Source organism: Pseudoalteromonas sp. Isolate3 (assembly GCF_022398505.1).
GTDB lineage: Bacteria > Pseudomonadota > Gammaproteobacteria > Enterobacterales > Alteromonadaceae > Pseudoalteromonas > Pseudoalteromonas apostichopi.
This window is the reverse complement of record NZ_JAKEVN010000002.1, coordinates 57,672-104,179: the sequence shown is the minus strand read 5'-3', so window position 1 is coordinate 104,179 and position 46,508 is coordinate 57,672. Positions and strand designations below refer to the sequence as shown.

Sequence of the window (46,508 nt, the reverse complement as noted above, 5' to 3'; positions counted from 1 at the left end):
TTTTTGAGTTTGTCTCGTCTATAGCTGCAAATGACACGAAGTTGTTCTATTCGGTGGTAGCGATAGGCAGTGTCTTATGTATCTATTTTTACGAAAAGGACAAGCTCATGACGACTACAACATCAACTGTGAATACGCTAAAACTTGATTCAACGAATGCACCATTTAGTGATGCTGCTCTTTGGTTAAAAGAAGGTTGGGGGCTATTTAAAAAGGCGCCGTTTAAACTTTTCTTACTAATGACACTGTTCGCTATTTTGCCTGGGCTAGTGCAACTATTGCCAGCACCTATAGGTTTAACATTATCGAAATGGTTAGCGCCTATGTTAATGGCAACCGTGTGGCCTTTATTGTTTAACCTAAATAGTAATCAAGGCTTTTCATTTCGACACAATACAACATGGGCGAAGTGGGGACGAGTTGCGGTTTGGTCAGTAGTGGGTATTTTACTCGCGCTGGTGCAACTTGCTGTAGGGAGTACTTTGATTGGAAGTGAGCAGTTATCGGCATTATTATCTGGTCAGTTTGTTGATGTTGAGCGTTGGCGCGTAGGAGTTATGTTTGTATCAATTGTTCCTATGAATATGCTGCTTATATTTGTGGTACCTCTGTTACTTTTAAGTAATTCTTCACTTAGTGCAGCTGTAAAAGAAAGCCTTGCAACAGCACTAAGAGTGATTAAACCGCTAAGCGTGCTTTGTTTGATTAATATGCTTGTTACCTTTGCTGCACCGTATAGCCTTTTACCTATGCTACTGATGGGGCCTGTATTAGCGTGTACTTTCTTTTGTGCCTATAATCGTTTGTTCAAATAATAATAAAAACATGGAAGTACAGTGAAAGCTGATGTTCAAATAAACACATTGCTGAATGAATACGCGCCGCTGTTGGCGCGTGTTGCTGCAACCTACGAGATCAATCAAGCGTTGCAAGATGAGCTAATTCAAGAGATGTCATTGGCGCTTTGGCGCGCATTTGAAAGTAATGAATCATCACCAGATATTGCCTTTCGAGGCGATGCTAGCGTAAAAACCTATATCGCCCGAATAGCTCACAATAAAGCAGTTGATCATGTGATTAAAGAGCAAAACCGTAAAGAGGTTGCAAGCTCTGAGAGTGTTGATTACACCCAAGCTTTAAGTGCACACAAATCACCAGACGACAGTTTAGATTTAATGGCTGCCCTGCGTAAATTAACGCTGAAATATAGGCAGGTGCTTGCTCTACAGCTTGAAGGGTTTAATCAAAGTGAGATAGCCGAAACACTGGGTCTGTCTGAAGATGCTGTTGCGAAACGTGCAAGTAGAGCAAGGCAACAACTTGCAAGCCTAATGGAGTGAATGAAGTGGATAAATTCGAAGCAGATGAGCAATTAGCTAATTGGCAGCAGGCATTCGTGCAGGCAACGCCGAAAGTGGATAGCGCTGCATTAATTGCACAAACACAAAAGTCGCGAACTAAATTAAAGCTAAAAGGTTTAATAGACTCTTTATTAGGTGTTGTGGTAACCGTGTTTTGTATTTACGCCATGTTGTTTGAGGCAAAACATACTTATGAAACCTTCATGTTTGCACTATTAGTGCCTATTCCACTAGGTTTTGGCGTTTGGTCTTACCGTTTAAGACGAAAGCTTTGGCGGGCTGAAACGCTAGACGTAAACGCGATGCTCAACTTTAAAGAAAGCCAGCTGAAACACCAAGTTCATTACTGGTATGTGAGCTTTATTGGCTGTGTTGCTCTTTGGTCCGCTCTGCTAATTGTTGCCTTGTTTAACATGGTTATGTTTAAAACATACAGCCTATGGCTTATCCAGCTTGGTATCAATGGCATTATAGTGTTCGCTGTTTATATACGTCATAAAAAACTAAAATCACAGCTTGCTGCAGCGCTAGAGAGTATTCAAGCGATGCGCTGATATTGCTACTTGACGGGCTGTTCCTAAAACTTATATAACTTGTTATTCAAATAATAATAAAGGATATAAAGATGGAAGTTTTATACAGTATTTTGTTTTGGGGATCGCCAGTCGGCTTAGGGTTGTTCTTTTTCTTATCCTGCACTGGGGCTGGGGTACTTTTCTGGGGGATTGCGCAGCTTAAGAAAGCCTCATCAAATTAAAAAGCCGATGTGTGAACATCAGCTTTTTAATTTTAGACTTTAACTATTTGTAACCGTTAGGGTTATTACTTTGCCAGCGCCACGTATCTTGCATCATTTCATCGATGCCTCGTTCAGCTTGCCAGCCAAGCTCTTTTAACGCTTTTTCTGGTGCTGCATAGCAAGCTGCAATGTCGCCTGCTCTACGCGGTGAAATTTGATATGGGACAGCTTGACCGCTGGCTTTTTCAAAAGCGGTAACCATTTGCAGTACTGAGTAACCATTACCTGTGCCAAGGTTAAATACGTGTGCACCTGTATCAGTTGCAATACGGTTAAGTGCTTTTAAGTGACCTAATGCTAAATCGACGACATGGATATAATCACGAACACCTGTACCATCTACAGTATCGTAGTCATCCCCAAATACACCTAGCTTTGCTAGCTTACCCACTGCGACTTGCGAAATATAAGGTAATAAGTTGTTAGGTATACCATTCGGATCTTCACCAATCAGGCCGGATTCATGCGCGCCGACAGGGTTAAAGTAACGTAAGATAACAAAGGCAAAGCGTTCATCTGATTTTGCGATATCTTGTAGCATCATCTCAACCATAAGCTTTGATGTGCCATATGGGTTGGTCGTACCGCCAACCGGGAAGTCTTCACGAATTGGCAAACTTGCAGGGTCACCGTATACAGTTGCTGATGAGCTAAATACCAACTTAAATACGCCAGCGTCACGCATGGCATCAACCAAAGTCAGTGTACCTTGTACGTTGTTTTGGTAATACTCAATAGGCTTTACAACCGATTCACCAACCGCTTTTAAACCAGCAAAGTGAATAACACTATCAATTGCGTGTTCACGGAATATTTTGTCTAGGCAGGCTCTATCTAAAATATCACCTTGATAAAACGTGACGTCTTTGCCAGTGATTTGTTTTACGCGAGCCAATGACTCATTCGATGAATTACTTAAATTATCAAGAACAACAACGTCAGTGCCTTGTTGTAATAATTCTAAAACGGTGTGAGAACCGATGTATCCGGCTCCGCCGGTGACTAAAATGGTCATAAAATATCCATGAACTATACCTGGTTGAATTAGCCTTATTTCAGCACATTTTGCGTTAAATTACATAAATAAATTGTGATTTATAACAATAAAGCAAAAATATGAATCGCTTGTTTTTGATTACATTTTGCACCATATTGGTTACACCTAAGTGTTTAGATATTAAGCTATAGTTAATTGTCAGCAGCTAAAATTTAATCATTAGCTATACCTGTTAAGTGGAGAAACAGATGAATACAGTAAAAAAAATTGCCTTAGCAATGGTCATTGCACTACCTGCTTTTGCTCATGCAGGAGAGGCAAAAGTTAAATGGCATGACTTTAACGATTACCGTGATGTAGAACCTGGCAACAATTCACCAAAAGGTTCATTTCATAAAAATGTGGCGAAAAATTTTGAAAAACACTTCAACAAGCTTGCCGAAAAGTTACCTGAAGGCTACACCTTTAACGTTGAAGTGACAGAGCTTGACCTAGCCGGTGATGTGCGTTTTGGTACCATGAATGAGTTACGTATCATCAAGCCAATTTACTTCCCACGTATCGACCTAAATTATTCGATTACCGATAAAAACGGTAAAGTGATAAGCGAAGCAAATGATATCAAGCTTAAAGATATGGGATTTATGGATCGCATGAAAATGGGGCGCGATGAAGCCTACTATTACGATAAGCGTTTAATCACTGATTGGTTTGAAGATGAGTTATTGCCGTCGTTAAATCTGGGTGAATGAAAGCTTTCAGCTTTCAGCTTTCAGCTGTCAGTTTAAAGTTGAACTGTGTTGTTTGTGGGTCTTGTAAAAGACCTATATCGTGGGAGGCGTTTTAACGCCGAAAAACAATTAACGGCTAAAGCTGCTCCCACATGTTGGCGTGAAATTTATTTCGCACGAAAATATTTGCACAAAGATAAGTGAATGAGGAAGTGATGATAATACTTTTTTGTTTCCCTCTAAAGCGCAGCGCCTCTTAGCCTATTTGTGAATTAAAGATCTTTTTCCAACCACAGAGGACACAGAGAGCACAGAGGAAAAGAAGAGAGATTCAAATAGTGTTTATGTTCAGCGAAGCGTCTCTTATCTCTCTTTGTGAGATTAAATGTCTTTGGTGTAGGCGTGAAATTTATTTCGCGCGTAAGCCTCTATAAAAATAGAGGCTTCTACGTTACTTAAACGTCGCTAACAGTTGTAGTAACTGTTGCAGTTTAATAACGGTTTTTTTCAGTTTTTCTTCGTCCATACCGTCGTTGCTTAAGCTTTCTACATCAGCAGCAACATCGAGAACGTAAGGTTTAAAGCGTTTTGCTTCAAAATCAAAGCCAGCATCTTTTGCAAATAAGGCTTTGAATTTACCATGGCCTTGCTGCTGTAAGTCATCTAATTTTTTATCAGCATCAAGTGCCTGACGATAAACGATTTTTAGGTTAGCATTGAGTTGTTCAATAATTGAATCCATTTTTTTCCTAAAGCTTTAGACTGCAATGCCGATATAGTACGTGGATTGTCATAAAAAGTCAGGTAATGAACTATGAATATATCAGGATCAAGCTTACCAGCGATGAGTGGCGGTGGCGAAAGTGCAGAAGTTTACAGCGCATCGCTTGCTAAAAAACAGCAAAAGGCTGATGGTGCTGCGGCACTTGCACTTATCGAAGGCGCAGCAACATCGAGTGCTGCAGCGCAAACACCTGCTAAGTCGGTAACTGCGACACTAGGTAACAACGTAAACGTATACGTTTAGTTGTTAAATTAGATAGGGCGTGTTGACCCTTTATGATTGATTTTGCAGCAGTGTGTTTGGTATTTAGGCAAGGCAGAGCCTATGTAGTGTGGTTGTTCCACATAAATAGGCGATAACGCAGCATTAATGCCAAACACGCGCTGCCCTTCGGGTTCTTCCTAGGGGCGATTAACTCTTTGTTACTCGATTTTTACTTAGCCCACTAGGTTACAAATCTCGCGCCGCGATTAAATCGCCCCTAGAGTGAACAAATTTCAATCAATAAAGGTCAACACGCCCTTAGATCGATAGGCGTTTTACTTTGCTCGCCACCGATCTCGCGCACCAGCTTAGGAACCAAGAATCCCGGCAATGCTGCCAGCATAGCCGTCACGATTTCCCGTGCCTGACTCTCAGCTATATCAAAATGGCTGGCACCCTCAACTTTATCTAGTAGATGTAAGTAGTAAGGAAGTATATCTGCCTCAAATAGTGCTTCACTTAGTGCAACTTGTGAATCAACAGAATCATTCACATCTTTCAGTAATACCGCTTGATTTAATAACGTAACCCCCGCGACTTTTAATTTTTGCATAGCCGCTTTAAATTCATCATCAATTTCGTTGGCGTGATTGATATGGTTTATAAACACCACTTTTAAAGGCGATGCAGCAAAGCGCGAACATAGCTCATCGGTAATTCTTGCTGGGATCACCACAGGCAAGCGGCTATGAATACGCATGCGTTTAATTTGCGGTAGCTGTTCGAGCTCATCCATAAACCAACTAACAGCATCGTCCTTGGCCATCAATGGATCACCACCACTCAAAATGACTTCGTTGATGTTGGCGTCGGCTTTTATATATGCCAGTGCCTCAATTAAACTGCGTTTGTTTAATTGGTTTTCTTGATAAGGAAAATGACGTCTAAAACAATAGCGGCAATTTACAGCACAACCGGTTTTAAACATCACTAAAACGCGAGAGCGATACTTGTGTAATAAGCCCGGTTGATTATTATCTTGTTCTTTTAGAGGGTCTTTATCGTAACCTGTTTTTGCTAAAAACTCTTGGTGTTTTGGCATCACTTGCAGCAAAAGAGGGTCGTTTATGTCGCCATAACGCATTTTTTTGATAAAAGGCAGTGGCACACGGACAGGAAAAAGACTGCGTGCTTTGAGGTCTTTTTCGTCTACTTTGCTTGATAATCCTAGCATTTCTAGCAAGCGTTCAGGACAAGTGACAACATTTGCCAATTCTTTTTGCCAGTTTTTATGCAAATTTACTTCATTTCTTTGTATCATTGACACGTAGATTACTCGAAATTATTTAGACAGAGGAAACGATGGCGAATTATAGCACCAATGAGTTCAAGGGCGGCCTAAAAATTATGTTAGACGGCGAACCTTGCAGCATCTTAGAAAATGAAATGGTAAAACCAGGTAAAGGCCAGGCGTTTAACCGTGTTCGTATTCGTAAACTTATCACAGGTAAAGTACTAGAAAAAACATTCAAGTCAGGTGAATCAGTTGAAGGTGCAGACGTAATGGATACAGATTTAGCGTATCTATACACTGACGGTGAGTTCTGGCACTTCATGAACAACGAAACATTTGAGCAAATCGCTGCTGACGAAAAAGCGCTTGGCGACAATGCAAAATGGTTAGTTGAAAATGACGTTTGTACAATCACGCTTTGGAACGGTAGCCCAATCGCTGTGACTCCACCAAACTTCGTTGAATTAGAAATCACTGAAACAGATCCAGGTCTAAAAGGTGATACAGCGGGTACTGGCGGTAAACCGGCAACATTAAGCACAGGTGCTGTTGTTCGCGTTCCTCTATTCGTACAAATCGGCGAAGTGATCAAAGTTGATACACGTAGCGGTGAATACGTGAGCCGTGTTAAGTAACAGGCTTTGTTAATACCAATTCGCAATAATACTTAATCATTTTGAGGGATTAAACCTGTCGCTAGCTACGTTAAAAATTTCTGATTTAGAACAACTAAATAACGAAATTTTTGCCTTGCTATCAACAAGGTTTTATTGCCTCAAAATAGACCACTTAATTAAGCGAGTTGGTATGAATTATTATAAAATCCCAGCTTCTGCTGGGATTTTTTTTGGGAAACACTATGTCTAATGTCCTTTGGCAACCAAGCGCCGATATTGAAACTTTACGCCACCGTGCCGCTATCATCCGCCGTATTCGCGAGTTCTTTTATGCACGTGATGTTATGGAGGTTGAAACGCCAAGCTTAAGTGCGGCCAGTGTAACCGATGTGCATTTAGCGACATTTAGTACCGAGTTTGTAGGTCCTGGTCATGCTGGTGGCTTACCACTTTATTTGCAAACGTCACCTGAGTTTGCCATGAAGCGTTTACTTGCTGCAGGCTCTGGGGCTATTTTCCAGCTATGCAAAGCCTTTCGTAATGAAGAGGCGGGTAGTCATCATAATCCTGAATTTACAATGCTTGAGTGGTATCGTCCGGGTTTTGATGAATTTGCCCTTATGGATGAAATGGATGAGCTTATGCAATTAGTGCTTGGCGTAGAAAGCGCAGAGCGACTAACTTATCAACAAGCTTTTATGAACGCCTTAGGTGTTGACCCTTTAACCGCTAATATCAGCACTTTGCAGCAACTAGCAACGGAGCAGGGCTTTGCCGATATTGCTGCGCATGAAACGCACCGAGATACCTTGTTGCAGCTATTATTTTGTATGAAGGTAGAGCCAACGATTGGCCAAGAAAAGCCTTGTTTTGTTTATCATTTTCCAGCTTCGCAAGCGGCTCTTGCCCAAATTTGCCAACATGATGAGCGAGTCGCAGGGCGCTTTGAGTTATATTTCAAGAATATGGAGCTGGCAAACGGCTTTAATGAACTAACAGATGGCAAAGAGCAAGCAGCTCGCTTTAGTGAAGACAATCAATACCGTGAAGCGAATGGTTTAAAGCAAGTGCCAATGGATGAGCGCTTAATCGCTGCGCTAGAGCATGGCTTACCACAATGTGCGGGTGTAGCGCTGGGTATTGATCGACTCATTATGCTGGCAACGAATAAGCAAAAGATTAAAGACGTACTCGCCTTTGATGTTGAAAGGGCTTAATTTATTAGGTTCTAGGAATTTGGGTGCTAAGTAAAAAACTTAGCACCGAATTGCTTATAGCTCGTAAATAAATGTCACACCGGCAACCATTGGTTCGCCAAGCTGCGTGTAAGTGTGAGTGGTGTATCCATCTAATGGGTCGTTACCAAACTCAAAACCACGGGTTGGTACGTCTTCGTCAAATAAGTTACGTGCCCATGCATTAATGCTCCAATTATCACCTTCATAACCAAATGAAGCATTCACTAAATTCGTGCTTGGTGCTTTTGAGTTATGGCTATCAGAGAAGTAATAATCGTCTTTACCCTCTAAACCAATCGATGCATAAAGTGCAGGCGTAAAGTTATAACGCGCAGTGAATGCATATTGGTACTTAGGTGCTTGTGCTTGGTCGCGACCATCTTGATCAAGACCTGATTGAGCCACAAAGTCATTGATTTCTGTATGTAGATAACCTGCACTACCTGTTAGTAGTAAATTGTCAGTTGCTTGGAAGCTACCTTCAATTTCTAAACCGTAGTTTTCGCCAGAGCTGGCGTTATCGATATAGCCTGTGAACTTTTGACCTTCAACTTGCCACGATTTTAGCTGCATATCTTCTCGATACATATAAAAGGCGGCTAGACGTAACACAAATTTATCGTCTAGAGAGCTGCCTTTAACACCAAACTCACCGCTCCATAAGTACTCAGGGGCAAATGATGTGTGATTAGCAAAAAAGTCAGCATCGAGGTTTAAGCCTTCGTCTTTTGCTTTTGCTAAAGCTTCAGAGTTAATACCGCCAGCTTTATAGCCACGGGTGATGCTGGTGTAGATCATGGTGCGATCAATGACTTGATATTCAAGCGCAAGCTTACCACCGACCATGACATCATCAGTTTCTTCAATAAAACCGTTATTGTCGGTGTAGTCGCCTTGGTACTGTTCAACGCGCAGACCTGTAATTAAGGTTGTTTTTGGGCCAATAGGTGTAGCTAACTGCCCGTATGCAGCAATATTGCTGGTTTCATAATTTGATGCAAAAGGTTGTGCCAGCCAAGTGTATTGGCGCTCTAAATCGACTTCGCGGCCTTGGTAATAAATACCTGCCACCCAATCGCCCGCTTTGCCATTAAATTGTAGCTCGGCTGCTTGATCTTTTCGGTCGCGTAAATAGGTATCTGTTGAGCTATAACCCCACTCATGTAGGCCTGCAGCACATAGTTCAGGCTGAGCTTCATCGTTACATACCCAATCTTCGTCGAAGCTGTATAGCAGCTCGCTGTCGATCCCTGAAACATTTAGGCTTACATCAAACCAATCGAAGCCGGTGTAAATGTTTGCAAGGCCAACGGCGATACTTTCTTGATTATCCTCACCAGGCTCATCAGCAACGCTATTACGGCTATTATCGAGCGTGAAAGCATCATAACCGTTATTAATATCAATATAATGAACGTTAAGTTCTGTGCGTAAGTGGCTAGTTAATTGGCTGTGCAATTTAAAGCGAGAAACGAGCTCGTCTTGTTGTTGGGTATCTTCACCTAAATAACGGTTTTCTACATAACCATCAGACTCGCGTTGATAAACACTGGCACGTACTGCAGTATCATCAGTAATACCAGTACCTGCTGCAATACCTGCTTCGTAGCTATTGTAGTTGCCCGCACCCAGTTGCACTTTAACGCTTGGATCAAAGGTTGGCGCAGCTGATTCCATTTGAATCATGCCAGCTAAAGCATCAGCACCAAAGCGAGTTCCTTGTGGACCGCGATAGATTTCAACTTGGTCGATATCAAATAATAGCGAACTGCCACCTAAACCAGAGTAGTTAATGCCGTCAATAACTAAGCCAACCGACGGGTTAATAGGATCAACAAATTGCGAGCGTAATCCAACACCACGAATTTGCACGAAACGACCACGAGATGCGCCTGAGGTAAAGTTTACGTTGGCAGCGCTAGCTAGCATCTCATCTAAAAACTTTGCACCACGTTGATTGATTTCATGGTCTGAAAACAAGCTTGCACTGGCACTTAAAGTTTGAATGCTCTCTTTTTGGAAATCACCGGTAACTACAATTGTTTCCAGCTCACCGTCTTCAGCGTAAGCAATCGAAGATGCTGCGAATAAAGGCAGGATGGCAGCAGATAATAATGATAAACGTCGTTTCATGCGGGTTCTTAACTCCATTTTAGGGACTGCTATTCTAGCAACCTAGCTAGCCAAATGGCTATAAATACCAATTCGCAATAATACTTAAGCATTTTTGACGGGTTATACCTAGCATTACCTGCGAGGCTTGCTTGCCCAAAAATAGAACGCTCAATTAAGCGAAATGGTATAAATCAATTTTTATGGTATAAACGCAGGCAATTATACGTAAATTGATTAGGAATACGACTATGACCTTTAGAGTAGACTTTAAAGTGCGTGATTATGAGTGTGATTTACAAGGAATTGTAAATAACAGTGTTTATTTTAATTACTTAGAGCATGCTCGTCATGAGTTTTTACATGCCCAAGGTGTCGACTTTGCAAAGCTAGCAAGAGAAAAAGTAAACCTTGTGGTGCTTCGCAGCGAAATGGATTACAAGGCATCACTTGTGCCTGGTGATGAATTTTATGTTGCTGTTGAGCCTGAGCGAATTAGCCGCTTAAAGTTTGCGTTTAGACAAACGGTATACCGTAAACATGACGATAAAGTAATGCTTCAAGCTTTGGTCATTGGCACATCAGTTAACGAAAAAGGTCGTCCTTTTTTACCAGAAGAAGTCGATAACTTATTCAAATAGTCTGCGTTGTTCTTCGAAAAGCTAACTTAGAACAATTTTTTACAGATAAAACATGTTTTTTTAACGATCAATTGCGTTAAATGTTGTTATTATTACTACATTGAAATTTGAGTCGTAAAAAAATATGAAGTTAGTAGCCTTGCCTCTTCTTTTCGTACTATTTTGCATGGGTTGCTCATCGACCGGTACTGTATCGAGTGAGCAATTAAAATATACACAGTGGCAATTATCAAAAGTGAATGGTTTAGCAATTCCTGTATCCCAAACTGCCTCTATACGGTTTATTGAAGCGATGCAGGTTAATGGCTTCGCTGGTTGTAATAAATTTTTTGGTGAGGGTGCGCTAAACGAAGATATGCTAACAGTCAATAAGTTAGGTATGACACGTAAATCGTGTGGCGAGCAAATTGATGATCTTGAGCAGCAATTACTTTCAACGTTGAAGGAAGGTGCAGCCATTAATTTAAATGGTGAGCAACTAACCTTGCAAGGCGAGCATCACTTTACCTTCATTGCAAAAAACTAAAGTTGCTGAGCTTGCAGCAATTTTTTAACTGACGTACACTCAGGGCGTTTTATAAGAAACGAATTTATACTTGTCGGAGTGCCTTTAACAAGGCTGAGATCGCGAAAGCGGGATCCGTGAACCTGATCAGGCTAACACCTGCGTAGGGAACAAGCTGCCTCAATGGGCGCTTGTGCGCCAAATTTCTGGGGCATAAGCGGCGCAGGCTGCACTAGTAAGCATTAGCTTATTAACAACGATCCAATGGCGTTAGCCACTCTCTATTGCTTTTGCAATATCTGACAAGACAACCCTTAAAGTAATGAGGTAAGTCATGTCAAATACAACAACTAAACCATCTCGCCGCGAAGTGCGTGCGGCAGCATCTGATTATATTTATAACTTAACTGGGCAACCCTTTCCTAATTCTCATAAAGTGTATGTGGAAGGCACACAAGATAATGTGCGAGTAGGGATGCGCGAAATCACCCTTAGCGATACCTTTATCGGTGGCACTGAAGAGAACCCAGTGTTTGAACCTAATGCCCCAATTCGCGTTTACGATACATCAGGCCCTTACACTGACCCTGATTTTAAGCTTGATGTGCGCAAGGGACTTGAGAAATATCGAGAAAAGTGGATTGAGAGTCGCGGCGACACTGAAGTCTTAGACTCAGTCACTTCGCAATTTTCTCAGCAACGTATGGCGGATGAAGGCTTAGATCATATTCGCTTTGAGCACTTGCCAAAAATCCGCCGTGCTAAAGCGGGTAAAAATGTGACGCAAATGCATTATGCGCGACAAGGCATTGTGACTCCAGAAATGGAGTATGTGGCAATTCGCGAAAACATGGGACGCGCTAAAATTCGTGAAGAGTTACTTGCAGCGCAGCATAAAGGCGAATCGTTTGGGGCCAGCATTCCTGATTTCATTACCCCTGAATTTGTGCGTGATGAAATTGCACGTGGTCGTGCGGTGTTACCGAATAATATCAACCACCCGGAAACCGAGCCAATGATCATTGGCCGAAACTTTTTAGTTAAAGTGAACGCGAATATTGGTAACTCATCAGTCACCTCATCAATCGAAGAAGAAGTTGAGAAGATGGTGTGGTCAACGCGTTGGGGCGCCGATACGGTAATGGATTTATCAACAGGCCGCTATATTCATGAAACCCGTGAATGGGTGGTACGTAATTCACCAGTACCAATTGGTACTGTACCTATTTATCAAGCGCTTGAAAAAGTAAACGGTGTTGCCGAAGACCTTACGTGGGAGATTTTCCGCGATACCTTGATTGAACAAGCTGAACAAGGTGTTGATTACTTTACCATTCACGCTGGAGTATTACTTCGTTATGTACCTATGACGGCAAAACGTGTTACCGGTATTGTGTCGCGCGGCGGTTCAATCATGGCCAAATGGTGTTTAGCACACCATAAAGAAAACTTTTTATACACTCACTTTGAAGAGATCTGTGAAATTTTAAAACAGTACGATGTGTGTTTTTCACTGGGTGATGGCTTGCGTCCAGGTTCTATTGCAGATGCCAATGATGAAGCCCAGTTCAGTGAGTTACGTACTTTAGGTGAGCTGACAAAACTTGCTTGGAAACATGACGTACAAGTATTCATTGAAGGCCCAGGCCATGTGCCGATGCATATGATCAAAGAGAACATGGAAGAGCAGCTAAAACACTGTGAAGAAGCACCGTTTTACACCCTCGGCCCACTGACAACGGATATTGCACCGGGGTACGATCATTTCACATCGGGTATTGGGGCCGCGCAAATTGCCTGGTATGGCTGTGCCATGCTTTGTTATGTAACACCTAAAGAGCATTTAGGTTTACCAAATAAAGAAGACGTTAAAGAAGGCCTTATTACTTATAAAATTGCCGCCCATGCCGCTGATTTAGCAAAAGGCCACCCTGGGGCGCAAGAACGCGATAACGCATTATCAAAAGCACGCTTTGAGTTCCGTTGGCACGACCAATTTAATCTAGGTTTAGACCCTGAACGCGCTCGTGAGTATCACGACGAAACACTGCCACAAGAATCAGGAAAAATTGCACATTTTTGCTCTATGTGTGGCCCTAAATTTTGCTCGATGAAGATTACTCAAGAAGTACGTGATTATGCAAAAGATCTTGAGGCTAGAGGCATTGATCCCAATAACGTGGGCGATGCTATCGAAATCAAAATGGTCGATGTTGAAGCCGAAATGAAAGCAAAGTCAGACGAGTTCAAAAAAACAGGCTCTGAGATTTACCACAAAGCAGTTTAATTGATGGAGCTAGGCATAGCGATAGGTTCTGGGTTTTTACCTAGAGCCTAGCACCTAGAAAGTTTATGTCTTTAAAGATAGCGATACTTGGTTTTGGCTTAACGGGTCGTTTGACTGCACTAGCACTTGCCAAAGAGCATCAGCTAAGTGTGTTTGAGCAGGATGATCAACATGCTAGCAATAGTGCTGGCAGTGTTGCCGCAGCGATGTTGGCACCACTCGCTGAATCAGTACTGTGCGAACAGGATCTAGCATTACAAGGGCTTAATAGTATTTCACGTTGGCAGCAAATCTTAAGCGAACTTGATGAACCTGTATATTTTCAACAAGCAGGCAGCTTAGTGGTTGCTCACCAGCAAGATAAGGGCGATTTACAAAGTTTTGTGAGCCGTTTAAAGCCCCTTGGTAGTAATCAAGCGAAATCTTTGTCGAGTATTCAAATAGCCGAACTTGAGCCTGAGCTTGCGGGGCGTTTCCATCAGGGGGTGTATTTACCCTGTGAAGGGCAGCTAGATAATCAGGCATTTTATAGCGCCAGTTTCAAAAAGCTTACATCGCAAGGAGTTCAATTTAAATTTGCTTGCAAAGTTGAGCTGAATGGTCATCAAGTGAATGGTCAAAGCTTTAATTATGTATTTGATTGCCGAGGCTTAGGTGCTAAACAGAATGAGCCTTTACTTCGCGGAGTACGAGGTGAGGTGGCGCGTTTATATGCACCAGAGGTGAATCTTACTCGACCTATACGACTGATGCATCCGCGCTACCCAATTTACATTGCACCAAAACCAAACCACCAATTTGTGATTGGTGCTACGGAGATTGAATCGCAAGACACAGGCAAAGTCACAGTGCGCTCTGCACTAGAGTTATTGTCTGCTGCTTATACGGTGCATAGCGGTTTTGCTGAAGGGCGTATCGAGAGCTTGCAATCGGGGCTTCGTCCTGCGTTTGCAGACAACCGCCCTAAAGTCAGTATACAAGATCGAGTTATCAGTATTAATGGCTTATACCGGCACGGTTATTTACTTGCGCCTCTGGTGGTTGATGAAGCTGTTAGCTTAATTGCTTAAGGATAAAAATGAATATTTTAATTAATGGTCAGTCAGTTACAGTGAGCGACGATACATCTCTCACTCAGGCCTTGAATCAATTTGGCGCTAGACCCCCATTTGCGGTTGCTGTTAATGGTGACTTTGTACCTCGCAGTCAGTGCGATGCTAAAATCCTCAACGATGGCGACAGCATTGAGTTATTGTCGCCGATTCAAGGAGGTTAAGATGGATAGTTTTTCGGTTTATGGTGAGCAATTTAGCAGTCGTTTACTGATTGGCTCTGCACTCTATCCTTCGCCAAGTGTTATGCAGGATTCGATAGTGGCCTCACAGGCTGACATTGTCACCGTTTCATTGCGTCGTCAGCAAAGCGTTGCAGCGGGTGATGATTTCTGGCAATTGATAAAAAACACTGGCTTAAAGGTGCTGCCAAATACTGCGGGTTGCCACAGTGTGAAAGAAGCGGTGACGTTGGCGCAAATGTGCCGCGAAGTGTTTGCTACTGATTGGATCAAATTAGAACTAATAGGTGATGAATATAATTTACAGCCTGATCCAATTGCACTGCTCGAAGCCACTAAAATTTTATTGGCTGATGGCTTTAAAGTTTTACCTTATTGCACCGATGATTTAGTGCTGTGTCAGCGCCTAGCTGATTTAGGTTGTGAAGTATTAATGCCTTGGGGCGCACCGATTGGAACAGGTAAGGGTTTGCTGAATCCTTACAACTTAAAAATGATCCGTGAACGTTTACCTAACCATACTTTAATAGTTGATGCGGGTTTAGGTTTACCATCTCATGCCTGCCAAGCGCTTGAATTAGGGTATGATGCCGTATTATTAAATTCGGCAATTGCAGGTGCTGGTTGCCCTGTAACTATGAGTAAAGCGTTTAGGAATGCTGTTGAGGCGGGGCGATGTAGCTATTTGGCTAAAGCGATGCCTGAAAAAGACGTAGCAAGCCCGTCAACGCCAACTCTCGGTATGCCGTTTTGGCATCAAGAATAAAATGTGAGGACTAACATGAATCAGGTTGTATGGACCATAGCAGGCTCAGATTCGGGCGGCGGCGCAGGCATTCAGGCCGATATCAAGGCAATGCAAAGTTTTAATGTACATGGCTGTACGGTTATTACTGCTTTAACGGCACAAAACAGTTTAGGTGTAGAAGCACTAAACCCGATTTCAACAGCGGTTATTGAATCACAATTACTCGCGTTAGCCAGTGATATGCCTGCCAGCGTTATTAAGATTGGCATGCTTGCAAATGTGCAGCAGATACAGCTTATTAGTGAACATTTAAAACATTACAAAGCAACTTGGGCAGTGCCGCCTTTGGTTGTTTATGACCCGGTTGCTATTGCTTCAAGTGGTGATTTATTAACAGAAGAAGATACTGTTAGTGCCATCAAAGAGTGTTTATTGCCATTAGTCGATGTAGTAACACCGAACACGCACGAAACGCAGTTATTAACCGGTGTTTATTTGATTGGCCCAAGCGCAGTGAAAGAAGCCGCTGAAAAGTTAACAAGCTATGGTGCAAAAGCGGTGATCATTAAAGGTGGTCATTGGGATTACCCAAGTGGCTATTGCATTGATTACTGCGTGCAAGGCGAACAAGCATATTGGCTTGGCAACGAAAAAATTCAAACTCCGCATAGTCATGGCACTGGATGTAGTATGGCGTCGGTAGTTGCTGCTTGCTTAGCAAAACAGTACCCACTTAAAGATGCCTTCATTTTAGCAAAAGCCTATATAAACCAAGGTTTAAAAGCGGCTGTTCGCTATGGTGAAGGTATTGGTCCTGTTGCACATACTCGCTTTCCAACAACGCTGGCGGATTACCCACAAGTAATCGAAGCGGGGAGTTGGTTAGGTGATGAGCTCGACTTTGATTGCCCGGTTAATTTTACCATGGCAGCAGGCTTTGCAGAATGTGACTCGAAACAGCTTGGTTTATATGCCGTTGTAGATACCGTTGATTGGTTGGAGAAGTGTTTAGCCGAAGGGATTAAAACTGTTCAATTAAGAATGAAAAATGCAGACGATGCTGCACTCGAAGATGCGATTGCAAGTGCAGTTATGTTAGGGCAGAAATACGGTGCGCAGGTGTATATCAATGATTATTGGCAATTGGCGATTAAACATGGTGCTTATGGTGTGCATTTAGGGCAAGAAGATTTACAAACCGCTAATTTAATTGCCATAAAAGAGGCTGGGTTACGTTTAGGTGTTTCGACCCATGGTTTTTATGAGATGCTACGCGCGCATAATTACAGACCAAGTTATATGGCGTTTGGCGCTATTTACCCAACCACCACCAAAGACATGACAGGGCAAATTCAAGGCTTAGAAAAGCTCGAAAAATTTGTACCTTTAATGGCTGATTACCCAACAGTCGCAATTGGTGGGATTGATTTATCACGTGCAGAGCAAGTGGCGAGCACGGGCGTTGGTAGTGTTGCCGTAGTACGTGCGATTACTGAAGCCGAAGACTACCAAGCAGCCATTGCCAAGTTAAAACACGTGGTCGAAGGTCAGCCTTAATATGAGCGCGTTAAGCGACAAAGAGCAAATTCGTTATAGTCGCCATTTACTAATAAAAGAGGTGGGGCTTGCGGGTCAGAAAAAGTTAAAGTCTACACATATTGTGGTCGTCGGCGCTGGTGGGCTAGGCTCACCGGCATTGTTTTATTTAGCGGCTGCAGGTATCGGAACGCTCACTTTGATAGACGATGATAAGGTTGAGCTTTCAAACCTACAGCGACAAATACTGTATAAAGTAAACCACATGGGGCAGGCAAAAGCGCAGGCGGCTGCTAAGGTGATAAGCAGTTTAAATAATCAAATAAAGGTTAATCCATTATGCCAAAAACTTGATGAAACTAACTGTTCCGAGCTTCTTAAGGGTGCTGACATCATCCTAGATTGCAGTGATAACTTTACTACCCGCTATTTGGTTAATCGCTATTGTTTAGCTAGGTCTATTCCACTTGTTTCAGCTGCAGCTATCGCAACACAAGGGCAGGTGATGAGCTTTGATTTTCGTGATGAAAATAGCCCTTGCTATGGTTGTGTATTCCCGCAAACGGATGAGCAAACTGCACTTAATTGTGATAATGCTGGGGTATTGAGCCCGTTACTCGGGGTTATGGGGAGCATGCAAAGTTTATTGGCTATCAATATATTGCTTGGCCATAAAGCGGGCAGTGAGTTTATTCAATTCGATGGGCTAACACTACAACAGCAGCGCTTCAGTATACAAAAAGATAGCGAATGCTCAGAATGTAATAACAGTGTGTGGACACGTTGTTAGCAAACCACCTTTTAGCTAAGGTGGTTTGCTTGGGTATATTAGTCGTTAATTTTCGCAAATGGTGTGCCCATGCGCGTCACTGTTTCAGGGTGTTGATCTGATAAGAACTCAGCTTGATTTGCACCCCAAGCTAATATAACAGTAGAGCCTAATTTAAAGCGGCCCATTTCTTCACCCTTCTTAAGGGTAATTGCATTGTCACCTTCAGTTGGGTAATTCCAACTAAATACATCTTTACCCGCTGGTGGCGTTACTGTGCCTGCCCAGATAGTCTCAATGCTAGCAACAATTGTCGCACCAACAAGTACCATAGCTAGCGGGCCAATTTCGGTCTCGAATATAGCCACGACACGCTCGTTACGAGCAAATAGGTTAGGAACATTTTGTGCTGTTAACGGGTTAACCGAAAATAAATCACCCGGTACGTAGATCATTTTGCTCAGCGTACCATCAACAGGCATGTGAATACGGTGGTAATCTTTAGGTGCTAAGTAAATAGTCGCAAACTTACCGCCTAAAAACGGCGCAGTGTCTTCTTCATTGCCGCCAAGTAACGCTTGTAAGCTGTAGTCATGACCTTTGGCTTGAATGATTTGACCGTCTACTACATCGCCTAATTGGCTTATTGCACCATCAACTGGGTGAGCAATAATGTCGCTTTCCTCAGCAAGTGGACGAATACCTTCTTTTAATGGGCGAGTGAAAAACTCATTAAAAGTTTTGTAATGAGCTGGATCTGGGTATTTAGCCTCACTCATATCAATTTTGTATTGTTTGATAAACAATTTAATCAAGGCCGTTGTTAAGCCACCCGCTTTTGCTGCTGCTAACTTGCCAACCATGCGCGAAATGAAATGTTTTGGCATGGCATATTGCATAGCAATTTTGAATTTATCTAAACTCACTTGTTATTTCCTAAATAGTTATACGCGAGGAGCGCGTGCACCAGCACGGCCGTCGGCCATAGTTTCTAAAATTCGGTGGTAACTGTCAAAACGAAGTTCTGAAATTTCACCATCATCAACAGCTTGGCGAATTATACAGCCAGGATCGTTTAAGTGCTTACAATCACGAAAACGACAGCCACCAATAAAATCACGGAACTCTTTAAAGCACCAAGTAACGCGCTCAACATCTAAATGCCATAAGCCAAACTCACGAATTCCTGGTGAGTCGATAAGGTTACCGCCACTTGGTAAATGGTGTAATCGCGATACGGTGGTTGTATGCTGGCCAAGGCCGCTGTTTTCAGAGACTTCTTGAGTTAAAATTTCAGCGTCGGGTAGCACTGTATTGACTAAGGTTGATTTACCCACACCGCTTTGACCAACAAAAATACTGTTTTTATCTACCAGCTTTTGTTTTAGCTCATCTATGCCATGACCTGTTTTATTACTGACTAACAGTACTTGGTAACCAAGGTCGCGATAGATATCGAGAATTTCATCAATAAAAGCAAGGCCTTCATCGTCTATTAAATCTATTTTGTTAAGTACCAAAATAGGCTCAATACCCATGTCTTCACAGGCAACTAAATAACGGTCAATAATGTTTGGCGTAAACTCAGGAAGCACAGCTGAGACCATTAAAATTTGGTCGATATTTGCAGCGACTACTTTGACACCGTCATAAAAGTCGGGGCGTGTCAGTTGTGAGCGGCGCTCATGAGTTGCTTCAATAACGCCAGCTAAGTCGCCTTCGCTGACTTTTGCACGGCGAAAAATAACCTCGTCACCACAGACAAGGCTTGATACTGTTCGCCGTATATTACAACGTAATACTTCACCTGACTCGATTTCGATGTCGGCATGTTGACCAAATCTACTTATTACAACTGCATTTTCGGCAGGGCCTAAATTATCATTTTGCCATTGCACTGCAGCCCCTTTCTGTTGCTTTTTATCTGCATTAGAGAGGCGTTTTTGGTGATTGGCCTTAATTCGACGTGATTGGCCTTTACTTAATTTCTTTTGTTTTGCCACTTTTGGCCCATAACTTGATTAAATGTCGGGCTTTTTGAAAAAAAAGCTTTAGGTCGACTGATGATACTAATATGATATATCTAAATGCGTTGGATCTAAAGGAAAGCACCGCTAAGGTAACTATGTCTTTTCATAAATCAAATCTTATCTGGCTCGACCTGGAAATGACTGGCCTCGAACCAGCAACAGATAAAATACTCGAAATTGCCACTGTTGTCACCGACAGTGATTTAAACATCTTGGCTGAAGGCCCTGTTATTGCTATTCATCAAAGTGATGAACTGCTTAATGGCATGGACGAGTGGTGTACGACTCAGCACGGACAATCAGGTTTAACAGCTCGCTGTAAAGCCAGCACATTCACTGAACAAGATGCTATTGATCAAACATTGGCATTTTTAAAGCAATGGGTACCTGCGGGTGCTTCGCCTATGTGTGGTAATTCTATCGGCCAAGACCGCCGCTTTATGAATAAGTACATGCCTGAATTGGAAGACTACTTTCACTACCGTAACCTTGATGTGAGTACCGTTAAAGAGCTTGCACGTCGTTGGAAACCTGACGTACTAGCGCAAGTGAACAAAAAAGGTTCACATCTAGCCCTCGACGATATCAAAGATTCGATCATGGAATTAAAGATTTACCAAGAAAAATTCTTTAATTTGTAAAAAACATTTGCAAACACATCGGATTATTGTAGAATCCTGCCCCGCTTAAGACGTTAACCCCCGCGGGGTTGGTATGTCTTTAAGTAATTGAATGCGGCACTAGCTCAGTTGCCAGAACGTTTCACCGCAACCTTCAGGTTGTGCGACAACGGACAAATTACTGACTACTTAAAAGCGGCACTAGCTCAGTTGGTAGAGCGCAACCTTGCCAAGGTTGAGGTCACGAGTTCGAGCCTCGTGTGCCGCTCCAATTTCTCACCAAAAGAAATTGGCTTAAGTTTCGAGGGGAAAGTAACTAACTTGAAGCTTGTAACTTAAAACTAGTAACTTATTGTGCGGCACTAGCTCAGTTGGTAGAGCGCAACCTTGCCAAGGTTGAGGTCACGAGTTCGAGCCTCGTGTGCCGCTCCAATTTCTCACCAAAAGAAATTGGCTTAAGTTTCGAGGGGAAAGTTGAAAGCACCAAGCTATTCCAACTTTTAACTTGAGTCTTATAACTAGTAACTTATTGTGCGGCACTAGCTCAGTTGGTAGAGCGCAACCTTGCCAAGGTTGAGGTCACGAGTTCGAGCCTCGTGTGCCGCTCCAATTTCTCACCAAAAGAAATTGATATAAGTTTCAAGGGGAAAGTTGAAAGCATTAGCTTGAAACTAGAAACTTGTAGCTTATAGCTCATTGTGCGGCACTAGCTCAGTTGCCAGAACGTTTCACCGCAACTTTCAGGTTGTGCGACAACGGACAAATCACTGACTACTTAAAAGCGGCACTAGCTCAGTTGGTAGAGCGCAACCTTGCCAAGGTTGAGGTCACGAGTTCGAGCCTCGTGTGCCGCTCCAATCTCTAATAAATCCCCAAACACTTTTTAAAAAAATTTGAAGTTAAGACATGCTTGCAGCTTACAGCTAGTTTTAGATCTGACCTTGAATCGTGGCGACAATGCGTCTAGTACCACCATGGTCTCGGTGTTCACCTAAATAGATACCTTGCCAAGTGCCTAGCATTAAACGGCCTTGGTTAATTGGAATAGTGAGTTCTGCACCTAATGTGCTGCTTTTTATGTGGGCAGGCATGCCTACCACCGTTACACTTTAATTCATTAAAAAGTTATGAATATGTAGGTAGAGTAAGCATTACAAGCTATTTAGTTATTTCATCATTTTTTGCAATCAAAAGTTATGAATATTTAGGTTGTGTCAAGCCAATAGTATGAATATTTCTTGCTGCCGCATCTATGTTCATATATTCCTGTTTATACATATTAAACTTTGCATGATTGGCTTATGTGGTGAGTGATATCGCCACAAAGCTAAGCAGAAAGGTATTATCTTTCAAGTCATGCAACGGTAACGCCTCTGCACCTAATGCGCATAAACACTTTGCCCTTTGCCAGAGTACTTCTCAAAGATATGCATATATACTTCACTACAAGTTTTCGGCCATAAATCGTCATCGTATGATTCAGGTAAGTTATCTAACACCTCCTCAATCATATTTTTAACTCTTGCCTTAGTGCGCTGTCTCTTTCGCCAGTCGATGACCAGTATATCCTGTATCTTTTCAACAAGCTCTTTTGCAATGGTTTTCACTTCATTCCGCTCTTTTTCATTTAATGGGGCTTCTTGAACCATTAAATCAAATACAGCCAACTCTTCTTCTGATAAGCCTTCTCTGACCGTTCGAGTATCTTCATGTTCCAGCTCATCAATAAACACTTTAAGCCGATTAAAGAATTCTTCTGCTGTGTATGCCCCTAAATTGTATTCCTCAATCAGATCGAGGAACTTCTGCTGTAAGTCTTGCCTTGCTTTGTTTTTTAACACCATAGGCTGCAACTTACGTTCAATTAAATTCTTTAGCTTTTCGGCATCAGATTGCTTTGGCTTTTCAATCGATGCAACCATGGTGGCTAGAGCATCAAAGTCGATGTTAGCGATATTGACAGGTTCAGGCAGGTTGCTCTGAATTTTGATGGTAGATATCGACTCGTCTAAAAGCTCATTTACTTGGTTGCGAACAACATCTAGTACATCTTCATCATCAACTGTTAAACCAGACTTTAAGCGCATTTGTGAATAAATAATATTAATGGCTATGCGATATGGTACATATTGATTAGCGCTATCATCTGGCATGATAGCTTTAAAAATTCGGTTTACTTGTCTGATGAAAGCCGTGAATTCTTCTTTATTTCTTGGCTCAAGCAGTATTTCACTAGCGTTGTCCAATAATGTAAGCTTTGCAAAACCATCGGAAGGCGCTGCCACTATTTCATTTAGGTCGATATTAACACCATTTAAAAATACGATTAACTCATTAATGGCAACGCCTAATGCCGCTACGAGTTCGGATTTGTCTTTAGCTGGGCTATCAACCTTATAAGGAGCTCCTCCTTCTGCCACACCACCACCGTACAACCCCAAGGCTTGTTGTAGAGCGCTAAATATATTTATGTAATCAACGATTTGCCCTGCTGACTTGCCTTCATACACACGGTTAGCTCGTGCAATAGTTTGCATCAACGTGTGGCTCTTTAGTGGCTTGTCCAAATATAGTGTTGAAACAGAAGGAGCATCAAAGCCTGTTAACCACATGGCACAAACGAAAACAATTCTTAAATCATCTTCGGGATCTTTGAATTTCTCATCAATCTTTTCTTTTAAAAAGCGCTCTCTATGCGGTTTGTAATCCAGCCTTTTTTTGGCAAGCCTTTCGTCATCATTTTGACCGCCTGACACCACAACCGCCATATCCACTTTTTCCATATGCTCTATTTGGAATTGCAGCTTATTTAAGCGACTGCCTGAGGCATACTTTGACTGCGACTTTAAGCTACTAAGCTTTGTTTTCCAAGCAAGTTGAACCTTGTCGTACATTTTAATAGTGGTAGCTTTATCAATAGAAACCACCATTGCTTTACCTAACATACCGTCACTGAATGGGTCACGATTTATATAGTGCTCTACCAAGTCGGCGGCTATTGTTTCAAGTCTGTCATCTCTAGTGATGATGTGATACGCCTTAGAAAACTCAGTTTCTAAACGAGTTTCTTGCTCTTCGGTAAGGTCTGCTTGATCAAGTATATCAGCAATATCTTCACCAATTGTATCACTCGATATCGAAACTTCTGGCACACGGTTTTCATAGTACAGAGGTAAGGTGGCACCATCATCAACAGCATCAGCAAAATTATAAATACTGATGTAATCACCAAATACTTCCTGTGTTTTTGCTTCACCAGCCAATAACGGTGTGCCTGTAAAAGCCATAAATGATGCATTAGGCATGGCGTTACGCATATTCATTGCAAGTGAATCGTATTGGCTACGGTGTGCTTCATCGGTAATAACAATGATGTCATCACGCTCAGAAAGCACAGGGAAGTTTCCTTTCTCATCACCCTTAAACTTTTGAATTAAAGTAAAAACAAAGCGGTGATCCTCACCAAGTAATGCCTTCAATTGTGCACCTGAATCTGCTTGGCAATTTTCGGTAACAATACCCGCAGAGTTAAACGTTTTATAAATCTGATCGTCTAAATCTGTTCTGTCAGTGATCAATACAAACGTCCAATTACCCGTATATTTACGAAACGCTTTTTTACAGAAGAACACCATTGAAAAACTCTTACCGCTACCTTGGGTATGCCAAAAGACACCTAGCTGTCCAGCACGTTCTTCAACGTTATTAAGACCCGATAAAGCCTGATTAACACCTAAATACTGGTGATATTTTGCAATGATTTTTACCGTATGTTTGGCTTTTACAAACAGAGTGTAATTTTCAATAATATCTAGTAGGCGGTTTTGTTCACAAACGCCACGTATAACCACTTCTAAACTGACTCGACGCTCTTCTTTTTCGCTTTCGATTTTCTTCCATTCGGCGAAGTGTTCCCACTGACTGGAAATAGAGCCAACCTTAGATTGCACACCATTCGAAAGGATGATGATTTGGTTATAAGTAAACAGCTGTGGAATGGTATTTTTGTAGTCAGATAAATTGTTTTTATAAGCCGTTAACAGGTTTTTATGACTTGCTTTTAGTTCAACAAAAACCAAAGGTAAACCGTTAACAAAGCCCATCAAGTCAGGGCGACGGGTTTCAATTTCACCCGTTATGCTCATCTGGCTACAAAGCAAAAAGTCATTATTGCCTGCGTTTGTCCAATCTATGTATTGAACAACGCAATCTTCTTCATCTTCTGCATTGGTTGTGTACACATAGCCATTAGTAAGTAACTCATAAACTTCTTCGTTGGCTGATATTGGTGTCATTGCACTTCTATCCCGCGCAATCTCATCCATCGCCTCTTGAATAATCAATAAGCTGATATCTGGGTTAAGCTTGGTTAGTGCCGCTTTTAGTCTTGCAAATAAGACCACATCACTACGGGTTTCTCTACCAAAGAATAACGGGTTATCAGCCAAAGATTCATCGTCAAAAGAGCCAAAAACCTCATCCCAGCAAGTTGCCGTATCCCAGTCTAACTCCGAGAAAAGGTTAATTGCTGGTTGTTCTACTAATGCATCTTCCGTGTACGTCATTTTCTTCTCTTATTCAAATCAGATAGTAAACCGCCAATCAGGTCTAAATCAGCTTTAACCTCAACAATAGTCCTAGGACGCTGTTGCAGCCCTGTCGCTGTATCATGCCCTTGAAAGAATGTACTACAGTTCGACATTCCGAGGTCAATAATATCGTAATCTGCTTGGGTTATGTCTTCAATCAGCTTAGTAATACGCTGTGTTTGAATTGAACGCCCAAACCTAGTAACAACATTATTAAATAACTTCTCTTCGACCAACCTTTCCCATGCTTCACGAAGTAAATTGTAAAATCCAAAGCATTGTTGTGAATACTCAAGTTCAGTTCCTGTTCGTTCAACTTTTTCTAAAGATTGATAGGCCGCATTCAATTGCCCAATTCTTGCTTTTATAGGCAATGCATCCCAAGGAGGGGTATAATCAACAATTCCTGTATGCTTACGGTTTCTGTCTAAACGTACTTGTGTAACTGAAGCCCCCGCAACCTTTTCTACGCATTCAAGCAAATACTTATAAAACACAATATCATGAGTGAATACGACCACTTGCCTTTCAAGAGACTCTTCCACCAAGCGTCTTCCAATATCTTCCCGCCACCTATGGTCAAGCGAGTTCACAGGATCGTCAAAGATGACCGCTGAACGCCTGCCATCAGAAATAATTTCCGCCATAAAGCAGGCAATAGCGATACACCGTTGCTCACCTTCGCTAGCAATTTCAGCAACTACGTTGTTACTGCCATCGGTAATTTCTAACTTTGAAAGCTGCTGACTAACTGAGCCTCTTGTTTTTACTTTGACATTAAACCGATCAAACCCAAATTTGTTTAGCTCACCTTTAAAGCACTTCACTAAAGGTTCTATTATTGTCGCTTTGCTCAATTCATTAGCAAGCACCGTTACTGGCGTTGTTTTAGTTTGTGCTTTAATCGCTTCTAGTTTCTTTTCAAGAATATAGCGAGATATATTAGCGATGATACTTTCTTTATTATCTGCAACTAACTTACGATCCTTAAGCTCGGCTAATTCTTGCTCTTTTTCTTTGACTAAAGCACTGTGAGATTCGTCATCTTTATCTGCTAGCTCTTCGATTTCACCAAGTAATGCTTCTAATACTTCCTCGCTGTATTTAACAAGTGCTTCATCAATGTCTGGGAAAGCACTTTCAGCATTAGGGTTTAAAAACTGAGACTTGCGCGATGTAAGTGATTCAACAAACTCTGATATCGAAGTTTTAAAACCATTATCTTCGGTTGTCAGCTCGTCAATAACAGCATAGTACTCATTCAACTCTAATGTCAGCTCAGTGATATTTTTAATTTCTATTTGAAGTGCTTGGCTTGCACTCTCTGCTTCTTGAACAGCTTGGTCTGCAACATACTCCTTAAAAGAAGCCAATTTGGCCGCACTATCGGTACCGACTGTTTGCAAACAAAGTGGGCATGTGTCGGTCTCATCTGGCGGGAATTGAATGTCATTTGTTTGTGATTTTACAAAAGACTCAGCTGCATTCCATAGCGTCAACCACTTTGAGTCACCAATGCCTTCGAATGGCAAATTAGCAAGTACTCTAGTTTTTAGCTCTTGAGCGAGCTCAGCTTTTTCACTCGCATCACTTCTAAGTACATTTAAGTCAGCATAAGCCTTGTCAGATAAAGTATTACTTAACGACCTAAGCTTTTGGGCGAAAGGTTTTATGGTTGCAACCTTTGTATTTAGTCCTTTTTTTAAGCTGGTAACTGACTGGGATTTTAATTCAAAAATACGTTGTTGGAGTGGCACTATCTGGTTAATTTCATCTTCTGTTGCGCAATGCTTTTCAACATCCTCATTCGTCGATTGATGATTTAACTCGTTAACGAATTTACCGCTTAATGTTTCAGAAGAAAATTTTGGTAGTATTTGAACTCCATTGCCTGCCATTAACTCTTCGGTAATCTGCCTTTTTACATAATCTAAAGCATTCGATAGGCTTTCTAGTACCTTCAAAGTAAATGGTTTATAGCCAAGAGCACCTTCTTTTTTGCTTACGTAGTGAGACGCTGTATCAGTATCGAATACTCGAATAGACTTTAGCTTGTCATCGGCTTCAGCTTCTTTAGTCCAATCAATCGTTAACGAGTCACTATCGTCGCAAACGGTTAGTTTAGCTGAAGATTCTTCATCCGTGTTTTCGAAAACATTACCAAGTATCGGGGCAACGTCACCTCTCGTTAAACATGCGTGTTTTAAAATACGGGCATAAGTTGATTTGCCCGTACCGTTATCACCATAAACAATGTTTAAGCCGTTTGAGTTTAGAGCTAGATCTTGGTTTGGCGCTAAAGAGCCAACGTTAACGACATCAGTAATCGAAGAGAGCTTTACCTCTGATACCTCAGAAACCAACCCCGCTGCTGTAACAGGGGTTTCATAAAGCGGGTATAACTCACCTTTATCAATAATCCCATATTCCATTTGTGCGATAGCCCAAATAAGGCGGTGCTGTGCTTCGGTTAATTCACCTTTGGTTAGTGCAAGCTTTACAGCGTGACGCCAAAAAACGGGCTTATCTTTCACCCAATCAACTAGTTTTTCAATCGGCTTCATATAACATCCTTATAATTCAATTTGTCCTGAGATTAGCTTTGGTAACAACATGTCTCGTTGTTGCTTTAGGTTTTCATTTTTGCGGGCTAGAGCTTGAATTTGTTTAAACATAGGATTAGTGAGCTGATGAAACTCATTTAGAATCGATTCATCAGGTAAAACAACTTCTAATGCTTCAAACTTACTTTTGCTAAGGTTTGTCATTGTTGCCCCCGTTGCACCATGATTTTCTATAGTTTTCTTCAAAGCCTTGAGTGCAAAATACATAAACTCTGTATATTTATTAGACTCTGGTACTAACGTGTTTATTTGTTGATTGGTTTGAGATCTTTGAGAACTTAATGCCACAATTCCTGCCGTACCGATACAACTAACACAAATTGACCAACTGGGAATATATTTTGTTTTCTGAGAGTCGGCTCCCACGGTCGATAACATTTCTTTAGTGTTAATAACAAACATTCCACTATGCATGTCAGGTGTTTTTATAAAGGGAACATCTCTGGAGCTGTAGTTTTCCTCTTTTTTCTTACTAGGTGTTTTGCCTGTATTTATATGCCCTATACCTTTAAGACATTTCACTTCCCAGCCCTCAGGAGTTTGACCTAGTGGCGAGTCGACGAGTTTTGGATTGCCGTCAGTATCAAGGTTATCTTCATGGTTTGGATAACGGAAGTTAACAAACCACTCACGATAAAGTGATTGCGCCATATCTTCTAAGATAGCAATACGGCGGTTGTTGTTTTCGATTAGGTTGTCGTAATTGGATATATAGCTAGATAATACTCTCTGCTTATCCAAGGATAACGGCAGTTTTATTTTTGCTCGCTTAAAATCTTTCAAAATCACACGAGGAATCGCTGCTCCTGAAATTGAGGTTGATTTCAAGTATTGTCTTGTAGGTTCTGCGTCTAAATAGAGCCTCAAAAACTCTGGTTCAATAACACTAATATCAGGCCTTAAAATAGCCACAGATGACAAAAGAACTGCGTCAACTGGCTCTCTAACCCTACAGACCGTATCCAGTGCACTGTTGCCGTCTTTCGATATAAGAACGTCGTTAACTTCTGGCTTACAACCTTGTTTAACAAGCTTATTGAAGTCATCTTCGCTAATTACTCTCGAAGATTTAAGGTTTAGACCAAATGGTGTCATATCTTTTACTGACGACATCGGTTTGCCATTTTCAACAGATTTGGGGCTATGATGAGCACCATCAGTAATTTTTGAGCAAACGTCATCTAAAGTAAGTTCTGTCCATGAAGTATTCATTAGACTTTCTCCATAACCTTAGTAACGTTAACCGAAATCATTTTTTCCAGCTCATGAGCCTCAGCATTCAAAACTTCTAATTCTTCTTGAAGTGCTTCTAACTTAGCTACAAAGTCTTCATCATGTTCGTGTTCACCTTCTGCAACGCCAACGTAGCGACCAGGATTTAAGCTATAGCCTTGTTCAATAATTTCGGCTTTAGATGCCACCTTACATAAGCCAGCAATATCTTGATAAGCTAGTTCACCATTTTCGTTGGTAAAGAAGTCTTCTAGTTTAAACTTACCGTCGTTACCAGCATCAGGGTGGGTTTCAAGGTAGGTATTATCAATATCCTGACCACGGTACAAACGTACAATATTGGCGATAAAGTTAAGTTGCTCGCTAGTGTAATCTCGCACAGCACGGGTGACTTGGCGGAAGATATGGCGCGCATCAATAAACAATACTTTATCTTTGTTATGTGCAGGTTTGTTTTTATCTAAGAACCATAACGCACATGGCAAAGTTACGGTGTAGAAGAAGTTGCTTGATACTGCCACCATGACATCAACTGCATCGTCTTCAATTAGCTTTTGTCGGATTTCTTGCTCTGAGCCACGGGCATCACTAGCTGAGTTCGCCATAACAAAGCCTGCACGACCTTTTGCGCTAAGTGCGGTATAGAACATTTGAATCCAAAGGTAATTACCGTTGTCATTACGTGGCATACCGTATGGGAAACGATGTTTATCACCTTCTAAGCGGTCTTTTTGAATTTCATTAACGTTGAATGGCGGGTTAGCCATCACATAGTCAAACTGACCGTGTTGTTTACCATCAACAGTATCACCTTTGGCTAACTCAAATGGGTCTTCATAGTAAGAGTTACCTTCGCGTATATCACCTTGCAAACCATGAACTGCAAGGTTTAGCTTAGATAAGCGAACGGTATCTCCCGTTTTCTCTTGCCCAAAAATAGACAGCTCATCAGAAGCATCTCTATTGTGCTTAATGACAAAGTCAGCAGAACTAATGAACATGCCACCACTACCACAAGCAGGATCAAACACTTTGCCGTGATAAGGTTCAATCACCTCTGTGATCAGCTTAACTAATGCAGAAGGCGTGAAGAACTCGCCACCCCCTTGACCTTCTGTTTTAGCAAATTCATTAAGGAAGTATTCATAAATACGACCAAAAATATCTGAGCCAAGACTGAAGTCGATGTCGTTAAAGTTTTTCAGTAAGCTTTTTAAAATGTCGTTTTCAAAGCGAGTAAAAGTCTTAGGCAATGCATCCTTAATGGCTTCGTTTTCAGCTTCTAGCGCTTTCATTGCATTGTTAACCTTTAACCCAAGGTTAACGTCTCCTTTCAATGCTAATAAGCTTGAATACAGTGCCTCATCAGGCACATACATGGCACCTTCGGCTTGGATCTTTGATTTGATGTCGCCACCACCGCGACGGCGAGAGCTGCCTTGTGCTTCAATCTTACTTTTTGCCAGCGTAAAGCGATATTCAGCGTATTTTAAGAATATTAAGCCAAGTATTGGGCGCGAGTATTCTTGTGCTGTTAGACCTGTATTAGCACGCAGTGAGTCAGCAGCTGACCATAATCGTTTTTCTAATTCTTCTATCTTTTTAAAATCTGTCATTTCTTGAATTCCTTATGTACTTCCCTGCCTGAGGGATAATATATCAAATATGAGTTTGTCTATAAACTAAACAGCACTTCTATCTTATTGATATTTAGATAGTAAAGATGTCAATGTTTGCTGAGACTGTTCAAATTCAGCTTGATAGCTATTTAGTATTTTTAGCTCTTGCGCGATATCTAACTCTTCAACTTCTACTTGTTTTTCGATGTAGCGCGAAATACTTAACTCGTTATTTTGCTGCCTGATTTCAGGTATAAATACCGACTTATAGCGCTCATCATCAGTCAGCTTGCCTGCCGCTAGATCAGCGATTAACAAAGCATCTTTTTCTGATATAACAACACTGTTTTTATTTGGTGTGCCTATTGCGCTGGCATCTACAAATACAACAGGAGAGCCTGCTTGCTTATTTTTATTTAATACTAAGATCACAGGGGCGATGCCTGTTCCACTAAGAACTGAGGCGGGTAAACCTATTACAGCTTCAAGCAACTCATTTTCGAGTAAATGCTCCCTGACTTTGCCATCATAGCCGCCTCTAAACAAAATTCCTTGTGGTAAAACAATATAACCTTTACCAGTTTCATTTAGGTTGCTAAGCGCTTGTTGAATCCACAAGCTATCACCAGAGTTAGCTGATACAGCCTTACCCACAGGGACGCTAATAAAGGGCGCTTCTACTAACATACGACGTTCATCAGCACTAAATTTTTGCGCCATCGGTGGTTCCATTACAACGACATCGAATTGCTGCTCTCTATTAAAAGCTGGCTCTAAAAGAGAATCGGTACTAGCCAACTTGAACTGCCTATTTTCAAGTGTTAATAATCTATAAGCGGTTACGTAAGTGCTATGATTTTTTTCTTCAAGGTAAAGCATTGCAGGGTTCAGGCTTGAAGCAATTCTTGTTAACCCACACGCGCCGTCATATACAGTTCTACTACTACAATCACCAACTAGTGCGCTGAAAATTCTTTCCATACTTTGGTTGGCAGAAAACTCACCTGTAAACTTTCCGAATGTTTGCACATGGTATTCTCTTATTACATTTGCAAGTGACGCAAAGTCGGCAATTGCTGCTATGAATGAAACAACCAAGTTAATGATCTTCGCATCTATCCGATATTGATTTGGTGCAATACATACTTCATTCGGGTGTTTATCTTTTAGAGCCTCCCCAGCTTCTATAAGCATATCTAGCTGCTTAGCATGACCACTATTTGCAATGATCTGAAAAGACTCTGGGTTTTCTTTAGCAATAAATGCGACATAAGAGATCAGCTCTAATGTATGGTTTACTTCCATCGAGCCACGGCAATCATCCATTAAGCTCCATAATTGTTTTGATAAGGCGTCCATTATGCTGCTCCTTTCATTAGTTGACTGATACAAGCGGTAGCAACTCTCTTTTGCTGCTCTGCTAAGTTTATTGTTGACTGATATGCTTGGTTACTTGCATGGAACAGTTCTGCGATCTCATGTTGTTTGCTTAGTTCTGGCATCGCAATTTCAAGCTTTTTAATATTAGATAAGCTAATATTTTTGATTGTTGCACCAGTGCTTGTTGCATCTAAAAGACTTTGACCCTCTGGTGAATTAAAGAAGGCAACTAACACCTCACCGAGTAACTCGTTATTACGTGGTCTTAATAAAATAAAATTGGCAGAGGCGACTACATTAAGCTTGGCAATGCTTGCCGTAACGTAACCAGCTCTGATTGAATTACCTTTCGCCAGCAAAACTACATCACCTTCTTGCAATAAGAAGCGCTGGACATCTTTTCCTTCTTTTAACGTAATTGTGCCTAGTTGCTGCTGGATAATTTCACCATTTGAATTTAGCGAACTACCAGTTAATAAGTGCAGTGCATCTTCTGTATTTTGCGCACTTTTTTCAAATAACGCATTTGTTGCACCAGTAGTTAATTCATTACACAATACCTCTATAGTTTTCATATTACACCCCTTTCGTTTTGGTTGTACGATTTTGTTGGTGGGGTAATACTAGCCTATAAAAAAGACTTTTAGCAAGTGGTTTTTTAATTTTTTTCAATTCGTACAGTTCGTACGAATTGCAGGGTGGCGGTTATATGCTTGTAATATTTAGATTTTTACATTAAAGGGGGGAGGCTAATCAAAAGGAAACACTTAGATAATGCTAGAAGTTTCAACCCATGATCAATTAGTTTGGAACATACAACGAAAATAAGCGTGTCATTTGATGGCTATGGCTCTTCTTTTTAGATATTCATCATACAAAAAGGGGCTTGCGTTTTTGCAAAGTTTAGCAACTTGATCAAGCCAAACAAAGTACTCTGTTAGTCGCTCATTTGACCAACCACAAGGGATGGCCGAAGCATTTGAGCAGATATCAGCAAGCTTTATACGCTGAACAGAGGTTGCTTCACAGGGAAGCTTTTCGAGTATGCTAGCCCTGCGTTCAGTTAATGATAGTGTTTTGTTATCTGTTAATGCTTCCACCATTTCAAGCACACAAATGCCAAATTCATTCGCAATTTGTCCCTTGGTAATTCTTGTATCTTCTAGGCTGTCATGTAAGGCTGCGGCGCATAACTCATTTTCATCTTGAACATGAGCAATATTAACAAGCATATCGACAACTTCGATTAAATGGTTAATGTAGGGTGAGCCATCTGATTTACGCTGTTGTTGAGCATGGTATTGGGCAGCCAACCAAAGTGATTTAGTCAAAAGTGAGAAATGATTCGTCATGGTAGCCTCAAAGTTTTAGACCAAAATTAAGCGTAGACCGTGTTGATGCATTTTGTCACTTAAACAGTGACCGCGAACTTAATTATTTAGAGCATGTACAGTAAGGCTAAAACGCTTGTGTAAATATCCTGTATTAGTTGATAAAAAACCAGCAGATAGGTTTGAAAGATTGGAGCTTGGCTTGGCGGTGCAATGTACCTTTTAATCTACAAGTAACTGGCAAGACGAAACCTTATAAGATATTTAAGCCAGCTTCCTCATTAGCTAGAGAAGAAAAAGTAAATAACATGAGGCCTACTATTCGTAAGTCTAGAGTTAAACTCTTAGCGTGAAAACGGATACAATGGCTGTACGTCACATTCCATATTTTTATAAATGTACACGTCATATTGCCGTTGAAGCTCTAACCATGTTCCCATATAAATTCCTGTCGCTTTTGCTAATCGCTTGGCAAAAAATGGGTCAACACTTACCTTTTCGTTCAGGAAGTTTGATAGGTGTGTTGATGTAATACCTAACCGATCTGCAATTTCTTGATTCGTTAGATCTCCTACACGAACTAAACAATTGCGTTTAAAAAAGTCTGACGGATGTTTACGAAAACCGCCATCAGGACGTTTTTTTAGTTCAAGTTCAGATAAAGGTACATCAGCTGCTTTTTTAATAAAATTGATGTTCATTTTGTTAGTCATTTCAGCCTCCGTAAGATCATTGATATGACTCTAGCTGGGTACTCCTATTACACCAACCTTGGAACCTAGGCAAAAGCAACCAAGTGGTTCCATTCTATTGGAAACGTGGTAAATGGGTTTTACACCAACTGGTAATGCTTAACCAGACCACCGTTAAGAAAACACGGAATACACAATTCTCATAACTTCATATTTGATTCCCTCTGTATGGCCATAAGTATTTAAAAGTTCTTTTGTATAATGCGTCAATATCATCTAAACCTACTATACGCTTGCCATCTATATTTAAAATACCTTGATTTTGGATAGCTCCACTTAATCGCATTTTTAAAACTAACCTAGTAATTATTCCGATTCGTGAATGAAGATCCATGCCGAGAATTTCTAGTCTAGGTAATCTATTAAGCAAGCTATAAAGAGCCGAAGAAGTTTGCGTGGGTATAGGTATGGTTGTGGCTTTTAGTTTTGATTTATCATCGCAATTTTCTAATCTTGTAAGTTCAATTGCCATTAATAAGCGCTTTTCTAATTCATGTTCTATATAAAGAGAAAAGCCAGAAGTGCGCTTGCGTTGCTCTATTGGTTGTGTAAAGAAATGGTCATTGAACTTTAAAATAGAATCTGAAAAATATTGTGCAAAAGTTAAGTCAAAACTCAAAGAGTTTAACTCGTTTATAACCATGTCATAAAGGTCGTTGCTAATTTTGACATCAATAAACAGCTCATTATGCAGGGGTTGTAATTTAAAACAATTTTGCCCTTTGAGCATGTGTTTTCTGGATTGTGGCATATTTAGACCCTTTTCTAAAGAGCCCAGAAAACTGATACGGAAGTGCCAGCGACAGCCCACCAAACTTGGTCTGTACTCCAGTCTCTTTAGTATCAATTAACGACTTAACCTTAGTTCATAGTCTGAAAAAAAGCGAGTGAATGTAATTAAGTTATGATGTGCTTTTAGATATACAGACAACATTACTTATTTGTTTTTCATTTTGCAGCTCATACACCCTAAACATTAAATCATTGACGAGCTTTTTAGCTATTTTTTCTTTCTCTATTGCCTCACTAAGCTCATTCCGATATTTCGTCTTTAACTCACGTTCTTTCTTCAACTTAGACTTTAACTTTTCTATTTCCGAAAGTTCTTCTTTGCCACTTTCTAGCTCCAACTTTAAAGGGTCATACTCAATTTCAAACTTTTTAATTGCAGGCTTGGCTGTTTTTTTGACCCAATCAGCAAATCGTTTGTTGTGTATATAGCTTTTACCAAAACCGGCCTCGTTATTAATTTTATTGAGAGTTAACTTTCCTTTTGCCTTGACTAGATTAGGCTTTCCAATAACTAATCGCTCCAAGGCGGCGTTCAACCTACCGATTGACTTTTCTAATGGTGTCATTTTAGACCTCCTTTGTGGCAATGCTACCTATTACTTCATCGTCAAATACTTCGAATTTTAAGTTGTGTTTTTCTAGTGTGACTTGGTTACGTTTAATCTTTTGCTTAAGGGCAATTAAGTTACTGTTTTCAAGTGGATCACCTGTATTCAATGATCTAAATGTTTTGATTAGACGGTTATTCTGACGAAGAATAACCTTTGCCTGAGCGTCTGTGATAATTTGGTGATCACAAGGTTTCTTCTCGGCTGAAAATTGCTCAATACCGCAGACGCGACTGCAAGTTGCATTGGTGCAATAACCTCCCGTTGGAAGTTTAACAACTGAAAGGCTGCCGTTACGAATCAACCCCTCTATCTCAGCGCGGGTCATATAGACATCATGCCCATTTTTTAGCTTTTTATATTTATCTTTTGCAATACGCTCACCCTCTATTCCGCTTAAATGCTCAGACTTGTTGTACACTTCATCGAAGATGTCCACAGCCATGCTTATGCCTTCATCATTCATTATTTTTAATAGATCGGCATCTAGTAATATATCCTCCATCGCCTGTAAAGTTGCATTGTTAGCGTAATAACTAGACATGTTAATATTGCGGTGTTTGAACTGAAACTTAATAGTTGCAGATGAACCAAATCCATAGCGCTTGAAAAAAACGGCAAAAGTTCGTCTAAAATCATGCGGTGAAAGCCTATTAAGGGGGCTGCCTTTTTTTAGCTGACCAACTCGTGATGGATTTAAGCGATTAAATTCATCAACATCAGCCTGACGAGCAACAATAGGTCTAACTAACTCAGTCAATGATCTTGGTAAACCTGTTTGCACGAATTTCGATTTAACAGATGCTGGTTTCAAAGCTAAAAATGTGGAGTTGATTTGATCTAGTGCTTTTTGGTGTTTTTCTTGGCTTAACGAGCCGTTAGCTAGCTGAGCATTTATACGTATTTTGTAATCTCTTCTTAAATTCTCAGTCATATCAAAAGCAAGCTCTAACGCACTTTTCACTACAGGGTGAGTTTGCCAAGTTTCAGTTTTAGGTATGCCATCATTGCCTTTTGTTGTTTTCCCTTGAATAACAGGCACCTCAATACCATTAGCTACCTTTGTTCTGTAGCTCTCTTTAGACATGCTTAACACTTCCCCTAGTCTTGCCCCTGAAAAGGCCGCAGTAACTAAAAAGCAATGCCGCATTATCTTCCCTAAAGCTTTCCCGTTACAATCAATAATGAAGTCGGGTATATTGTGCTTTATTTCTTGCGCTACCCTCTTGTACGCTCTGTTTAAAACTGCGCCAATATGCGATGTCTTTGTAGTATCGGCTTTTTCTTCTGCTAATATCACGTAGAAGTCGTTCATTACCCTAGCAATTTCATGTCTGTGTTCATGATATACCTCGACGGTATGTATAGCATCAGACAAAATGGCTTGGTACATTGTTATTGGTATAGCGATAGATTGTTCAACAGGTTTACATCTAAATTTGCGACGTAGCTCCTTTCCATTAATAGCCCTACGACATAACTCGAATCCATTTAAAAGGTTTAGTGCCCTAATTATGGAATCTAAACTGGCCGTTGAAAGATCCTTTTGTTCCATATATTTTCCAAGCTTTCTTTCAAAGGACTTGTAAACTCTGTCATCGGATAAAACTGACCAATCACAACTATCCATAATCGCACTAACATGTCGTAATCCGCGCACGAAATTACGTACTTGAGAAGATGTTAGTGCTGTTTTATTTTTAGTTTTATACCGCTCGTATATATACCAAGTTGTTGATTGGATAGCTTTACGGAATCTACTATCTATTGAACAGAATACAATTTCCGACCTTCCATTCGCTCCATGCTTTTCCATACCTATGAAATCCCAATAGTGGCTATATATGTAACTTAGCGGGCTACCGTCTGCGCACCTTGTGACCACAATATCGTCATCAAAGATAGGGACTTTTTCTAACTTTATAGAGTGCTTTATGTTCATGAAAACACCTCTAATAAGTCGTTTAAACTGTAAACAGTTGAGTAAAGTGGGTGAGGAGCATCTTTAATTCGTTCTTGAGCTTGTTGATAATTTTCTAACGATTTCTCTTTGAATCTCTCTAAAACAGTTTCTACATTCATAAACAGCTCTGTATATCTTTGCTCAGGCATGGAGTTAATTGAGGGGGCTTGTTGCAGTTGCTGTAGAGTTTCTTTAAATGAGAGCATCAACCAAATGTCAGTAACTTCGGCTACAAATGCGTGTTCACTACAATCCCAACAAGCAAGGAAGTCAGTACATGCAATTTCATTAGAGCTTTGCTGTATACCTTCGCGTGTGAGAAGTTTATCGATAATAATCGCACTGCCTTTCCTATTATCGTTGCATCGAATTCCTGTTGGTGTTCGTGATTCGTGACTTCTATCCTGTCCTTCACGAAGACGCTGATACTCATAATCGTCCAACACTCTCGCGTAGTTGAATTTTGCCTCTGTGGTTGCCTCAGAAATGTCTTTTCCTTTAGCCATATTAAATTTTGCATCCATAGATGCAGCTAGATTTTTCTGATGTCCTGATTCATGGCCATGTACATAACTACGCTTAATCGTATCAGGGGTATTATTTGCAGTCATAGAGACCAGATATACGGATTCGGTAACTTGAAATAGCGTATCTAATTTAGTTTTTCGTAAGTTAGATGGAGTGATCTTAGGCAACCCGAGGCGAGCTAACAGTCTGTTTACGTTTTCTTGAGGGCTTTGGTTCGAGCCTGAATAGGTATCAACTCGACCATTTTTCGTGAAATATGGAAATAGTGGAGCATTTTGATCATGTTTAGCCATCTTCAATGATATCTTGAGCCAGCTTTCGATGTACTCCTTCGCTCTTTTACTAAAACCAAGAGAGTTATCTTGCTCTTGCCAAGCAGCTCTACCTTTTATTGAATCCAGTATATACCTACCACCTAGCAGCTCTTTAAATGTAACATCAGATATTCTAAGACTTGCAAGTGGTGTAGTATTTATTCCTGTGAACATATAGCAGATCATCATTGCAATTCTGACGATATGATTATTCGGGTGTGTTCTTGACATTGCGTTTACAAAAGCAATTTTATGTGCCCCTAGCTTATGGCCAGAAAGTCCTCTTTTTTCAGCTTCTTTTCTTAATAACACCTCATCTAGTAAGGGGTGTCTATCAGGGAGTGTATTTTCGCTAAAGTGCACACAAAGAGCTTTGTACGCCTTAAAAAGAGCTTGCACTACAGGCTTTAACTCGGACGTCAAGTCTAAGGATCTGTGAGGGATTATACTATCTCTCCGCCGTTTTACAGGAGGTAGCTGGTCGGCTTCATATTTTCGACCTTTTGCCTTTAATAACCATGAGATACCACCTCTTCTAACAGACCATGCAGATTTTTTCATTTGCCCAAGCCTGCATTGCTCTTCGCACCAAGTCATGTATTTATTAGTCAACACATTGTGAACATAGTCACCATTTATGGCTTTCAAATCATTATCATCTAGCCATCTGATATAGGAGATCATAGTTTTAAAATAATGTCTGCTAGTCGAGTTTTTAATTTCACTGAGCAATAAATAAAGCTCACGGATGAATGAATCACGGTCCATATCAACCAGTACCGTACCTTCTCTAAAGTAAGGAGGGCTTCCTTCTTGAGATTGTAACGTTGGGCATCCCTTGTACTTTAAGCGGAGCAAATGACAATTCCCTCCATAGGGAAGTACCATAGATTCAATATTAAGTTGTTGAACTTTTGCTTTGGTTGTAAACAGGTTAGGTTCTGGAGATAAGGTTTTACGCTTGTTTTTATTACGAACCATACAATTATCTCCCACCTATTGGTTTTAGTTAGATAACTGCGTATCTAATTCGTTAGGTTCATCAAAAACTTTTAGATGCTCCAATACATCTTCGTATATTTCATCCCCCGTTGGGTAGTCTTGAGCGATTGTAAGGTACATCAATGTGGTTGACTCATCTTCATGTCCGAAACATTCAGAAACATGTGCTAAGGCTTCATCTGTAGTCATTTCCCTTAATAAAACTCTAAAGAGCGATACACCAAATGTAGCCCGTAAATTATGTACTGTGCCAATTACCTTTTTGCCTGTTACTTTCTCTACTGTTGTGCGTATCTCATTCCATCGTGTATTGATTTCATTAAGCTTTGTGAATATAGGCTTGCCCGATTGACTAATAAACAGGTAGTGTTTATCTTCGTCGACACCATCTTCAGCATCAAAAAAACCATCTTCCCCATTATCTCGGGTGGTCTGACATAATTTCTGAAATTTAGCTAATCGCTGTTTATATCTATCACTACGTGTGTACTCATAAAGCATCTGCATGATGGAACTTTTAATTATTGTGCGTCTGGATTTATTACCGCCATCTTTAGTTTTGGTGAGGGAGCCATATTGACCACCAATACCGATCCGTGTATTGGGTTTAGTTAAGTCAGGCTTAACTACTTGCCCTTTGTGCAAACTGGAGGCTTCTTCTTTTCTCATGCCTGAATAGCGAATTATCAGAAATAACAGACAGAACTCTATTGGTATAGTGGCTGACTTTAATTCCCCACCAATATTCTTTACAACTCTACGGGTGTTGATAAGAATATTTTCTACCTCTTTCCATTCGTTATTTGTTAGCGGTTTAAGCCCTCGCTTAGCAGATGGTAGTGAACCTCCTTCATTTTTTTGTGACTTAGGGAAGTTCAAGCGTAAATCAGTAGTGTGGATTTCTTTAGACATATAACCATTCATCGACCTGCCATTCGCCTCGAAATGTAGAGTTATAACTTCATGCTCAAAGGGGGGATTGACAAAGGGGTAACCATTTCGAAGATGGAATTTATAGAACTTAATCACCGCACCCATATAAGCTGTAGCTGTTGTCCTAGCTAACCTTTTATCTTGATCTGGTTCATTTAGCACTGCGTCAAACAGCGCTTTACGATATTGATAGGTGATACGTTCTGATTTTCTAATGGGGAAGTTATCCCAAGTTGGTCTCGGAAGGTCGATAGCTTCATCGTATAAGTCTTCATCATGGCAAGTATCCCAACGCGCTTGCATTGTGATTAAAAATGAAAAAAAGTGAATAAGCCCTTTGCTGTACTGTTCAGATTCTTCTTTTCTATCATCAATATGATGGGAAAGGATAAACCTGTTAGCATGTTCCAATGGCTCTTCCGAAACTAGAACGCCACTTTCATCTCTACCAACAAGAAATAATAGTACGACATTTTTAATGTGGGTGAGGCCATGTTTTGAGTATTCTACAAACAGTTCTCCATTTTCATCTACACCAACTAAAGGTCTGCTGTACGTATACGGTTTTATCTGTGTTGATACTACCTCGTAAGAGATTTTAGGCATGTTTATAACTGTTAAAGTAAGAGAATGTTTAATAACTTACTTTAGTAGTCATTCATAAGTTGTCAAATGTGTATGGTTAGCTATTAGGAAAATAAGTGTAAGGGTGATCATCATCACCTTCATAATCATGGCGATAATAACTTTGTCGTTCTGGCACAAAATGATTGAAGTGACTTTCCATATCCATTCGTACAGTAGGATCTGCATTTTCGTTAATAGTTAAGCTTGCAGAAGTATGCTGAATGAAAAGGTGTAATAAGCCTACTTTGTATTGCGTTATTTCAGGAAGTTGACGAAGTAGCTCGTCATCAATGATGTGAAAGCCTCGCGAACGAGGCTTCAATTGAATGATTTTTTGCTGCCAGCTCATAGTTTATCAAAGCTAACTTCAATATTGGCGTTACCATCAGCAGAAGTGAATGGAATTAACACCTTGGCACCTTCACATTTATGAGCGATTGTATGTCCTTTACCAGACACGACAACTGGCGTAGCCATATCAAACTCATAGCCTTTTTCGCCGAGTAAGTTTTTAGCGCCACCTGTCACCATGTTAGTAATTTCACCTACCATGTCTGTTACTTCTTCGTTCACCGTATCAGGGCGTTCACCTAGCATTCTTTCCATAATGGTTAGTGCCAGATTTTCATCAAAGGTGATTGAAAGTGAACCTTTAGTTTGTGGGCCAACCATACCAATCAAACCTGATACATCGCCACGGGCTAATTCATCTTTTTTTAAACTAGGTTTGCCCGGCTTTAATTCTGTTTGAGCCATGGTGCTCAATACATTTAATAATGATGATAAAAAAGGGTTGATGAACTCCACATTCATTATTTAATTTCCCTTAGGTTTCGAAATGCCATTAATCATACTTTAAGTGTAGTGGTTGTTTCAAACACCGCACTTATTCTTTGCACTTTTCGCACTTGCCATGTGCTTCGATAGTTTGTCCTGAGACAATAAATCCACTTTCTGCAGCTAAGTTATTAAGCTCATGAGATATTACTGTTGAATGTAATTCTTTTACATAACCACAGCTGTCACAAATTAATAATTGTACAGGGTGAATGTGATCAAAATGATGGCACAACATAAATGAGTTGGTGCTTTCAATTTTATGAATAAAGCCAAGTTCCGATAAGAAATCGAGCGCTCGATAAATAGTGGCTGGTTTTGCGCCTGACTCAGTTAATTTGAGTTGTTCTAATAAGTCATAAGCACCGACACCACCCTGCGCACTAGCTAATAGGCGGAATACTTTTTCACGGATAGGTGTGAAACGTGCACCACGATTATCGCATACTTGTTTTGCTTTACTGACGAGTGATTCTATATTCATCTTCTCTTATCCTTACGCTACCGTGATATACTAACATACTGTATTGTAGTTGCAGTGTTTTTATTCGCTAACACGTTTCAAGGGAGTTTTCTTAATGAATGAATTGTTAGCTGCGTTCATTTTCTTTTTTGCCGTCATTGATCCGATCGGCACTGTGCCCGTTTTTATTGCAGTTACACGCTGGGATGATGCTAAATTTAAGCGCAAAGTTGCGTTAAAAGCTGTTGGTGTTTCGGCACTGGTTTTATTGTTTTTCGTTGTGGCTGGTGAGTTACTTTTAGACGCGATAAATATTCCGCTTTCGGCGTTTCAGATTGCCGGAGGTATTGTTTTATTACTTTTTGCTTTATTGATGATATTCGGTGAAAGTAAACCAGAAACAGAGATCAAAAGCGTTCGAGATAGCACAGAAACCGCTATTTTCCCATTGGCGATACCTTCAATTGCCAGCCCAGGTGCCATGCTAGGTGCGGTATTGATGACCCGAAATACCGAATACACTTGGTATGAGCAACTTATAACCTCATCGATCATGCTTTCTGTATTAGTAATCGTGCTGGTTTTATTACTGCTTGCTACACATGTTCATAAGTTAATTGGTGATAGTGGCGCGAGTATCATTAGCCGGGTGATGGGCTTAATTTTATCGTCAGTGGCGGTTACTAATATTTTAGGCGGTATTGCTCACTACTTTGGTTTAAGTGTTGTCGGCTAGTTTTAATTTAAAGTGCATTTTCAGTGATTTAAACTTTGAATAATTGCCTTCTTTTATCTAACTTTAAAGAAGGCAATATAAAATTTAAGGAACAAAGAATGCTAATCAAAAATGTCGTCTTATCTGTTTTTCTGATTTTTAGTTTAGGTGCTTGCATGGAGCCGACCTATGATAGTGGTAAGCTAAAAGTCATCGAAGTAACAGATCATGATTTTAAAATTAATGGTGAAAGCGCAGTAACCGTGATTGTTGGTCATGCCAATGTGGCGGAATACAGCTTCTCACTTCGTAAAAGTGATTTAAAGAAAGGCACGCTTCTGCAGTCTGTGTCTGACAGTAATCCAAATGTACGTGCTGATGGTACCTTCTTTAGTGAATATTATGTGCAATCAAAAGATCATGATACGCGCGCATCAATTGAAATTGTAGAAATGGATCCTGTTGAGAAAGTAGCGCGAATTGCAGTGGGTGCTAAGCTCGTTAACCTGAAAAACGAAGACTACAAAGAGCTTGAAATCACGGTATTGGAGCTTACAGGACAAAACCTTGAGCATCTTCTAAATGAAGTGAAGATGTAACTTTTCCATTTTTGCTTATTCATCAAAGAAGTGAGTTTGCAGTACACTTCTTCACCTCTTTTCATCATCTGATCTTTGATTAAGCCATGCCGTGAGCTTGCTTCGGTGGTATAATGGCTGCAATTTTTCATTTCGGTGCATACCAATGGGGTATGTGTCATCGCTATTTTTAGCGTTCATCGTATTAGGTAATTTAAGTTGCAAGTAAATGCATTGATCTTAAAAGGGGCCATGTTATGAGCACAACGACATTAAACCGCCGTTTTTCCGTGGCACCCATGTTAGATTGGACTGATCGTCACTGTCGAACCTTTCACCGTAAAATGACTAAGCACGCTGTGCTTTACACTGAGATGGTGACAACAGGCGCTATTTTATTTGGTAAAGGCGATTACTTACACTTTAATGAGCATGAAGGGCCAGTCGCATTGCAACTTGGTGGATCAGATCCTGAAGCTTTGGCTAAGTGTGCAAAATTAGCGGCAGAGCGCGGCTATCATGAAGTTAATTTAAATGTGGGCTGTCCGTCTGATCGCGTGCAAAATGGTCGTTTTGGTGCTTGTTTAATGGCTGAGCCTAAACTGGTTGCTGACTGCGTTGCTGCAATGAAGGCCGAAGTGACTATTCCTGTTACGGTTAAAACTCGTATTGGTATTGATGAGCAAGATTCGTATGAGTTTTTATGTGCCTTAATAGAAGCAAGTCATGATGTTGGTTGTGATGACTTTATTATTCATGCGCGTAAGGCATGGCTAAATGGCTTAAGCCCAAAAGAAAATCGTGAGATCCCACCTCTTGATTATCCTCGCGTTTATCAGCTGAAAAAAGATTACCCGCAACTACACCTAAGCTTGAATGGTGGCGTGAAAACGATTGCTGATAGTGTGGCGCACCTTGAGTATGTTGATGGCATCATGATTGGCCGTGAGGCGTATAGTAATCCGTTTATTTTGTCTGAAGTAGACGAAAATATTTATGGTGATGAAGCCTTTACACTGAGTCGCCATCAGGTTGTGCGTGCAATGTATGACTACATTGAAGATGAAATGAGTAAAGGCGCTAACTTTTGGCATATTGCTCGCCACATGTTGGGGATTTTCCAAGGCCAACCTGGGGCGCGTGGTTTTAGACGCCACCTTTCAGAAAAGGGTCATGGTAAAGCGGCTGATTTATCTGTTATGGATAAAGCCTTGAGTTTTGTCCCAGAAGCCTAATCAAATATCCTATTAAAAAGCCACATTTCGTGGCTTTTTTTGATCCTAAAATTTAGTGAAAAAGTTAATTTTTTAGTCAAATTAGTTATTTTTCATTCAGTCACTAGTCAGCCAAAATCTCAATAAATCCACTTCAACTGATTGTATTTAAATAATAAATTTTGTTTATTCGTTAGTTGGCACAAGAATTGGAATCTCCTAGCTGTATTAACCCAATAATCAACAGGAGAGTCACATGGGTGTATTAAATCGCGTAAATGACATTATTCAGGCAAACCTTTCTGCAGCATTAGATAAAGCTGAAGATCCTGAAAAGTTACTTAATCTACTCGTGCAAGAAATGCAGGATGCACTGACTGAATGCCGTGCAACCGCTGCGACATTTTTAACGCAAGAAAAGCAAATGAAGCGCGAAATCGCAGCTAAACAAGCGAAAGTAGCTGACTGGCAAGCTAAAGCAGAAAAAGCACTAAGTAAAGATCGTGATGATCTTGCCAAAGCTGCGTTAGTTGAAAAGCAGCGTTTAACGACAGAAATCGAAGCGCAACAAGCTGAAATGGATAAAGTTGCTGAGTCACTCGCAAAATTGACAGAAGACTGCCAGCGTTTACAAAACAAGCTTGCGGATGCAAAAGCCAAACAGCTGACTTACATGCAAAAAGAACGTGTTGTTACAGCACGTTTAAAGGTTAAAGAGCAGCTGCATAGCAGTAAAGTTGAAGATGCATTAGCACGTTTTGACTACTTAGAGCAGCGCGTTGAAAACATTGAGTCACAAGTTGAAGCGTATGAACTTACGCAAAGTGATGCCGCAAATTCAACAGCAGCGCAAATCGCTGCCCTTGAGAAAGATGAAGCAATCGAAAAACAGCTTGCTGATTTAAAAGCAACGATGAAGCAGTCGGCTTAGGAGGTTTATGATGAATACTTATCACACATCGACACGTTGGTACCGTGATCTGAGTAACAAAAAGATCTCGGGTGTGTGTAGCGGACTCGCTGCACGCTTAGGCTTCCCTGTGTGGTCAACCCGTTTGGTAATGATCATACTACTTATTCAAATGCCGCTGTTAATTGGCGTGGGTTACTTAGTGGCTCATTGCACTTTACCAGTAAAAGGCTACTAGGAGTCGATCATGAAAACGTTAGCTATCATCGTTCTAGCAATGTTACTACTATGCACTGATGTAGTTTCATTTGTATCGTTTGACTCATGGCAGTTGCCCTTATCAATTGCTGATATGAGTTGGGCTGGCCTTGAGGTCATCGGAGCAATTGTAGCTGTGATTGCTGTCGTTGCTGGTGTTGCGCTATTCACTATTGGTCTACTTGGCGCAGGTGTTGTTGCTCTGATTGGTGTTGTGCTTGCGTTTTTATTTGGCTCAGTAATGATTGCATGGCCTCTTTTATTGATCGCAGCATTGTGTTGGTTGATCGCCGATAACAAAAAATCACCAGCTTAAGGTACTATTAAACTGCCTTAATACATAAAATATGCTAAATTTAGCGGGTAAGTTAATGTCTTAACAAGGATTAAAACATAATGAAACTATGGCCCGCACTCTCTTTTCTTACCGCAAGTTTAATCACGAGTACCTTTTCATTTGCCCATAGTGGCCATGACCATAACGATGTTGCTGAAGTAACCGTAAGCAACGCGCAGGTACGTGAGTTTTTACCAGCCAGTAAAGCAAGTGTTGCTTATTTAACTATTACCAACCCAAGTGAGCATGCAACAGTACTAACTAAAGCGGAACTGGATGGTTTAGGACGTGTTGAAATCCATCAGCATACCCATGTTGATGGCATGATGAAAAT

At 40.7% G+C, this 46,508-nt stretch carries 45 protein-coding genes, 4 tRNA genes, 2 pseudogenes and 1 riboswitch (1 of these 52 only partly in view); of the genes and pseudogenes, 28 read left to right on the top strand and 23 right to left on the bottom strand.

Annotation, left to right across the window (positions count from 1 at the left end; genetic code table 11):
• The 4 genes from L1D46_RS01325 to L1D46_RS20880 all read left to right on the top strand — a co-directional run.
• Positions 1 to 815 (top strand): hypothetical protein (locus L1D46_RS01325; protein ID WP_239976598.1); only part of this gene is annotated, 815 nt, incomplete at its 5' end.
• A gap of 21 nt (positions 816 to 836) precedes the next feature.
• On the top strand, positions 837 to 1,340 hold the full coding sequence (locus tag L1D46_RS01320) for a sigma-70 family RNA polymerase sigma factor (protein ID WP_239976596.1): 504 nt from the start codon (positions 837 to 839) through the stop codon (positions 1,338 to 1,340).
• Between the two features lie 5 nt (positions 1,341 to 1,345).
• Positions 1,346 to 1,915, top strand: coding sequence for a hypothetical protein (locus L1D46_RS01315; protein WP_239976594.1), 570 nt, complete (start codon positions 1,346 to 1,348; stop codon positions 1,913 to 1,915).
• A 71-nt stretch (positions 1,916 to 1,986) separates the two neighbouring features.
• Positions 1,987 to 2,118 carry a hypothetical protein gene (locus L1D46_RS20880; RefSeq protein ID WP_268795669.1) on the top strand — a complete coding sequence of 44 codons (132 nt, stop codon included), beginning with the start codon at positions 1,987 to 1,989 and terminating at the stop codon, positions 2,116 to 2,118.
• Between the two features lie 43 nt (positions 2,119 to 2,161).
• On the opposite strand, the gene galE is transcribed toward L1D46_RS20880, so the two are convergent.
• On the bottom strand, positions 2,162 to 3,175 hold the full coding sequence (galE, locus tag L1D46_RS01310) for a UDP-glucose 4-epimerase GalE (RefSeq protein WP_130049864.1): 1,014 nt from the start codon (positions 3,173 to 3,175) through the stop codon (positions 2,162 to 2,164).
• A 230-nt stretch (positions 3,176 to 3,405) separates the two neighbouring features.
• On the opposite strand from galE, the gene L1D46_RS01305 reads away from it, so the two are divergent.
• Positions 3,406 to 3,909, top strand: coding sequence for a DUF3016 domain-containing protein (locus L1D46_RS01305; RefSeq protein ID WP_130049863.1), 504 nt, complete (start codon positions 3,406 to 3,408; stop codon positions 3,907 to 3,909).
• 430 nt (positions 3,910 to 4,339) lie between these two features.
• On the opposite strand, the gene L1D46_RS01300 is transcribed toward L1D46_RS01305, so the two are convergent.
• Complete coding sequence (locus L1D46_RS01300) at positions 4,340 to 4,630, bottom strand: hypothetical protein (protein ID WP_054554123.1); 291 nt, start codon at positions 4,628 to 4,630, stop codon at positions 4,340 to 4,342.
• A 72-nt stretch (positions 4,631 to 4,702) separates the two neighbouring features.
• Here L1D46_RS01300 and L1D46_RS01295 point away from each other — a divergent pair, with 72 nt between their 5' ends.
• The gene (locus L1D46_RS01295; RefSeq protein ID WP_130049862.1) at positions 4,703 to 4,915 is read left to right on the top strand and encodes a hypothetical protein; all 213 of its coding nucleotides are present in this window, start codon (positions 4,703 to 4,705) and stop codon (positions 4,913 to 4,915) included.
• Between the two features lie 268 nt (positions 4,916 to 5,183).
• Here L1D46_RS01295 and epmB read toward each other — a convergent pair whose 3' ends face one another.
• Complete coding sequence (gene epmB / locus L1D46_RS01290) at positions 5,184 to 6,197, bottom strand: EF-P beta-lysylation protein EpmB (RefSeq protein ID WP_167659010.1); 1,014 nt, start codon at positions 6,195 to 6,197, stop codon at positions 5,184 to 5,186.
• Positions 6,198 to 6,238: 41 nt separating this feature from the next.
• On the opposite strand from epmB, the gene efp reads away from it, so the two are divergent.
• Entirely contained in the window at positions 6,239 to 6,805 is a 567-nt protein-coding gene (gene efp, locus L1D46_RS01285) for an elongation factor P (RefSeq protein WP_054554126.1), read from the top strand.
• A gap of 224 nt (positions 6,806 to 7,029) precedes the next feature.
• Positions 7,030 to 8,004 carry an elongation factor P--(R)-beta-lysine ligase gene (epmA, locus tag L1D46_RS01280; protein ID WP_167659012.1) on the top strand — a complete coding sequence of 325 codons (975 nt, stop codon included), beginning with the start codon at positions 7,030 to 7,032 and terminating at the stop codon, positions 8,002 to 8,004.
• A gap of 54 nt (positions 8,005 to 8,058) precedes the next feature.
• Here epmA and L1D46_RS01275 read toward each other — a convergent pair whose 3' ends face one another.
• On the bottom strand, positions 8,059 to 10,158 hold the full coding sequence (locus L1D46_RS01275) for a TonB-dependent receptor (protein WP_178926538.1): 2,100 nt from the start codon (positions 10,156 to 10,158) through the stop codon (positions 8,059 to 8,061).
• 230 nt (positions 10,159 to 10,388) lie between these two features.
• Here L1D46_RS01275 and L1D46_RS01270 point away from each other — a divergent pair, with 230 nt between their 5' ends.
• The 8 genes from L1D46_RS01270 to L1D46_RS01235 all read left to right on the top strand — a co-directional run bounded on the left by L1D46_RS01270 (position 10,389) and on the right by L1D46_RS01235 (position 17,938).
• Positions 10,389 to 10,778, top strand: a complete 390-nt coding sequence (locus L1D46_RS01270) for an acyl-CoA thioesterase (RefSeq protein WP_130049858.1) — start codon at positions 10,389 to 10,391, stop codon at positions 10,776 to 10,778.
• 124 nt (positions 10,779 to 10,902) lie between these two features.
• Positions 10,903 to 11,304, top strand: a complete 402-nt coding sequence (locus L1D46_RS01265; RefSeq protein WP_239976592.1) for an META domain-containing protein — start codon at positions 10,903 to 10,905, stop codon at positions 11,302 to 11,304.
• Between the two features lie 64 nt (positions 11,305 to 11,368).
• Positions 11,369 to 11,470: riboswitch (TPP riboswitch) on the top strand.
• Positions 11,471 to 11,617: 147 nt separating this feature from the next.
• Entirely contained in the window at positions 11,618 to 13,570 is a 1,953-nt protein-coding gene (thiC, locus tag L1D46_RS01260; RefSeq protein ID WP_130049856.1) for a phosphomethylpyrimidine synthase ThiC, read from the top strand.
• A 65-nt stretch (positions 13,571 to 13,635) separates the two neighbouring features.
• Positions 13,636 to 14,640 carry an FAD-dependent oxidoreductase gene (locus tag L1D46_RS01255; RefSeq protein WP_167659017.1) on the top strand — a complete coding sequence of 335 codons (1,005 nt, stop codon included), beginning with the start codon at positions 13,636 to 13,638 and terminating at the stop codon, positions 14,638 to 14,640.
• Positions 14,641 to 14,648: 8 nt separating this feature from the next.
• Entirely contained in the window at positions 14,649 to 14,846 is a 198-nt protein-coding gene (gene thiS / locus L1D46_RS01250; RefSeq protein WP_239976590.1) for a sulfur carrier protein ThiS, read from the top strand.
• A 1-nt stretch (position 14,847) separates the two neighbouring features.
• Positions 14,848 to 15,630, top strand: a complete 783-nt coding sequence (locus L1D46_RS01245) for a thiazole synthase (protein WP_130049853.1) — start codon at positions 14,848 to 14,850, stop codon at positions 15,628 to 15,630.
• A 15-nt stretch (positions 15,631 to 15,645) separates the two neighbouring features.
• Entirely contained in the window at positions 15,646 to 17,169 is a 1,524-nt protein-coding gene (gene thiE / locus L1D46_RS01240) for a thiamine phosphate synthase (protein ID WP_239976588.1), read from the top strand.
• A gap of 1 nt (position 17,170) precedes the next feature.
• Positions 17,171 to 17,938: a HesA/MoeB/ThiF family protein gene (locus L1D46_RS01235; RefSeq protein WP_130049851.1), complete on the top strand. Its 768-nt coding sequence runs from the start codon at positions 17,171 to 17,173 to the stop codon at positions 17,936 to 17,938.
• Positions 17,939 to 17,976: 38 nt separating this feature from the next.
• On the opposite strand, the gene asd is transcribed toward L1D46_RS01235, so the two are convergent.
• Positions 17,977 to 18,843 (bottom strand): archaetidylserine decarboxylase, encoded by an 867-nt coding sequence (asd, locus tag L1D46_RS01230; RefSeq protein ID WP_239976587.1) that lies wholly within the window; start codon positions 18,841 to 18,843, stop codon positions 17,977 to 17,979.
• An 18-nt stretch (positions 18,844 to 18,861) separates the two neighbouring features.
• Positions 18,862 to 19,920 (bottom strand): small ribosomal subunit biogenesis GTPase RsgA, encoded by a 1,059-nt coding sequence (gene rsgA / locus L1D46_RS01225; RefSeq protein WP_130049850.1) that lies wholly within the window; start codon positions 19,918 to 19,920, stop codon positions 18,862 to 18,864.
• 122 nt (positions 19,921 to 20,042) lie between these two features.
• Here rsgA and orn point away from each other — a divergent pair, with 122 nt between their 5' ends.
• The 5 genes from orn (at position 20,043) to L1D46_RS01200 (ending at position 21,424) form a co-directional block, all read left to right on the top strand.
• A complete protein-coding gene (gene orn / locus L1D46_RS01220) occupies positions 20,043 to 20,588 on the top strand; it encodes an oligoribonuclease (RefSeq protein WP_178926543.1) in 546 nt (181 codons plus the stop codon).
• A gap of 174 nt (positions 20,589 to 20,762) precedes the next feature.
• Positions 20,763 to 20,838, top strand: a tRNA-Gly gene (locus L1D46_RS01215).
• 85 nt (positions 20,839 to 20,923) lie between these two features.
• Positions 20,924 to 20,999: transfer RNA gene (locus L1D46_RS01210), tRNA-Gly, on the top strand.
• A gap of 101 nt (positions 21,000 to 21,100) precedes the next feature.
• Positions 21,101 to 21,176 (top strand) — tRNA-Gly (locus tag L1D46_RS01205).
• A 172-nt stretch (positions 21,177 to 21,348) separates the two neighbouring features.
• Positions 21,349 to 21,424: transfer RNA gene (locus L1D46_RS01200), tRNA-Gly, on the top strand.
• Between the two features lie 72 nt (positions 21,425 to 21,496).
• Here the strand turns inward: L1D46_RS01200 and L1D46_RS01195 are convergent.
• From L1D46_RS01195 to L1D46_RS01115, 17 genes and pseudogenes are all read right to left on the bottom strand, one after another.
• Positions 21,497 to 21,658, bottom strand: a pseudogene (locus L1D46_RS01195) (YjbQ family protein); the annotation flags it as partial.
• 288 nt (positions 21,659 to 21,946) lie between these two features.
• On the bottom strand, positions 21,947 to 25,132 hold the full coding sequence (locus tag L1D46_RS01190; protein ID WP_239976586.1) for a type I restriction endonuclease subunit R: 3,186 nt from the start codon (positions 25,130 to 25,132) through the stop codon (positions 21,947 to 21,949).
• The gene (locus L1D46_RS01185) at positions 25,129 to 27,720 is read right to left on the bottom strand and encodes an AAA family ATPase (protein ID WP_239976585.1); all 2,592 of its coding nucleotides are present in this window, start codon (positions 27,718 to 27,720) and stop codon (positions 25,129 to 25,131) included. The genes L1D46_RS01190 and L1D46_RS01185 overlap by 4 nt, the downstream gene beginning before the upstream one ends.
• 9 nt (positions 27,721 to 27,729) lie before the next feature.
• Entirely contained in the window at positions 27,730 to 28,992 is a 1,263-nt protein-coding gene (locus L1D46_RS01180) for a restriction endonuclease subunit S (RefSeq protein ID WP_239976584.1), read from the bottom strand.
• The gene (locus L1D46_RS01175) at positions 28,992 to 30,629 is read right to left on the bottom strand and encodes a class I SAM-dependent DNA methyltransferase (protein ID WP_239976583.1); all 1,638 of its coding nucleotides are present in this window, start codon (positions 30,627 to 30,629) and stop codon (positions 28,992 to 28,994) included. The genes L1D46_RS01180 and L1D46_RS01175 overlap by 1 nt, the downstream gene beginning before the upstream one ends.
• A gap of 84 nt (positions 30,630 to 30,713) precedes the next feature.
• Entirely contained in the window at positions 30,714 to 31,991 is a 1,278-nt protein-coding gene (locus L1D46_RS01170) for an N-6 DNA methylase (RefSeq protein ID WP_239976581.1), read from the bottom strand.
• Positions 31,991 to 32,587, bottom strand: coding sequence for a restriction endonuclease subunit S (locus L1D46_RS01165; protein ID WP_239976580.1), 597 nt, complete (start codon positions 32,585 to 32,587; stop codon positions 31,991 to 31,993). The genes L1D46_RS01170 and L1D46_RS01165 overlap by 1 nt, the downstream gene beginning before the upstream one ends.
• A gap of 258 nt (positions 32,588 to 32,845) precedes the next feature.
• A complete protein-coding gene (locus L1D46_RS01160; protein WP_239976579.1) occupies positions 32,846 to 33,364 on the bottom strand; it encodes an HD domain-containing protein in 519 nt (172 codons plus the stop codon).
• Positions 33,365 to 33,687: 323 nt separating this feature from the next.
• A complete protein-coding gene (locus tag L1D46_RS01155; RefSeq protein ID WP_239976578.1) occupies positions 33,688 to 34,056 on the bottom strand; it encodes a helix-turn-helix domain-containing protein in 369 nt (122 codons plus the stop codon).
• A 187-nt stretch (positions 34,057 to 34,243) separates the two neighbouring features.
• The gene (locus L1D46_RS01150; protein ID WP_239976577.1) at positions 34,244 to 34,846 is read right to left on the bottom strand and encodes a hypothetical protein; all 603 of its coding nucleotides are present in this window, start codon (positions 34,844 to 34,846) and stop codon (positions 34,244 to 34,246) included.
• Positions 34,847 to 34,997: 151 nt separating this feature from the next.
• Entirely contained in the window at positions 34,998 to 35,453 is a 456-nt protein-coding gene (locus L1D46_RS01145) for a hypothetical protein (RefSeq protein WP_239976576.1), read from the bottom strand.
• 1 nt (position 35,454) lies between these two features.
• On the bottom strand, positions 35,455 to 37,437 hold the full coding sequence (locus L1D46_RS01140; protein WP_239976575.1) for a hypothetical protein: 1,983 nt from the start codon (positions 37,435 to 37,437) through the stop codon (positions 35,455 to 35,457).
• Positions 37,434 to 39,281, bottom strand: a complete 1,848-nt coding sequence (locus tag L1D46_RS01135; protein ID WP_239976573.1) for a hypothetical protein — start codon at positions 39,279 to 39,281, stop codon at positions 37,434 to 37,436. Before L1D46_RS01135 ends, L1D46_RS01140 begins: the two co-directional genes overlap by 4 nt.
• A gap of 24 nt (positions 39,282 to 39,305) precedes the next feature.
• Complete coding sequence (locus L1D46_RS01130; protein WP_239976571.1) at positions 39,306 to 40,841, bottom strand: site-specific integrase; 1,536 nt, start codon at positions 40,839 to 40,841, stop codon at positions 39,306 to 39,308.
• Positions 40,842 to 40,947: 106 nt separating this feature from the next.
• Positions 40,948 to 41,211 (bottom strand): annotated as a pseudogene (locus tag L1D46_RS01125) (secondary thiamine-phosphate synthase enzyme YjbQ); the annotation flags it as partial.
• Entirely contained in the window at positions 41,208 to 41,675 is a 468-nt protein-coding gene (locus L1D46_RS01120) for a chemotaxis protein CheX (RefSeq protein ID WP_054554140.1), read from the bottom strand. The pseudogene L1D46_RS01125 and the gene L1D46_RS01120, both read right to left, overlap by 4 nt.
• 73 nt (positions 41,676 to 41,748) lie before the next feature.
• A complete protein-coding gene (locus L1D46_RS01115; RefSeq protein WP_054554141.1) occupies positions 41,749 to 42,183 on the bottom strand; it encodes a transcriptional repressor in 435 nt (144 codons plus the stop codon).
• Positions 42,184 to 42,277: 94 nt separating this feature from the next.
• On the opposite strand from L1D46_RS01115, the gene L1D46_RS01110 reads away from it, so the two are divergent.
• The 7 genes from L1D46_RS01110 to L1D46_RS01080 form a co-directional block, all read left to right on the top strand.
• Positions 42,278 to 42,898 (top strand): MarC family protein, encoded by a 621-nt coding sequence (locus L1D46_RS01110; protein ID WP_130049847.1) that lies wholly within the window; start codon positions 42,278 to 42,280, stop codon positions 42,896 to 42,898.
• A 155-nt stretch (positions 42,899 to 43,053) separates the two neighbouring features.
• Positions 43,054 to 43,476 (top strand): hypothetical protein, encoded by a 423-nt coding sequence (locus tag L1D46_RS01105; RefSeq protein ID WP_239976569.1) that lies wholly within the window; start codon positions 43,054 to 43,056, stop codon positions 43,474 to 43,476.
• A gap of 236 nt (positions 43,477 to 43,712) precedes the next feature.
• Positions 43,713 to 44,690, top strand: coding sequence for a tRNA dihydrouridine(20/20a) synthase DusA (gene dusA / locus L1D46_RS01100; protein WP_130049845.1), 978 nt, complete (start codon positions 43,713 to 43,715; stop codon positions 44,688 to 44,690).
• Between the two features lie 235 nt (positions 44,691 to 44,925).
• Entirely contained in the window at positions 44,926 to 45,600 is a 675-nt protein-coding gene (locus L1D46_RS01095; protein WP_130049844.1) for a PspA/IM30 family protein, read from the top strand.
• 10 nt (positions 45,601 to 45,610) lie between these two features.
• Positions 45,611 to 45,817, top strand: coding sequence for a PspC domain-containing protein (locus L1D46_RS01090; protein WP_054554145.1), 207 nt, complete (start codon positions 45,611 to 45,613; stop codon positions 45,815 to 45,817).
• Positions 45,818 to 45,826: 9 nt separating this feature from the next.
• Positions 45,827 to 46,153, top strand: a complete 327-nt coding sequence (locus L1D46_RS01085) for a hypothetical protein (protein ID WP_130049843.1) — start codon at positions 45,827 to 45,829, stop codon at positions 46,151 to 46,153.
• 80 nt (positions 46,154 to 46,233) lie between these two features.
• A protein-coding gene (locus L1D46_RS01080; RefSeq protein WP_130049842.1) for a copper chaperone PCu(A)C crosses the window boundary here: on the top strand, positions 46,234 to 46,508 show its 5' portion. The gene runs 232 nt beyond the window's last position; 275 of the gene's 507 nt are visible here — the first part of the coding sequence; it begins with the start codon at positions 46,234 to 46,236; its stop codon lies off the right edge, out of view.

Bases quoted from the DNA above. Each gene is read 5' to 3' on its own strand.
- L1D46_RS20880 (WP_268795669.1), top strand. From the start codon at position 1,987: ATGGAAGTTTTATACAGTATTTTGTTTTGGGGATCGCCAGTCGGCTTA.
- thiE (WP_239976588.1), top strand. From the start codon at position 15,646: ATGAATCAGGTTGTATGGACCATAGCAGGCTCAGATTCGGGCGGCGGC.
- L1D46_RS01295 (WP_130049862.1), top strand. From the start codon at position 4,703: ATGAATATATCAGGATCAAGCTTACCAGCGATGAGTGGCGGTGGCGAA.
- L1D46_RS01270 (WP_130049858.1), top strand. From the start codon at position 10,389: ATGACCTTTAGAGTAGACTTTAAAGTGCGTGATTATGAGTGTGATTTA.
- L1D46_RS01115 (WP_054554141.1), bottom strand. From the start codon at position 42,183: ATGAATATAGAATCACTCGTCAGTAAAGCAAAACAAGTATGCGATAAT.
- L1D46_RS01085 (WP_130049843.1), top strand. From the start codon at position 45,827: ATGAAAACGTTAGCTATCATCGTTCTAGCAATGTTACTACTATGCACT.
- L1D46_RS01185 (WP_239976585.1), bottom strand. From the start codon at position 27,720: ATGAAGCCGATTGAAAAACTAGTTGATTGGGTGAAAGATAAGCCCGTT.
- thiS (WP_239976590.1), top strand. From the start codon at position 14,649: ATGAATATTTTAATTAATGGTCAGTCAGTTACAGTGAGCGACGATACA.
- L1D46_RS01135 (WP_239976573.1), bottom strand. From the start codon at position 39,281: ATGGTTCGTAATAAAAACAAGCGTAAAACCTTATCTCCAGAACCTAAC.
- L1D46_RS01190 (WP_239976586.1), bottom strand. From the start codon at position 25,132: ATGACGTACACGGAAGATGCATTAGTAGAACAACCAGCAATTAACCTT.
- L1D46_RS01105 (WP_239976569.1), top strand. From the start codon at position 43,054: ATGGAGCCGACCTATGATAGTGGTAAGCTAAAAGTCATCGAAGTAACA.
- L1D46_RS01160 (WP_239976579.1), bottom strand. From the start codon at position 33,364: ATGACGAATCATTTCTCACTTTTGACTAAATCACTTTGGTTGGCTGCC.
- epmA (WP_167659012.1), top strand. From the start codon at position 7,030: ATGTCTAATGTCCTTTGGCAACCAAGCGCCGATATTGAAACTTTACGC.
- epmB (WP_167659010.1), bottom strand. From the start codon at position 6,197: ATGATACAAAGAAATGAAGTAAATTTGCATAAAAACTGGCAAAAAGAA.
- orn (WP_178926543.1), top strand. From the start codon at position 20,043: ATGTCTTTTCATAAATCAAATCTTATCTGGCTCGACCTGGAAATGACT.
- galE (WP_130049864.1), bottom strand. From the start codon at position 3,175: ATGACCATTTTAGTCACCGGCGGAGCCGGATACATCGGTTCTCACACC.
- L1D46_RS01300 (WP_054554123.1), bottom strand. From the start codon at position 4,630: ATGGATTCAATTATTGAACAACTCAATGCTAACCTAAAAATCGTTTAT.
- L1D46_RS01145 (WP_239976576.1), bottom strand. From the start codon at position 35,453: ATGACACCATTAGAAAAGTCAATCGGTAGGTTGAACGCCGCCTTGGAG.
- L1D46_RS01305 (WP_130049863.1), top strand. From the start codon at position 3,406: ATGAATACAGTAAAAAAAATTGCCTTAGCAATGGTCATTGCACTACCT.
- L1D46_RS01265 (WP_239976592.1), top strand. From the start codon at position 10,903: ATGAAGTTAGTAGCCTTGCCTCTTCTTTTCGTACTATTTTGCATGGGT.
- efp (WP_054554126.1), top strand. From the start codon at position 6,239: ATGGCGAATTATAGCACCAATGAGTTCAAGGGCGGCCTAAAAATTATG.
- L1D46_RS01255 (WP_167659017.1), top strand. From the start codon at position 13,636: ATGTCTTTAAAGATAGCGATACTTGGTTTTGGCTTAACGGGTCGTTTG.
- L1D46_RS01245 (WP_130049853.1), top strand. From the start codon at position 14,848: ATGGATAGTTTTTCGGTTTATGGTGAGCAATTTAGCAGTCGTTTACTG.
- L1D46_RS01175 (WP_239976583.1), bottom strand. From the start codon at position 30,629: ATGACAGATTTTAAAAAGATAGAAGAATTAGAAAAACGATTATGGTCA.
- L1D46_RS01165 (WP_239976580.1), bottom strand. From the start codon at position 32,587: ATGAAAACTATAGAGGTATTGTGTAATGAATTAACTACTGGTGCAACA.
- L1D46_RS01235 (WP_130049851.1), top strand. From the start codon at position 17,171: ATGAGCGCGTTAAGCGACAAAGAGCAAATTCGTTATAGTCGCCATTTA.
- dusA (WP_130049845.1), top strand. From the start codon at position 43,713: ATGAGCACAACGACATTAAACCGCCGTTTTTCCGTGGCACCCATGTTA.
- L1D46_RS01180 (WP_239976584.1), bottom strand. From the start codon at position 28,992: ATGAATACTTCATGGACAGAACTTACTTTAGATGACGTTTGCTCAAAA.
- L1D46_RS01140 (WP_239976575.1), bottom strand. From the start codon at position 37,437: ATGAACATAAAGCACTCTATAAAGTTAGAAAAAGTCCCTATCTTTGAT.
- L1D46_RS01095 (WP_130049844.1), top strand. From the start codon at position 44,926: ATGGGTGTATTAAATCGCGTAAATGACATTATTCAGGCAAACCTTTCT.
- L1D46_RS01090 (WP_054554145.1), top strand. From the start codon at position 45,611: ATGAATACTTATCACACATCGACACGTTGGTACCGTGATCTGAGTAAC.
- L1D46_RS01120 (WP_054554140.1), bottom strand. From the start codon at position 41,675: ATGAATGTGGAGTTCATCAACCCTTTTTTATCATCATTATTAAATGTA.
- L1D46_RS01130 (WP_239976571.1), bottom strand. From the start codon at position 40,841: ATGCCTAAAATCTCTTACGAGGTAGTATCAACACAGATAAAACCGTAT.
- L1D46_RS01150 (WP_239976577.1), bottom strand. From the start codon at position 34,846: ATGCCACAATCCAGAAAACACATGCTCAAAGGGCAAAATTGTTTTAAA.
- thiC (WP_130049856.1), top strand. From the start codon at position 11,618: ATGTCAAATACAACAACTAAACCATCTCGCCGCGAAGTGCGTGCGGCA.
- L1D46_RS01155 (WP_239976578.1), bottom strand. From the start codon at position 34,056: ATGACTAACAAAATGAACATCAATTTTATTAAAAAAGCAGCTGATGTA.
- L1D46_RS01110 (WP_130049847.1), top strand. From the start codon at position 42,278: ATGAATGAATTGTTAGCTGCGTTCATTTTCTTTTTTGCCGTCATTGAT.
- L1D46_RS01170 (WP_239976581.1), bottom strand. From the start codon at position 31,991: ATGGACGCCTTATCAAAACAATTATGGAGCTTAATGGATGATTGCCGT.
- L1D46_RS01275 (WP_178926538.1), bottom strand. From the start codon at position 10,158: ATGAAACGACGTTTATCATTATTATCTGCTGCCATCCTGCCTTTATTC.